Source organism: Paenibacillus sp. UNC496MF (assembly GCF_900113915.1).
In the GTDB taxonomy this organism is placed as follows: domain Bacteria; phylum Bacillota; class Bacilli; order Paenibacillales; family Paenibacillaceae; genus Paenibacillus_Z; species Paenibacillus_Z artemisiicola.
In genome coordinates this window covers 1-55,514 of sequence record NZ_FORE01000016.1, presented here as the reverse complement: position 1 = coordinate 55,514, position 55,514 = coordinate 1, and the positions used below count along the sequence as shown (strand labels likewise).

68 protein-coding genes, 4 tRNA genes and 1 pseudogene (1 of these 73 running past the window's edge) are annotated in these 55,514 nt (G+C 51.5%); 43 read left to right on the top strand and 30 right to left on the bottom strand.

The window, feature by feature from the left end:
• The 11 genes from BMZ79_RS26420 to BMZ79_RS26370 all read right to left on the bottom strand — a co-directional run.
• A protein-coding gene (locus BMZ79_RS26420) for a ThiF family adenylyltransferase (RefSeq protein ID WP_090646176.1) crosses the window boundary here: on the bottom strand, positions 1 to 595 show its 5' portion. It extends 194 nt beyond the left edge of the window; only the first 595 of its 789 coding nucleotides appear in the window; it begins with the start codon at positions 593 to 595; the stop codon falls past the left edge of the window.
• A gap of 4 nt (positions 596 to 599) precedes the next feature.
• Entirely contained in the window at positions 600 to 1,082 is a 483-nt protein-coding gene (locus tag BMZ79_RS26415) for a hypothetical protein (RefSeq protein ID WP_090646174.1), read from the bottom strand.
• Positions 1,083 to 1,094: 12 nt separating this feature from the next.
• Positions 1,095 to 1,439, bottom strand: a complete 345-nt coding sequence (locus BMZ79_RS26410) for a hypothetical protein (protein ID WP_218154803.1) — start codon at positions 1,437 to 1,439, stop codon at positions 1,095 to 1,097.
• Between the two features lie 136 nt (positions 1,440 to 1,575).
• Positions 1,576 to 2,274, bottom strand: coding sequence for a hypothetical protein (locus BMZ79_RS26405; protein ID WP_090646169.1), 699 nt, complete (start codon positions 2,272 to 2,274; stop codon positions 1,576 to 1,578).
• Positions 2,275 to 2,289: 15 nt separating this feature from the next.
• Positions 2,290 to 2,652: a hypothetical protein gene (locus BMZ79_RS26400; protein ID WP_143089113.1), complete on the bottom strand. Its 363-nt coding sequence runs from the start codon at positions 2,650 to 2,652 to the stop codon at positions 2,290 to 2,292.
• A gap of 46 nt (positions 2,653 to 2,698) precedes the next feature.
• Positions 2,699 to 4,594, bottom strand: coding sequence for a DEAD/DEAH box helicase (locus BMZ79_RS26395; RefSeq protein WP_090646163.1), 1,896 nt, complete (start codon positions 4,592 to 4,594; stop codon positions 2,699 to 2,701).
• Between the two features lie 193 nt (positions 4,595 to 4,787).
• Complete coding sequence (locus BMZ79_RS26390; protein WP_090646161.1) at positions 4,788 to 5,864, bottom strand: single stranded DNA-binding domain-containing protein; 1,077 nt, start codon at positions 5,862 to 5,864, stop codon at positions 4,788 to 4,790.
• A 169-nt stretch (positions 5,865 to 6,033) separates the two neighbouring features.
• Positions 6,034 to 6,369, bottom strand: a complete 336-nt coding sequence (locus tag BMZ79_RS26385; RefSeq protein ID WP_256253153.1) for a hypothetical protein — start codon at positions 6,367 to 6,369, stop codon at positions 6,034 to 6,036.
• Entirely contained in the window at positions 6,359 to 6,580 is a 222-nt protein-coding gene (locus BMZ79_RS33875; protein WP_143089112.1) for a hypothetical protein, read from the bottom strand. The genes BMZ79_RS26385 and BMZ79_RS33875 overlap by 11 nt, the downstream gene beginning before the upstream one ends.
• 192 nt (positions 6,581 to 6,772) lie before the next feature.
• The gene (locus BMZ79_RS26375; RefSeq protein WP_090646153.1) at positions 6,773 to 7,276 is read right to left on the bottom strand and encodes an RNase H family protein; all 504 of its coding nucleotides are present in this window, start codon (positions 7,274 to 7,276) and stop codon (positions 6,773 to 6,775) included.
• Between the two features lie 84 nt (positions 7,277 to 7,360).
• Positions 7,361 to 7,969, bottom strand: a complete 609-nt coding sequence (locus BMZ79_RS26370; RefSeq protein WP_090646150.1) for a GGDEF domain-containing protein — start codon at positions 7,967 to 7,969, stop codon at positions 7,361 to 7,363.
• A gap of 275 nt (positions 7,970 to 8,244) precedes the next feature.
• On the opposite strand from BMZ79_RS26370, the gene BMZ79_RS26365 reads away from it, so the two are divergent.
• The 3 genes from BMZ79_RS26365 (at position 8,245) to BMZ79_RS26355 (ending at position 10,620) form a co-directional block, all read left to right on the top strand.
• On the top strand, positions 8,245 to 9,099 hold the full coding sequence (locus BMZ79_RS26365) for a coiled-coil domain-containing protein (RefSeq protein ID WP_090646148.1): 855 nt from the start codon (positions 8,245 to 8,247) through the stop codon (positions 9,097 to 9,099).
• 532 nt (positions 9,100 to 9,631) lie between these two features.
• Positions 9,632 to 9,787 carry a carbon storage regulator gene (locus BMZ79_RS26360; protein ID WP_090646145.1) on the top strand — a complete coding sequence of 52 codons (156 nt, stop codon included), beginning with the start codon at positions 9,632 to 9,634 and terminating at the stop codon, positions 9,785 to 9,787.
• Positions 9,788 to 9,846: 59 nt separating this feature from the next.
• Positions 9,847 to 10,620, top strand: coding sequence for a flagellin N-terminal helical domain-containing protein (locus BMZ79_RS26355; RefSeq protein ID WP_090646142.1), 774 nt, complete (start codon positions 9,847 to 9,849; stop codon positions 10,618 to 10,620).
• A gap of 94 nt (positions 10,621 to 10,714) precedes the next feature.
• Here BMZ79_RS26355 and rnhA read toward each other — a convergent pair whose 3' ends face one another.
• Both rnhA and BMZ79_RS26345 read right to left on the bottom strand, forming a co-directional pair.
• Complete coding sequence (gene rnhA / locus BMZ79_RS26350; protein WP_090646139.1) at positions 10,715 to 11,164, bottom strand: ribonuclease HI; 450 nt, start codon at positions 11,162 to 11,164, stop codon at positions 10,715 to 10,717.
• The gene (locus BMZ79_RS26345; RefSeq protein WP_256253152.1) at positions 11,161 to 11,751 is read right to left on the bottom strand and encodes a DUF2493 domain-containing protein; all 591 of its coding nucleotides are present in this window, start codon (positions 11,749 to 11,751) and stop codon (positions 11,161 to 11,163) included. Before BMZ79_RS26345 ends, rnhA begins: the two co-directional genes overlap by 4 nt.
• 340 nt (positions 11,752 to 12,091) lie before the next feature.
• Between BMZ79_RS26345 and BMZ79_RS34845 the strand changes: the two genes are divergently transcribed.
• Positions 12,092 to 12,256, top strand: coding sequence for a hypothetical protein (locus BMZ79_RS34845; RefSeq protein ID WP_218154802.1), 165 nt, complete (start codon positions 12,092 to 12,094; stop codon positions 12,254 to 12,256).
• Between the two features lie 29 nt (positions 12,257 to 12,285).
• Here BMZ79_RS34845 and BMZ79_RS34455 read toward each other — a convergent pair whose 3' ends face one another.
• The 17 genes from BMZ79_RS34455 to BMZ79_RS26275 all read right to left on the bottom strand — a co-directional run bounded on the left by BMZ79_RS34455 (position 12,286) and on the right by BMZ79_RS26275 (position 23,897).
• Positions 12,286 to 12,462, bottom strand: coding sequence for a hypothetical protein (locus BMZ79_RS34455; RefSeq protein ID WP_177222354.1), 177 nt, complete (start codon positions 12,460 to 12,462; stop codon positions 12,286 to 12,288).
• A gap of 531 nt (positions 12,463 to 12,993) precedes the next feature.
• Positions 12,994 to 13,431, bottom strand: a complete 438-nt coding sequence (locus tag BMZ79_RS26340; RefSeq protein WP_090646134.1) for a hypothetical protein — start codon at positions 13,429 to 13,431, stop codon at positions 12,994 to 12,996.
• Positions 13,432 to 13,478: 47 nt separating this feature from the next.
• Positions 13,479 to 13,748: a LysM peptidoglycan-binding domain-containing protein gene (locus tag BMZ79_RS26335; RefSeq protein WP_177222353.1), complete on the bottom strand. Its 270-nt coding sequence runs from the start codon at positions 13,746 to 13,748 to the stop codon at positions 13,479 to 13,481.
• Positions 13,749 to 13,850: 102 nt separating this feature from the next.
• The gene (locus BMZ79_RS33865; protein WP_143089108.1) at positions 13,851 to 14,096 is read right to left on the bottom strand and encodes a hypothetical protein; all 246 of its coding nucleotides are present in this window, start codon (positions 14,094 to 14,096) and stop codon (positions 13,851 to 13,853) included.
• 14 nt (positions 14,097 to 14,110) lie between these two features.
• Positions 14,111 to 14,587: a hypothetical protein gene (locus tag BMZ79_RS26325; protein WP_090646126.1), complete on the bottom strand. Its 477-nt coding sequence runs from the start codon at positions 14,585 to 14,587 to the stop codon at positions 14,111 to 14,113.
• A gap of 294 nt (positions 14,588 to 14,881) precedes the next feature.
• Complete coding sequence (locus BMZ79_RS26320; RefSeq protein ID WP_218154801.1) at positions 14,882 to 15,139, bottom strand: hypothetical protein; 258 nt, start codon at positions 15,137 to 15,139, stop codon at positions 14,882 to 14,884.
• Between the two features lie 11 nt (positions 15,140 to 15,150).
• Positions 15,151 to 15,618, bottom strand: coding sequence for a hypothetical protein (locus BMZ79_RS26315; protein WP_090646122.1), 468 nt, complete (start codon positions 15,616 to 15,618; stop codon positions 15,151 to 15,153).
• A gap of 294 nt (positions 15,619 to 15,912) precedes the next feature.
• Positions 15,913 to 16,188, bottom strand: a complete 276-nt coding sequence (locus BMZ79_RS33860) for a hypothetical protein (RefSeq protein WP_143089107.1) — start codon at positions 16,186 to 16,188, stop codon at positions 15,913 to 15,915.
• 16 nt (positions 16,189 to 16,204) lie between these two features.
• Positions 16,205 to 16,558 carry a hypothetical protein gene (locus BMZ79_RS26305; RefSeq protein WP_143089106.1) on the bottom strand — a complete coding sequence of 118 codons (354 nt, stop codon included), beginning with the start codon at positions 16,556 to 16,558 and terminating at the stop codon, positions 16,205 to 16,207.
• A 77-nt stretch (positions 16,559 to 16,635) separates the two neighbouring features.
• Positions 16,636 to 16,845 carry a hypothetical protein gene (locus tag BMZ79_RS33855; RefSeq protein ID WP_143089105.1) on the bottom strand — a complete coding sequence of 70 codons (210 nt, stop codon included), beginning with the start codon at positions 16,843 to 16,845 and terminating at the stop codon, positions 16,636 to 16,638.
• Between the two features lie 85 nt (positions 16,846 to 16,930).
• The gene (locus tag BMZ79_RS26295) at positions 16,931 to 17,224 is read right to left on the bottom strand and encodes a hypothetical protein (protein ID WP_143089104.1); all 294 of its coding nucleotides are present in this window, start codon (positions 17,222 to 17,224) and stop codon (positions 16,931 to 16,933) included.
• Complete coding sequence (locus BMZ79_RS34840) at positions 17,225 to 17,431, bottom strand: hypothetical protein (RefSeq protein ID WP_218154800.1); 207 nt, start codon at positions 17,429 to 17,431, stop codon at positions 17,225 to 17,227. It abuts the gene before it with no gap.
• A gap of 44 nt (positions 17,432 to 17,475) precedes the next feature.
• Positions 17,476 to 17,661, bottom strand: coding sequence for a hypothetical protein (locus BMZ79_RS26290; RefSeq protein WP_090646108.1), 186 nt, complete (start codon positions 17,659 to 17,661; stop codon positions 17,476 to 17,478).
• Positions 17,662 to 18,056: 395 nt separating this feature from the next.
• A complete protein-coding gene (locus BMZ79_RS33850) occupies positions 18,057 to 18,353 on the bottom strand; it encodes a hypothetical protein (RefSeq protein WP_143089103.1) in 297 nt (98 codons plus the stop codon).
• A 176-nt stretch (positions 18,354 to 18,529) separates the two neighbouring features.
• Positions 18,530 to 19,009 (bottom strand): hypothetical protein, encoded by a 480-nt coding sequence (locus tag BMZ79_RS26285; RefSeq protein WP_218154799.1) that lies wholly within the window; start codon positions 19,007 to 19,009, stop codon positions 18,530 to 18,532.
• Between the two features lie 461 nt (positions 19,010 to 19,470).
• Complete coding sequence (locus tag BMZ79_RS26280) at positions 19,471 to 22,896, bottom strand: RNA dependent RNA polymerase (RefSeq protein ID WP_090646103.1); 3,426 nt, start codon at positions 22,894 to 22,896, stop codon at positions 19,471 to 19,473.
• Between the two features lie 437 nt (positions 22,897 to 23,333).
• Positions 23,334 to 23,897, bottom strand: coding sequence for a hypothetical protein (locus tag BMZ79_RS26275; protein ID WP_090646100.1), 564 nt, complete (start codon positions 23,895 to 23,897; stop codon positions 23,334 to 23,336).
• 303 nt (positions 23,898 to 24,200) lie between these two features.
• On the opposite strand from BMZ79_RS26275, the gene BMZ79_RS26270 reads away from it, so the two are divergent.
• The 39 genes and pseudogenes from BMZ79_RS26270 to BMZ79_RS26080 form a co-directional block, all read left to right on the top strand.
• Positions 24,201 to 24,542 carry a hypothetical protein gene (locus BMZ79_RS26270; RefSeq protein ID WP_090646097.1) on the top strand — a complete coding sequence of 114 codons (342 nt, stop codon included), beginning with the start codon at positions 24,201 to 24,203 and terminating at the stop codon, positions 24,540 to 24,542.
• A 20-nt stretch (positions 24,543 to 24,562) separates the two neighbouring features.
• On the top strand, positions 24,563 to 24,808 hold the full coding sequence (locus BMZ79_RS26265) for a hypothetical protein (RefSeq protein ID WP_090646095.1): 246 nt from the start codon (positions 24,563 to 24,565) through the stop codon (positions 24,806 to 24,808).
• A gap of 19 nt (positions 24,809 to 24,827) precedes the next feature.
• Entirely contained in the window at positions 24,828 to 25,427 is a 600-nt protein-coding gene (locus BMZ79_RS26260) for a metallophosphoesterase family protein (protein WP_090646093.1), read from the top strand.
• Positions 25,427 to 25,909, top strand: a complete 483-nt coding sequence (locus BMZ79_RS26255) for a hypothetical protein (RefSeq protein WP_090646090.1) — start codon at positions 25,427 to 25,429, stop codon at positions 25,907 to 25,909. The genes BMZ79_RS26260 and BMZ79_RS26255 overlap by 1 nt, the downstream gene beginning before the upstream one ends.
• A 15-nt stretch (positions 25,910 to 25,924) precedes the next feature.
• The gene (locus BMZ79_RS26250; protein WP_090646088.1) at positions 25,925 to 26,200 is read left to right on the top strand and encodes a hypothetical protein; all 276 of its coding nucleotides are present in this window, start codon (positions 25,925 to 25,927) and stop codon (positions 26,198 to 26,200) included.
• 189 nt (positions 26,201 to 26,389) lie between these two features.
• Positions 26,390 to 28,117, top strand: coding sequence for a glycosyl hydrolase family 28-related protein (locus BMZ79_RS26245; RefSeq protein WP_090646086.1), 1,728 nt, complete (start codon positions 26,390 to 26,392; stop codon positions 28,115 to 28,117).
• 69 nt (positions 28,118 to 28,186) lie between these two features.
• The gene (locus tag BMZ79_RS26240) at positions 28,187 to 28,501 is read left to right on the top strand and encodes a DUF1653 domain-containing protein (RefSeq protein WP_090646084.1); all 315 of its coding nucleotides are present in this window, start codon (positions 28,187 to 28,189) and stop codon (positions 28,499 to 28,501) included.
• Entirely contained in the window at positions 28,428 to 29,129 is a 702-nt protein-coding gene (locus BMZ79_RS26235) for a hypothetical protein (RefSeq protein WP_177222352.1), read from the top strand. Before BMZ79_RS26240 ends, BMZ79_RS26235 begins: the two co-directional genes overlap by 74 nt.
• 324 nt (positions 29,130 to 29,453) lie before the next feature.
• A tRNA-Asn gene (locus BMZ79_RS26230) sits at positions 29,454 to 29,529 on the top strand.
• Between the two features lie 4 nt (positions 29,530 to 29,533).
• A tRNA-OTHER gene (locus BMZ79_RS26225) sits at positions 29,534 to 29,620 on the top strand.
• A gap of 83 nt (positions 29,621 to 29,703) precedes the next feature.
• Positions 29,704 to 29,781: transfer RNA gene (locus tag BMZ79_RS26220), tRNA-Ala, on the top strand.
• 3 nt (positions 29,782 to 29,784) lie between these two features.
• Positions 29,785 to 29,859 (top strand) — tRNA-Cys (locus BMZ79_RS26215).
• Positions 29,860 to 29,883: 24 nt separating this feature from the next.
• Entirely contained in the window at positions 29,884 to 30,141 is a 258-nt protein-coding gene (locus BMZ79_RS26210; protein WP_090646080.1) for a hypothetical protein, read from the top strand.
• A 10-nt stretch (positions 30,142 to 30,151) separates the two neighbouring features.
• Positions 30,152 to 30,331, top strand: a complete 180-nt coding sequence (locus tag BMZ79_RS26205) for a hypothetical protein (RefSeq protein WP_143089100.1) — start codon at positions 30,152 to 30,154, stop codon at positions 30,329 to 30,331.
• Between the two features lie 253 nt (positions 30,332 to 30,584).
• Positions 30,585 to 31,790, top strand: coding sequence for a ParM/StbA family protein (locus BMZ79_RS26200; RefSeq protein WP_090646074.1), 1,206 nt, complete (start codon positions 30,585 to 30,587; stop codon positions 31,788 to 31,790).
• Positions 31,787 to 31,969, top strand: a complete 183-nt coding sequence (locus tag BMZ79_RS26195; protein ID WP_090646072.1) for a hypothetical protein — start codon at positions 31,787 to 31,789, stop codon at positions 31,967 to 31,969. The genes BMZ79_RS26200 and BMZ79_RS26195 overlap by 4 nt, the downstream gene beginning before the upstream one ends.
• Before the next feature lie 185 nt (positions 31,970 to 32,154).
• The gene (locus BMZ79_RS26190; protein WP_090646070.1) at positions 32,155 to 32,898 is read left to right on the top strand and encodes a hypothetical protein; all 744 of its coding nucleotides are present in this window, start codon (positions 32,155 to 32,157) and stop codon (positions 32,896 to 32,898) included.
• Positions 32,899 to 32,928: 30 nt separating this feature from the next.
• On the top strand, positions 32,929 to 33,276 hold the full coding sequence (locus BMZ79_RS26185) for a hypothetical protein (protein ID WP_218154798.1): 348 nt from the start codon (positions 32,929 to 32,931) through the stop codon (positions 33,274 to 33,276).
• Between the two features lie 173 nt (positions 33,277 to 33,449).
• Positions 33,450 to 33,659, top strand: a complete 210-nt coding sequence (locus BMZ79_RS33845) for a hypothetical protein (protein WP_143089099.1) — start codon at positions 33,450 to 33,452, stop codon at positions 33,657 to 33,659.
• A 6-nt stretch (positions 33,660 to 33,665) separates the two neighbouring features.
• Positions 33,666 to 34,112, top strand: a complete 447-nt coding sequence (locus BMZ79_RS26175; protein WP_090646062.1) for a hypothetical protein — start codon at positions 33,666 to 33,668, stop codon at positions 34,110 to 34,112.
• Positions 34,113 to 34,129: 17 nt separating this feature from the next.
• The gene (locus tag BMZ79_RS26170; RefSeq protein WP_143089098.1) at positions 34,130 to 34,939 is read left to right on the top strand and encodes a hypothetical protein; all 810 of its coding nucleotides are present in this window, start codon (positions 34,130 to 34,132) and stop codon (positions 34,937 to 34,939) included.
• A gap of 14 nt (positions 34,940 to 34,953) precedes the next feature.
• A complete protein-coding gene (locus BMZ79_RS26165; RefSeq protein ID WP_090646057.1) occupies positions 34,954 to 35,376 on the top strand; it encodes a hypothetical protein in 423 nt (140 codons plus the stop codon).
• Positions 35,377 to 35,389: 13 nt separating this feature from the next.
• The gene (locus tag BMZ79_RS26160) at positions 35,390 to 37,147 is read left to right on the top strand and encodes a terminase large subunit domain-containing protein (protein ID WP_090646054.1); all 1,758 of its coding nucleotides are present in this window, start codon (positions 35,390 to 35,392) and stop codon (positions 37,145 to 37,147) included.
• A gap of 209 nt (positions 37,148 to 37,356) precedes the next feature.
• A complete protein-coding gene (locus BMZ79_RS26155; RefSeq protein WP_143089097.1) occupies positions 37,357 to 38,604 on the top strand; it encodes a hypothetical protein in 1,248 nt (415 codons plus the stop codon).
• Positions 38,605 to 38,682: 78 nt separating this feature from the next.
• A complete protein-coding gene (locus BMZ79_RS26150) occupies positions 38,683 to 40,905 on the top strand; it encodes a hypothetical protein (RefSeq protein ID WP_090646049.1) in 2,223 nt (740 codons plus the stop codon).
• Between the two features lie 15 nt (positions 40,906 to 40,920).
• Positions 40,921 to 42,423: a hypothetical protein gene (locus BMZ79_RS26145; protein WP_090646046.1), complete on the top strand. Its 1,503-nt coding sequence runs from the start codon at positions 40,921 to 40,923 to the stop codon at positions 42,421 to 42,423.
• A gap of 29 nt (positions 42,424 to 42,452) precedes the next feature.
• A complete protein-coding gene (locus BMZ79_RS26140) occupies positions 42,453 to 43,685 on the top strand; it encodes a hypothetical protein (RefSeq protein WP_090646044.1) in 1,233 nt (410 codons plus the stop codon).
• A 23-nt stretch (positions 43,686 to 43,708) separates the two neighbouring features.
• On the top strand, positions 43,709 to 44,794 hold the full coding sequence (locus BMZ79_RS26135) for a phage major capsid protein (RefSeq protein WP_090646041.1): 1,086 nt from the start codon (positions 43,709 to 43,711) through the stop codon (positions 44,792 to 44,794).
• Between the two features lie 85 nt (positions 44,795 to 44,879).
• The gene (locus BMZ79_RS26130; protein ID WP_090646039.1) at positions 44,880 to 45,356 is read left to right on the top strand and encodes a hypothetical protein; all 477 of its coding nucleotides are present in this window, start codon (positions 44,880 to 44,882) and stop codon (positions 45,354 to 45,356) included.
• Positions 45,357 to 45,379: 23 nt separating this feature from the next.
• Positions 45,380 to 47,470 (top strand): hypothetical protein, encoded by a 2,091-nt coding sequence (locus tag BMZ79_RS26125; RefSeq protein ID WP_090646036.1) that lies wholly within the window; start codon positions 45,380 to 45,382, stop codon positions 47,468 to 47,470.
• Complete coding sequence (locus tag BMZ79_RS26120) at positions 47,470 to 49,563, top strand: hypothetical protein (RefSeq protein WP_090646034.1); 2,094 nt, start codon at positions 47,470 to 47,472, stop codon at positions 49,561 to 49,563. The genes BMZ79_RS26125 and BMZ79_RS26120 overlap by 1 nt, the downstream gene beginning before the upstream one ends.
• Positions 49,564 to 49,583: 20 nt before the next feature.
• Positions 49,584 to 51,356: a hypothetical protein gene (locus tag BMZ79_RS26115; protein ID WP_090646032.1), complete on the top strand. Its 1,773-nt coding sequence runs from the start codon at positions 49,584 to 49,586 to the stop codon at positions 51,354 to 51,356.
• A 17-nt stretch (positions 51,357 to 51,373) separates the two neighbouring features.
• Entirely contained in the window at positions 51,374 to 51,886 is a 513-nt protein-coding gene (locus BMZ79_RS26110) for a hypothetical protein (RefSeq protein WP_090646030.1), read from the top strand.
• Between the two features lie 13 nt (positions 51,887 to 51,899).
• A complete protein-coding gene (locus BMZ79_RS26105) occupies positions 51,900 to 52,208 on the top strand; it encodes a hypothetical protein (protein ID WP_090646028.1) in 309 nt (102 codons plus the stop codon).
• Positions 52,205 to 53,098 carry an Ig-like domain-containing domain gene (locus BMZ79_RS26100; RefSeq protein WP_090646026.1) on the top strand — a complete coding sequence of 298 codons (894 nt, stop codon included), beginning with the start codon at positions 52,205 to 52,207 and terminating at the stop codon, positions 53,096 to 53,098. The genes BMZ79_RS26105 and BMZ79_RS26100 overlap by 4 nt, the downstream gene beginning before the upstream one ends.
• A gap of 60 nt (positions 53,099 to 53,158) precedes the next feature.
• Positions 53,159 to 53,734, top strand: coding sequence for a hypothetical protein (locus tag BMZ79_RS26095; protein ID WP_090646024.1), 576 nt, complete (start codon positions 53,159 to 53,161; stop codon positions 53,732 to 53,734).
• The gene (locus tag BMZ79_RS26090; RefSeq protein WP_090646021.1) at positions 53,734 to 54,528 is read left to right on the top strand and encodes an Ig-like domain-containing domain; all 795 of its coding nucleotides are present in this window, start codon (positions 53,734 to 53,736) and stop codon (positions 54,526 to 54,528) included. The genes BMZ79_RS26095 and BMZ79_RS26090 overlap by 1 nt, the downstream gene beginning before the upstream one ends.
• Positions 54,528 to 55,010, top strand: a complete 483-nt coding sequence (locus tag BMZ79_RS26085; protein ID WP_090646019.1) for a hypothetical protein — start codon at positions 54,528 to 54,530, stop codon at positions 55,008 to 55,010. The genes BMZ79_RS26090 and BMZ79_RS26085 overlap by 1 nt, the downstream gene beginning before the upstream one ends.
• Positions 54,988 to 55,514 (top strand): annotated as a pseudogene (locus BMZ79_RS26080) (hypothetical protein); the annotation flags it as partial. The gene BMZ79_RS26085 and the pseudogene BMZ79_RS26080, both read left to right, overlap by 23 nt.

Genomic DNA, 55,514 nt, shown 5'->3' with positions numbered 1-55,514 from the left:
CCGTAGGCAGCTTGGATTCATCATCCTCTAGGATATCCGGGTAAAGATCGCCGACAGGCTCCAGCAGGACCTTCCCCTGCAGCTTTACGCCGCAGACGACGTGGCCAGCATAGCCGCTGTTTGGCTCGTCGGGCAGCACAGCTTCGATCCCGCTATCGAGATAGATGATGTCGTGCTTTGTTTCATGGAAAAACCGATGCATGAGTTTGCGCGTTGCATGGTTATCTACGCAGCCAAGCAGGATTACGGTCCCCCGGGCTTCGACGCCGATCATGAGGTCATGCAGATCCTGTACGGATTCCACATAACGGTCCCGATAGCTGATCTTCAGGTCATAGACGGTGCCATATCGCTCGGCGAGCACCTTGGATTTGAGTTCCAAGAGATCCTCGGCGATACATGGCTGCCGCAGCAGATTCTTGGCTTCGAAGCGGTCGCCATCTACTAAGCAGTAGCTGAATGCTTGCTCGGTCGTCCGGCCGAAGGCATACATCATTTTGGTTAGCCGCTGTGTCAAATAGCCGCCGTTGCCGCCGACGCCGATCTGCACGATCGTAAAGAAGTTGGAGGGCAGGTTGAGCGTTGGTACGTTCATGAGATCATCCTTTCTTCGGCGACTTGAGGATCGGCACGATGAACTTTTGATCCTCATCCACGAGCATCTCTGTTCGTTCCTTGCCGAACTCGGGGAAATCCGTCTCCAACCATTGCCGAACTTGCTCGAGCGTTAGATCTTCGCCGGCCGGCATCTCGATGCGCTCACGGGCATAGCAGATCACGAAATCCGATCCGTATTTCTTCTCCGGATCTTTTGGCTTGACCGCCTTACTCGTGTTTGCCTTTACTGCTGGCTTTGTTTTGTTCTTCGGTGCCCGGGAAGTGCCGCCGCTGAAATCGAAGAAGTTCTCGGCCGTGAGATCCTCCTCTTCAGTGGCAGACTCCTGCGCTTCAGCCTGCCATACCTCCCTTTCGAGATCGGCGTCTTCCTTATTGTCATCGGCCGGAGCGGGAATAACGATTTTATGTACGACCTGCCCCTGCTCTTGCATCAGATCTTGTTCACTTTCAAATTGCATGGACATCAAGCAGCCCTCCTATGGCCTGGTGATTGTTTGGCCCCACTCGCCGAACGTCGTGTTCATCGGTGCCAAAATGTCGTAATTGAAATCCGCGTCTTGGTGCATTTCGAACAACTCGCGCAGCGACGCATCGAGCTCCGTCCGCTGGCCCGTTAGGTGATCGTTGTTCGGCACCTGGCGCCAACGATAAGCAAACGTCTGCAACTGCACGAGGTCTTTGATGACCTCCGTGGAGAAATAACAAAGCGCGCCGTTCGCATGCACGTTGGAGTACGGGAACTTGAATAATGGCGTCGTGTCCCGCAAATATTTGTCCTTGTAACAGGCCACGTAGGCTTTGGCCAACGATGTGCCTTTCACGATATAACCGAATACCATCTTTGGGAAGGCCACATTTTGAAACGTGGACGTGTAATAGGAAATGTCCGAATACGCCTCATCTTCCAGCACAAACAGCACATGTGTGCCATCTGAATGCTGGGCGTATTTAACCGTATTACTCGGCAGCGCCGGCGAGCTGAGCACCGTCTCTTTCTGTTCCACTACAAGCTGCTCGTTCTGCGCAGACATGATCAAGCTGATCACTTGATCGTGGTAGCAATGGCCCCCGGTCTTCGCCCCACCCTTTTGCTCGAATGCCACATGCGGCATCTTGTTCCTCTCCAGCGTGATTACTACTTTGTCCGACATCGATCAGAACCTCCTTCATTATCAAGAATGGTTTCATGTTATCCATGGCCCGCATGACGTGATGCAAAATAAATCCAAAACCGGTCCAGAGCTGCACCTCGATCGTTAGCTCGTCTTCATCTTTATCCAGGTCCCACTTTGTATTGACGCCTTCGACATCGACATGATCAAAGGCGACATGCAGGTGCTTTTTCAGCGCCCCCTTTCGCTCCAGTTCCTCTGGCGTCAGGTCTGGCCGGAAGTGAAACTTAATCCGATAGCCGATGCCTATCTTCTGATCCTCCTCCGTGATTTCAGGATAATCGATCAGCAAATCGCTGGTCAGCAGCTTAAACGTCTGCATGAAAAACTCGGGAGCATTGTAGGCAAACGCTTCATGCCCCTTGAAGAACTCCAGATCCTCCGGCTCGTGGCCGCGGTCCACCATGATCTTAAATGTAACCAAGCGGTCCAGCTGCGCCAGCCAGTATTCCTTCTCGTAATAGCCGTACAACGGCTCAACCATGAATGATTCACCTCGCTAAATGAATGTAACCTTACGGGGAAATGTCTGCAGCGCAGATGCATCTCGAATCCAATCGCGCACGGCGCAGTATTGGAACAGCGCATTTCGCATCTCTTGTGCGAACTGCAGCTCGTGTTCTTCCAATCCATCCTCATAGGTAATGGCATTATTTATGTAATCGAACGTGATTTCAAACTGCTCAATTGTAGTGCCTTTCAAAAACTCAACATCAGTTTCAGTTTCATTCAAGAGGACATTGAAGACCGGCATTGCCTTATGCATATGCTCATACTCCGAATCAGGGATAACGCTCATGTTTCGGATGCCGGCAGCGATTAGATCAAAGTTAAGCTCCTTAATAACCGTTTCTTCGCTCATTTCTCCCGCCCTTTCCCATAAAGTAAAAAGAGGCAGGCCGTCAGGCCTACCCCACATTCTCATTATTCGTTTGCTTGTTTCGTTTCCGAAGGAGGCGATCCATCGCCAGCTTGTTGACATCCCTCTCACGGCTGCGGTTGTCAGCACCACCGGTGAGAACCTGGTTCGCGAGATCGGACTTGCGGTCCAGAATCTCCAGCAGATGCTCGTCGAAGCTGTTCTCCATGGCGTAATAGTAGATGGTCACATTGGCGAAGGCGTTACCTGTCCGGTCAATGCGGCCATTGCGCTGTTCCAACAGTGTCGGATCCCAAGGCAGATCGATGTGGACCATGTAGTTCGCCACCTGAAGGTTTAGTCCCGTTGATCCTGCATCGGTACAGATAATGGCCTTAATATTTGGATTGTGAAGGAATTGTTCCTTAGCGTATTCCTTGGCGCCTTCGGTCAATTGTCCATGATAAGCGACTGCGATCGGATTATCGAGTGGTCGGCCGCGGGAATCCTTGTTGAGCTCACGGTACAACAGCTCCACCATCCGTTCGAAGCGGGAAAAGATAACGACCTTGGAGTTTGGCTCATCATATAGCATGCTGCTGAAGAACTCCTTGAACTGATCGATCTTCGGTGATTTCAGATCCTTCTCGCTGAGCTGGACTTCTTTCAGTATCTTCTCGGCCATCGGGGTCTTGGACATCAGCAGCAGCTCCGGACTGTCGCAGGTGCTGAGTAGAAAGCTCTGATAGCCTTGCGCCAAGGCATCGTAGTATTCCTTTGCCTCTTGAGGGGACATGGATTGCCCATTGATGAACTTGTAATCCGTGATACTCCTGGCCTGCTCTTTAATGTCCGTAAGCTTTTCGATCAGATAATCATGCAGCTTTTCTTGTGCATCCGTCATTTCAAGGAAGACATGGGAATGCTGGACTTGCGGAAGCTGCTGTTGAATCTCTGGCATATCCTTTGTCCGCCTGATGAAGAATGGTGCGATTCGGTAATACAGCTCGCCCAAATTAATGTACCCCGTGATGCCATATCGCGTGCTGTATTTACAGTAGCGCTCACGGAAATAATTCCATGGCCCAAGAATTTCTTCATTCAGAAAGTAAAAGATGCTAAAGATCTCTTCAGCCTTGCCTTGAAGCGGGGTCGCCGTCGCGACAAAACGATATTTGATGTGTTTAAGCTCATAGGCCGCCGCAGCAATCTGGCTCGGCTCCATATTCAAAGAGGTGTCGCGCACGCCATTCTTTATCTTCTGTGCTTCATCGAGCGCTACCACATCGAACGGTATATTCTTAATCAATTCTCGGAGGGTATCATTCCGAAGGATCTCATAATTGATCACCATGTATTGAATGTCCTTGCGCTGAGCGAATCCTTTGATAAGAGATGCGCGCTTAGCCGGCGTACCTGAAACGGCGATCGCCGTCTTCCCGGAGAATTTCTCGATTTCCTTTGCCCACTGTCGTTTGAGGGAACTGAGTGTGACAATAAGCATCTTTTGGGCCCTTCCCTGCTCATGAAGCTTTTCACATGCTCCAATCAGCTGAGGAGTTTTGCCCAACCCGCAGCCATCGAACACAGCTGCACATCCACGGTCAATGAGGAAATTGGCCCCGACTTTTTGATACGCATACAGCGGCAACAAGAAGTTCTTGAACTCGCCTTCGGATTCCCATTGAATGTGTTGGTTGACGATCTCATGATTCAAATTGACGCCTGCGACAATTTCATGAAGCGGTGTCATCCAGGTAATTTGATTATCGAATAAAGCAAGTAAATCCCCGATATATTCACGATCAAACATCCATTCACCTGTTTCCATGTTAAACCCACGGTTCCGGATGTAACGCACTTTTTCAAGCGTATGGTCAAATGTCTCCGGTCCATCAAGTATCTTCAAGTAAACATTGTTGTACTGCATACGTACCTGTATCATCCGATTCCCTCCTTTCCACTTCATAATAGTATACCATTTTCGCTTCGTTAATAAAACCAGCTCATAAAAGCTTATCGCAGGTAATCGCCGCATTTGAGGGGACTCCCTGGCCCCGGGGGAACCGGATTTTTTAAAGATCCAAGGGAGCCTGTAAAAGCACTCCCTCTTCTCTTATAGGAGGATCAACCAAGCATTAGAATGCCCGGTCGTTTTCGCTCCAATTCGGTTTCTGCATAAATGCATTGCCGAGTCCAGCACCTGCAGGTTGCCCCTGGCTGAATGGTGCTTGATCGGCTGGCTGCGAGCCGAAGCTCTGTTGTGACGCTGCTCCAAATCCTTGTTGCGCAGGCGCGCTTCCGAATAGAGTTTGCTGCTGTGCCGGCACGTTGAATGGTGCTTGTTGTTGAGCTGGCGCACCGAAGCCTTGCTGCGGCTGTCCGAATCCGCTGTAATCGCTGAAGCTGCCCGGGGCACTCGCGCCGAATGCATTTTGCGTAGGCTGCTGCTTCGCTTGAACCAGCGGCAGGGCTGCGGTCATCGCATGCTCGAGAATCGCACGCTCATAGATGAATGCCAGTGCACGAAACTCGTTATCGATGTCCATGATGTACAGGAACTCGCTGTTATTCGGATCCACTTGCGTGGTGTTATTCATGCCTGGACGGCTCGGCGCCTTTACATACGGAATCGTGTTCTGATCTTCCTGGAACACCTGCAGGTATTTCTTCTTCTTCGGCGACATGACGGCGTTGTTCTCCGTGAACGTGTCCGTATTCAGATCCCATTGGGATTCGGAGCCGATCAGGTGGCGCTTGCCCTGCTCTTTCTTGCTATTGACCACGCGGAAATTGATCGCCAGCAGATAGAACGGCGATGCCGGATCCGTAATCGACAGGCTGATCGTGATGCTGTCATTGAATTGACGCACATGGAAGCGAGCCTTCTCGCTCATTTCGTAGACCGCGGTACGAGCATTGTTGTTGCCGACCGTCACACCGTCGCCGGCTGCAAAGCGAGCATCCACCGACATGAGCCGATCATAGAGACGTTGAAAGTTCGTGATCGTTAACGTGGTGAATGCTTCTTTGCCGTCGTACATGCGCTCATTGCCCTTGGTCATGTGACGCGCATAGTACGTCAGCGCCCATCCGAACGTGATCGAATCTTGCGCCATGTCCGTCACGATAACCGGATACTGGTTGTACTGATTGCGGTCACGGATCTCAACCTTGACATTGCCTGCTACGAGCGATTTGACTTGATTTAACATGGTTAGTTTCCTCCTCGGGAAATTGGATATTAGCTAAGATGAATCGCGCCGTCAGGCGCCTAATTGATCTTCTTGTTAGCCATTACAATAAAAAAGAAAATGAACAATAGGGGCAGGCACCACACCTGCCCTGATAGAACGATGATCATGAATGCACCAAGCCAAAGCATTAGAGGCGTGCTCCTGTGAGCGATAATACGTGATTCATGCGACGCTCCGCCTTCAGCAGTTCGTCTTCCACGATCGCCAGCTTCGAGAGCTCCCAGATTGCGACTTGATGATTCTTTTGTGCGATATTCGATTCAACGGCCAGCAGAATATGATCCGCAGCCATTTTCAATGCATCGTGCTGCTCGGTATGCGAACGGCAAGATTGAAGTGTGCTTTGAATCTCGGCTTTAGAGCCGGCATTGATGAGGTGGTTTGCAACGACAGAAGCTATATGCATGATGGAGATCTCCTCTCTAATATGTAGATCAGCATGAAACGAGCCGTCAGGCTCCATTGGTGTAATGATCCGGATAGGCTGCGCGAAGCGCCTCATCCAACTTCCAGCGCTTGTACCAGCCGCCCATCTCGACATGCATGCCTGGGCATTCCATCGCCTTTTTATCGAGCTTGCGAAGTCTTTCGACGGCCTCGTCATGCGACAGGTTTTCAAAATCAAGCGTGACGTCGGTGCGACAAAGGCTGCATGTTGTTGTGACCATCGTCATGTTGGTGATCCTCCTCAACTGGTTCGGTTTGTACAGACCATCGCACATAGCATGCAAAAAGCACGATCAGCGCGATGAACAGAATGAGTGCGTATATGCTGAGTGCGAAAGAAGCTACGGTCAAGATAACAAGGCTAAGGACCAGCAGCAGCGTGCTATCGATAATCCGATCCATGATCGGGCCTATGCGATTCATCCGATCGACACCTCCATGAAGTTTTTGCGTGCCTTCTGTGCATACTGGCTGGCCGTATGGATCACCATAATATTGTTGTCCGGCTTCGGGCTGTCACCTAGATAATGCACCTTGTAGGACATCACCCTTTCCTCCAAGAGGAAATGGATCTGGCGCCAGAGATCTTCGTGCTGGAGATCCTGGCCGCTGGCTCCTTTGAAATCTTTTTTCGCCCAGCGATGAATGTGCTTGTTCATGCCGGCGCTCACCTGCGGGATACCTGTATAGATGTGAATGAAGCACTTGTTCTTAATTTGCTTGAGTCCTTCCAGTACGGCTTTCAATGTCATACGGGTCGGCGTCACGCCGTTCCCAAAGCCTGCGATAGTCTTGGTGTACTTCTGCCCATCAAGCACGCTGTGCAAATGAGCACAGTATCCACCTGCACCATCCTCCCCTGCTGTTCCAGACACCCACATTTCTACCCGGAGCTTATCGAACCCTAATTTGCCTTCAGGCATGGCCACGCGGCTTCCTCCCTTCAATGGAATAAAAAAAGACCGCACGATGGCGGTCAGATTCTAATATGAAACGAGCCGTCAGGCTCAACATGCACAAGCAGTTGTGGCATTCCTCCCTCGTTGCTTGGATTCGTACAGGCATTCATCCGCCTGCTTCATCGCCAGCTTGATATCTGAGCAGCTGGCTACGCCGATTGAAATCGTCACGGGCCTTCCATAAACGTGAACGTGTTGCTCTACGGCTTTCCGAAGGCGCTCTGCGATCGCATAGCTCTCTCGTATCTGCAATCCAGGCAAGATGATCGTGAACTCCTCTCCCCCATAGCGGTAGATGTCAGCACCTCGAATTTGGCTCATCATCGTATTGGCCACATCATAAAGGACCCCATCCCCTATCGCGTGTCCGAAGGAATCGTTGATGGACTTGAAATTATCGATGTCGATCATGAGCACCGACACCTGGCGCTTCCGATATACCTTCAGCTGTTGATCGAGTGCTGCCCTGTTACGCAGACCCGTCAATTTATCGGTCATGGCATGCTTTTGCCACGTCATGTTCCCTAAAATGTAGGCGTTAAGCGCGATGGCCGCGGCGAAGATGCCGGCCGCCGCTAGTTTTGGTACGAAATTCATGGTGATACCAGGCGCCATCATGGCCGCCGCCCAAAAAACACCGAAAATCTGCTTCCGCATGGAAACCGCCCTCCCCTTTCACCTCAGATTACATCAGAAAATTAGCTGATAGAATCTGATCTAATGTGTTCGGATGTATACCGTTTTAAATTGATTCAGATTTAATCAGAAATAAACAGAATAGAATAAGAAAGCTTAATCTGATAGAATCTGATGAAATATAATCAATACTAATAGAGTTTGATGGAGCCTGATCGATAATAATGGAGGCTGATCCAGCTTAAATCGTGACAGATCAGACCAGATTAGGTTAAAATATAACCTGAGGTGATCTGATGAGCGAGCAGGGGACCGGCGGCGTAATGAGTGCCCGCCTGAGCCAGGAATTTAGGCAGGACCCGCTATTTAAGCTGATATTGAAGACAGATTTGACCGACGAGCTCTTTGATGACTACATAGAGGCCATGAAAGAGGCCGTTGACTACACCACATCCGAGTTTGAGGAGTGGTACTGCACGCAGGAGCAGGCTCCGAACTTCTTGTGCAAGCCTTCGACCATGCGGAGCTGGCAGAAGCAGCTCAACCACTACATCGAGGCACGTATGAGTGGCCGGACCGTCCTCATGGACTACCAGGCCGTCTTCCGCCTCAAAATGGCGCTGCTACTTCGTAAGTCGCAGAACATTAAGCTCTCACGATGTGCCGAGCTGGTAGGCATCGTGTCGTCGGATCAAATTCGCGTATTCGAGCGAGATGAAATTGATGATGACCGACGCCCCAGCAGGGAGGGAGGGCTGGTCGATCCGTTTTCCAATGCATCGGAAGATCAGATGCGCATGCTCTCCGAGTTCATTGCGCAAGTTGTAGATAAGCGAATGGATGAAAAGATGCAGCTGCTTCTGCCTGGTGAGGATCGGATCGAGGAGATTAACGAGAAGATCGAGAGTATCGCCGGTGCGCTTACTGCCCTTCAAGAAAACGTGACAGATGATAAGCAACGAGAGCTCATCGAGCAGGCCGTCTCAACAATGCGTCAGGATGTCGATACGCGGGATAAAGTAATCCTAGAGCAATTGAAGGAATTGAAGGATGATAAACAGGCCAAGCTGGAGATGCAGCAGGAGATGAAGCAGGAGATCGTCAAATCTCTCCCGTGGTTTGTGAGGATGTTTGTGAAGAAAGACAAATGAGGAGGCCTTGATGAGGCCTCCTTTTTCATGAGGTATTTTGAAAATAGAATCATGTAACCATGGAAAATATAGAAATATAATCATATAACTATTAGGATATACGAAAATATTTAACATTTTCCTATGGAAAATATGAACGGTTAATTAACTTTGACGCTACCTGAAGCGTGACGGGTTCATCGCTTGTTCATTTCCTTGTAGATCTTAATGGTTTTTCGGTTTAGGGTGTATGTAACGAATAAGATCACGATGGTGATGACCTGCAAAATAATGACGGCGTATATCATTGGCTGATTCCCTCCTTTCCTTGTCTGGATGTACTGCCTTAGGCGTTCATCGGCATTTTCCTCCTAAAAAAGAATCTAATGAAATCTGATCTGATCTAATATGCTGCATTCTGCAGCGATTTGCATCGTCAAAACGAATAATTCAGTAGACCCATGGATTTTTTTAATTTTCATGTCATTTAGGTATAAACAATGCCATCTGTACGGTCGATATAGCTATTAGAACATCAAGGAGGATGTGTACTATGGCACTAGTGCTTGGTAGAAAACCCAATGAAAGCATCATTATCAATGGCAACATCGTTGTGACAGTTATTAAAACCGAAGACGATATGCTTCGGTTAAAGATCGAGGCACCAAAAGAGATTTCCATTGTAAGGGCGGAAATCGCTGATAAGTAAATCAATCCAAGTAGATGAAAGGAATCATCTACTACCTAACACACACGGAGGTAATACAAATGATTATCAACCACAATATTAGCGCGCTCAACACGCACCGCAACATGGCCCTGAATAACACGGCTGCTGGCAAGAATATGGAGAAGCTTTCTTCGGGTCTCCGCATTAACCGCGCTGCCGACGACGCTGCAGGTCTTTCGATCTCCGAAAACATGCGCGGACAAATCCGTGGACTTCAGCAAGCTCAACGCAATACGCAAGACGGCATCTCCTATGTTCAAACGGCTGAGGGTGCGCTGAACGAAGTATCCGCAATGCTGAGCCGAATGAAAGAACTGAAAGTTCAAGATGCTAACGGCACGTATTCGACTGAAGACAAAGCCAACATCGGCGAAGAGATGAAAGCGCTGGGTGGTCAAATCGACAACATCATGTCTAACACCACGTTCAACGGAATCAACATCAACAACACAACCGGTGTCGCTATCGCTACTGACGATAAAGGAACTCTCATCAATATTGGTCAAATTGTCACGGCTAGTTTTATTGGCCTTGATGACACGACTACGCTGGCTGAAGTAAATGATGGGATCAAAGCCGTTGCTACGGAGCGTGGCAAGCTGGGTGCGGTTCAAAACCGTCTCGAGTACACGTCCAACAACTTGGGCACGACGACCGAGAACCTGACGGCTTCCGAGTCCCGCATCCGCGATACGGACATGGCGAGCGAGATGGTCAACCTGACGAAGAACAACATTCTTCTTCAAGCTTCCCAATCGATGCTGGCTCAAGCAAACTCTGCACCACAAGGCGTTCTGTCCCTGCTTCGTTAATAAGCTCGGATATACAAACAACCGTTGGCATACGCCAGCGGTTTTCTTTTGCATTAATTAGTTACAATATGTATACATTCGGATACAAAATGGATTAAGCAATTGTCTTGCGATACATAATGATGGCTTCTCGTGCAAGCTGATCAGCGGTTACATTATGCTGCACGCCGGCATCCCGGTCGACTTTATGATAGGTGACTTGATGCAGCTTGTTCAGGTTGAGCAACTGCTCCCATAGCTCGCGGTGCTCAACCTTGCGCTTTTGCGTGTTCCGCCAGTTGTGGGCCACCCAATGCTCGTGCCATTTGTGCTTGAAACAATTTACGATGAAGGCAGAGTCGCTGTAAATCCGGACGCGGCAGGGCTCATTCAGTAACCGAAGGGCTTGGATCACGGCGATCAGCTCCATGCGATTATTCGTGGAATATGCCTCGCAGCCGTTAAATTTACCGATAATATCGCCATAAATTAAAACGGCACCCCAGCCACCAGGACCGGGATTGCCGCTGCACGCACCATCAGTATAGATCGCTACCTCTTTCAAACAAGCTCCTCCTCATATTTGACCACGCGGGTCTGCAGTTTGTATTTGTTGGCGAGATTAATCATATGCTCGGTGCCGCGTGAAGTTCCGTCCCAGAAGCAAACGCACCCTTGTGAAACTTTCGCCATCTGTTCGTTCCGACGATACCCTGCACTGCGATCCAACTTGCCTTTTAAGTGGAGGGGATTCCAGTCAGCAGGGAACTGGTCGATCGGCAAGCCGCGTTCTTTAGCATAATCTTCACCGAGCGAATCAGCACCGCGGGCCGCGCCGGACACAATGATCGTATACGGCTGATGCTGGAGAAAGAAGTCCAGCTTGGAGCGGAGTAGGGGATAGTCGTTGAAGTCACGGCTGCCTGCAACAATCAGGCGAAATAACTGCGCATCATCTGGAATCTCCCAGACATGCTGAATTGAGATTACCGATGCGTCATGGTGCCAAAAGCTGTTCAAATCTGATTCAGTCTGCGCCAGATCCACACGGAGTTCATCGAAGGACGTATGATCGCGATATTGTACGACGAACATGGGATAACCACCTCCAAAATGAACCTTGGCGTCAGCCAGAACAAATACGAACAACATGTGACAATTATGTGAAATCATCAATTGGAAGAAAACTGGGGTTCAAATACCCCAAGTTTGCCACTATGTAATATATATAGTGGCACTTTTAATCAAGCATCATGTCAGACCACCAAGAATCAAGGAATCATGCAACAAGATTCCAGAATTGGAAAAAGGGCAGGAGCCCAAAGAAACATGATCCATGACAAGATGCATGTTCCACTATGGAATAAAGCCGCATGACAGTCAATCAAGTAACACTGATTGGTCGATCATTTCCATGATACATACTTACATAGGTTGCACGGAGTCTGTCCATTTAGCGGACGGCATTGCCCCCTTCGGGGGGACTCATAGTATGGTCATTGGAGGGGGCAAGGGAGAAGCGTCATCGCTTGCGCCTGATAAAACCGAGCAGTTCGTGGGCATCGCCAAGAACTTTGATGACAATGCAGCCGATCATGAAGATCAGGCCCAGCAAGAGTATCCAATGCAACCAGAAGCGCATCGTGAACAGGAGTAGAAGCCCGATCCCAATGCGCCATTTCCACTTCATGATGCAACAGCCCCCACTTTCTCAATAAGGGCATTCCGATCCTTCACATAGTGGAGGAACTTGCCTCTGATCAGAGGTTTGCCGCCGCGCTCGACTTCCTGCTCCGCGCCGTCCACGACCACAATGATCGCGAAGTCGGCGCCGGCCGGACGAATAAAGAATCGTTGTATCATGAGAATCATCCTTTCAGATCGATTAGTTGGCCAATATGAGAGTTGTCGCTTGGTTGGTACGCAAACAGTTTAGACTGCGGATTGCGGGGAAGAAGCTTCAACGGTTGAATAGGAGGGAGAGCAGGCAAAGCTAAACGCGGACGAGGTTTACCCTCATTAACTACACGAACCAAAATAATTTCACGCATATGTATTAGTCTCCAAGTGGAAAGAATGGGGGGCGATGCAAAGTGATGCCCTTCTCACGACAGGATTCCTCGATCTCTGCTATGAGAGCGGCAGCACGTTCGTCCTGATTTTGAAAATACAAGGTATCAGCCTGGTGTAGCTTGATTCGTAACTCAGGCGGGAGGAGATTCGTCTGAAGAATGTACAGGCGATCGTCCAGGGACAGCTTTGTCTTTTTGATCTTTTTATCTATATTGACCAGCCCCTTGCATTACTGTTTCGGCTTAGAGAAGCCATCATCAGGCATGGCACTACCATGCTACAGTGCGGGAAGGGGCCCGCATGTTAAAATGAAATAGGCCGTCAGGCCAGCGCCTCAAGAAGTGAGGCAAAGACCTGCGGCACGAAGACAGCATTATCTGTGAGGATCTTCTCGAACCCATGGCTGATCTTGCCTTGAGCCCAGAGATTCGTCGTGCGATAGGTCTGTCCGGCGTGCGGACCGCTCGTAAACCGAAGGACGAAAGTGTTACCGCCGTGACCGCGGAAATAGCCTTTTTCATCTTCGAATCCGATCACGTAATGCTCACCATTGATGCGAGCAACAATACGACCGTCATCAACTAAACGATCTCCATTATTCATGGCATCAACATATTCGCTCCAGAAGTCGCGATAGAACGCCCGATTTTTCTCGCGGCAGCCGGCACACCGAATCCAATTGATCTCGTTATTAGTAAGATGGGGCGGGATCAGCCTGGTCGGGCCGCATTCGAAACAACATGTCAATTTAATATGCATGAATATCAACCTCCGAAATTAATATCGTAAATAATCGAGCCGTCAGGTTATTTGGACATCGGGACCAAGATTACATCACCGGGATGAAGATTAACGTTATGCATCTCGTTATAGTCCTGCATGACCGCAACAATGTCGCGCGTATTTGTATCCACCGTTGACGTTTGCGCAATGCTCCACATGGTGTCGCCGGATCCGACTATGTATTGCTTCCAGGTGACATTGTTGAAATCAGACTGCACGTTGCGCCAGATGACCGCGGAGAATAGGATAAGCAGGCCAATAACGGCGATGGGCATTTTATGTTTCGTAATCATCATCAATACCTCCAGTGGTATTAAGTCTCAGCTGCCTGCCCGATGGAGGCATTTTGGACAACAAAAAAAGCACCCACATAATGTGAGTGCTTCAAGGAAATACTATAGTTCGATTGGTTTCATTTCAATTTCGCCGGATTTACATTTACGGATGAACTCGGTCATAGCTGCCCGAGATTCAGGCGTATGGCCATCGCGACCACTTGGATCCGTATGGATACCACGAGGGTCAATCATCTCAAGCCTTTCAAGATCAACGATTGTCTCTTTTACACGAGCAGTTCCAACCGTTACTCGAATAGGTTGTCCTTTCGCATTTTGGACACCGTGCAATATTTTACGCGCCATAAGATCACGCCCTTCTACGTATAGTATACCCTGTACCAGTGATTTGAGACAACACCATGTATGCCCATCTTACGATCGGGAAGCGGGAAAGCCTTGAACAGGCGGGCATAATAATCCTCCAACGACGACTTTGGTGTCAAAGCCAAGAAGCCCTCGTATCCGAAGGAGTTACTGATTGCTCCGGCAAAACCAATAAGGATCCGTGATACATTCACAAATTGCCTTGGATTTGCAACAGAGCGATTATGTGGCGCATTCTCAAGCAAATGTATGTAGACGTGATCCCCAGCATCGGACAGGGAAATGGCACCTTGAGCGGTGCCAGTAGCATCGTCAATAAGGACGAATGTTTCTCGGTCCGTTGCCTTGAGCTCCCTGTGCCAGCTGAGGCCCTTCGTCCATCTTGCTTTAGCGGCTTGATTAGGCTGCATAGCTGCGATGACTGCTTTATGTCGTACTCCATGAATATCTTCCAAATACCAATCTGCCATCTCTCAACCCCCATAGCATCATGATACACGATCTATTACTAGAAGGGGAGACAGAAGCAGTCCTGGTGCTGAATGCCGAGTCCGCATGTGCAGAACGAAGGATCTTCAGCCGGCTGCTCCAACAATGAGGCGGCGTGGAAGATGGCAGGCGTTACATCATCTTCGGAGAAGTGATCCGTAGGCTCAGGAGCATGCCAATCAAAATCTGCGCGTGCATCCAGATGAGCAGGGATATACCCATAGTCCGGACGGCAATCGCAATCAACAGGAAACGGAGTTCCACATGCGCACATATTAACGACTTCCTCTCGATGAAGATTTGATGAAATAGATCAAGCCCCAGATGCCTCCGCCGATGATCATTATGATCCACCAGCCATTAACCACGAGCAGAAACGGGCCGCAGAAGAAATACGTCGCGCTGCCGATCATCAGAATCCATGGCTTCATAACTTCGAAGTTACGACCCTGGCGGGCCGAAGCGACAATACAAATAAAGGCGATCCATGCTACGATCGCTAGGAAGAGACCAATGCCTTCCATATCATTCAAACCTTTCGTATTCAGATATATGGCTTCGGACGGGCCGCCCCAAGATGCGTAAGACTTAATAGCTCATGAGGGAAGAAGGTACACGTCTGCATGCTGGATGTCCGCTCATCCTTATCCGTGCAGAGCAGCTTCCGAAACTCGTACATAACCATGCCATTGCGATTCTGCTCGCGCGTATACACGCCTTCGTAGATGTAGCCGGCATGCACAAAACGATAGAAATCTCCGCGGATCAGGCCGTAATCGATAGGAAGATCGCCGATCATCTCCAGCTCCGTAATCGTATCAAGATGGAAGCAATCCGAAGGGATCAGCTCATATTCCTCAGCCTCATGATGCATGGAGACATTGCTGAAATATAAGCATGGACCATCGACACGTTCCAGCCGGCCCGCAGTAGGGGCGCCGTAAAAGAGGAAATGATAATTCGCACCAATGACATAGCTGCTGATGCTTATATAGACAGACGCAAGTTCCAAGCAGATTCCTCCTAGCCATACCTTCCGTATAGTCGCTTGATATAGGGCTCCCATTCATTTGGCCGCGAAACCATGTAGCATTGCTGCAGCTGAAACGTGAGAAAGAACATGACCGACTGCTTGCCGATCATATAGTCCTGGCCCACGTCGAACTGGAGGCACGGGGAGAAGCGATGATGCAATCCGCAAGGCACACCATCATTCTCATCAAACGAGTTCACGTATACAGCACGATAGGCAATATTGTCACAAACGAAGTAGTATAGCTCGCCGGGGATAAAGGCCAAGTATGACTCAATGAGCTCCAGAATCGATCTCCTCCATACGCTGAATGGCTGTAGTAGCAGGACGATACAAGCCTTTGCCTGCATGGTATTCCACATAGCCATGTGTAACGAGGGAATAAACAATCTTACCGAAGTCATCATGGCTAATGCTTACTGTACCATCAAGCAGATGCTGCTGTCGCCATGCATACCGGTTCACACCATCGTAAAGGGGATATAGCGAACGGCAAAGAAAAGCCAGGGCGCGGAAAACATCGAGGGAAATGCGTTGCTGTTCCGTCATGATTATACACCCAGCCTTAACGGTTACTTGCAGTGCTGTTTCCGGACTCGTAAGCTTCTTCGAGCTGGACACAGTTACATCCACCAAAGGCCCAGCGGGGATCGTCGGTGGTTTTATTGTACTGGGCGATCGCAAATGCATTATGTATCGTCTTACCCTTATAGACGACGGTGCCATAGAATCGATAGCGTGTCATCAGGTAATCATCCCGATCGATACCGGAGCTTTCTACGGTGAAGGATTCCACGTCGCCGTGATTGAAGTCAATAAGGCCATCAATAGCGAACTGCTCCGCTTTATCCTCTCTGGACGTACAACCCGCAAGCAATACAGCCGCCAATGCAGCAGCCGCGATCATCTTGAATTTCAAACTAAACATCTCCCAATTAAAGTATAGGCAAAAAGACATAGGGACATTTTACCACTCTATCAATGCAACGTATAGTCCTAACCGGCCGTAAGAACCTCTTCGGTAAATAACGTATGAAGCTGATCCTTGCGGATATGATTGATCTTGCCATTATGCAGCCCATAGAAGCTGAAACGTTTCTCTCTTGTAACAGGGTCGAATTGGCCATTGGGGATACCATAGACGAAACCATGCTCCCGGTAGAAGCCGATATAGACGCCATGATCCTTCAGGTGTTTCATGTTCATGTGGTCACAACCTTTCACGATTAATGGGGGAGGGCGCGGGAATAAAAAAAGTCACACTGCCCTAGATAAGAGCAGTGTGACTCAGCTACAAAAACAAGGAATCCATATCCGTAATCACCATATACGCAATCGCAAGTCCAACCGCGCATAAAACCAATAACGTATAGAAGAGAGCTTGAGGGGGATCCTTGCGAAACGCACGTTTATACAGCTTCTCTAGTAGCGTGCAAATCAATATGCTTCCGAATAAGCTGATAAAAACGAGGCGCGTTGCATGAAACGATAAAGCGATGCATGCAAAAACCAGCAGGCCGATCCATGAGAAAATGGATAACTCTCCGCCATGACGGAGTTTCTTACGCATTTGATGCCTACCCAACTATTCGTCCTCCTCTGGAAAGTAAAGATCCTTCACCTGGTCCAAGGAATACCCATACACAGCATGCTTCCCAGAGATGATCACAAACATCAGGCCGGCGGAAAGATCAAAGCCATGAACATAGCCTAATATCCGAGTAGAGGAAGTAGGAGAAGTATAGGTAAAACCTACATAGTCACCAACACGCACCTCGATATCATGCAGCATAAACGATTGACGCACATGACAGTATTCAGAAACGAGCTCCACAATTAAACCTCACTTGGTCCAAGCATGATCTTCTTGTCGCCTTCATGCCGATACATAATAACGTTGAACACTTCCGGATCAGCCTTCCAGCGATCGTACATAAACTTCGCTTGACCATACGGCATTGCAGCGGTATGCAAATCAGATGCATCCATATCGGCGGAAACAGAATACATATTAATCTCCATGCCAATCACCTCACATTATGTACTGGATGATAATCAGGCAATAAGCAATACGGATGAAACTTAATAATCAGATATGCCCATGTGCACATTGTAGCACATTACATCACAATGAATCATGCCGTCAGGCACTTATAGAAGAACCCAATCTGATTCATGATATGACCGACGGAGATCGAGGCGAACATGAGAAGGAGCACGCTGCACCTGCTTCTCAAAAGCGATGTCTTGCGTAAGATAGATGTATTCAGCACACGTATCACATGCACCGCAATAGTCGCATGTGCTTGCAATCGTATTATTAAGGGCATCCGCATGGGACTGCATATTTTCAAGTTTCATCAAGCATACCTCCACGTAGGGATTATTCATCGGAATGCATCATGCCGTCAGGCATATCAAGACCGAAGGGGCGGCGGGGAAGCGGGAGAGGAATACAAAGCTAATCGCTCATGTCCATAAGAAGTAGGAGACAACATCTTGACTCCCCATTGCCCAACACGCACAGATAGATAGTTACGAGCAACAAGCATATCCATAAGAGCAACTGCTTCGTCATAGCACATACGGTCATTCGTAAACTCCAAATGCATAGCATGGCATGTAGCGATAGGCACCTCATTCGTTTCGCTCATCTGCATTAAACGCACGATGCTGCTGAACAAAGCCAGCGCATCAGGTTGATTCGGTTTCATAACAAGCCTCCATTCAGAGGAAATAGGAAGGGGGAAGGATGGACGATTTTGATCGATCATGATGAAGAGCGGCGTCAGACGCCCATCACAGCAGGGGCAAGCGGGGGAGCGGGAAAGGAAAGAAGCTCCCTATACGCATGAAGCATATAGAGAGCATAGATACTAGAGCATAGATACTAGATAGCACCAATGTAACGATAGTAATCATCCCAGTCAGCAAAGGCACCACCGAAGGGACCTTCCTCACGAGCATCGTAATCGTCCATGTCGCCTTCCTCGCACGTAGCACTTTCATTGATGCTATCGTCCTCGATACCACCTTCTGCATAGAGCACTGCCCATGCAAGTGCCTCATTCATCGCCTGATCATCAGGGAAGGAATCATGGTCATCAACAGAATGCAGGACACGTTCAGATTCCAAGGAATCAAGGATATAGTAGTTGAACCATGGATCCACAGCATCACGGATTGCACGCACATAAACCGTATGCACGCCTTCAACCTTCCAGGTGAGCTTATTGATCTCGGTAATAGTCGCATTAACAGTCGCTTGCATGATAAACATCTCTCCTTGCACGTAGTTTAGCCTCAAGATGAAATGCGGCGTCAGCCGCTCTCCTGTGCCACGTATAGCGTCAATAGCTTCTTGATGCACGAATGATACATCGAGATGAACAGCGCCGTCAGGCGCCCCTCTAGCGTGTCTCATCGCACCTATCCGAAGGCATGATCATATCAGCATCATGGCCATAAAGAAGCACGATCATCCGGATGCAGAAGCGGGATGCGAATTTCCAATTTTCAACCCCAGGATGCTCGGTGAGCTGGACACATGAAGCGGGAACGAACCTGCTGTGGCCCCCTCTGGGCATGGTGTCATGTCGCTGGGCAAAGATTGCTGAGTTACCCCAAGTTGACAGGGTGGAGGTGGCCGCATCGTGTTCGCATGGGTATGGTCATGGGACAGGCATGGGCATGTGGGATGCCGATGGGGCAGAGGTGAGGTTGTATGCTCTTGGCGAGGCTCATGCGTGACGCAGGTGCAGCGATGACTTATCAGCTGTATGCATACCCGAAGGGTGGGGGAGAGACAGTGCCCTCCCCATGCATCAATGATTAAGCAAGTTGAATGTGAGTTGCTGCAATGGCTACCGATTTATCGGACAGGTTGCGGCCAGTGGTGAAGTGTACGCGTCCCAGGTTCATGCCGTTGAACCAGATAGCCGAATTGTGGTACACATAGCCGAGCAGCACATTCTCTACGCCTACAGCGTATTGCATCATGCCTGTCAGCTGATCTTCAACCAGTTTCACGTCCATGTAGCCGTTACGGACCGCTTTCGCAATCAGATCAGCCGAACGTGGGTTAACCAGCTGCATCTTAATTTCTACATCCGCTTTGCGTGTAGCAATCTGTGGCAAGCGAGTAGGAATCGTGCCTGCAGCTACTTGGCATGCCGCCAGCAGCTGACGCTTCGCTGCAGTCCATGGGAAAGTCGTGGACTCGGACTTGTTATCGATATACGCCACCTTGTAAGCAACGAAGCCGATCTCTTCAGGCAGGAATACATCTTCCAGGCGCTCAAGTTGACCAGCGCAGGATTCGATCAGCATCTCGCGTTCTTCTTTGGACTGCTGCTTCACCAATTCCAGATAGTATTCGAGCTTTTGCTTGTTACCGTCCGCCGCGGCAATCGCCCGCTCCTTGGCAGCTGCTTCTTTCTCCATCAGCTGCTTGATGCCCAGACGATATTCACGGTCGATCTCGACGATCGATGGCTTCAAAGCATCCATGCGCTCTGGCGTCATGGCAATCGCTGCGTTCAACTCGTAGAAAATGTTGGTCCCTTCATTCCGCTTGTCCAGTTCAGAAACCGATGCCTGGATGCCAGCACGCTCTTTCACCATATCCGTGAACACGCGGGACAATACGGAGCCGGTTGCCACTGCATGCTCTTTCTCGTTGCGTGCACCCATCCAGTCAGGCGTGTACCATACGGCAACACCCTTCTTGTTCACGTAGCCGACTTCCTTCGGAGGATCTTGGATGAAGGACAGTTCGTTGGCCAATTCATCCCAGAATGCGCCGCCGTGTTTAGCGGCATCGATCTCCCAGCCTTGGCACAGGCGGAGCAGGTCGATCCATTGCTCGAATTGCTTGACCTTGCCGAGCAGCTCTTTCTTGTCCTCTGCCGTCAGGGCGTTGCCTTCTGCATTCACGCCGAGTGCATACTGATAGCCCATGGCGCGGACAGCATCAGCAAGCTTGGTTGCATAGTTCGTCAGCATGCCGATTTGGTTTGGCTTCAGCGTGCGAGTGATGTAGTTCTTGGTCAGTTTGTGAAGCTCATTGATGAGCGCATCATTGTACTGATCCTTGTTGAAGGTTACCTTGAAGCCCGATTGTTTCACGATCATGGAAGCGGGAATCTCGTAGACGTTCTCCGGTGCCTTGCTCCATGTTTTCGGGCAGCCGCTGTCGAACACAGGCTCGCCGTCGTTGTATTCCACGACATGCACATCGAGCAGGGCAGGGAGGTGAGCATTGCGCTTGATTGCCTTGATGATCGTTTGATCATAAACCACCAGCGTCTTGTCACCATCATTATCGGCGCCACCTTGCTTGGCCGTATTAAAGTCATGCACGCTCATGATGCACAGGTTACGGTAGTGGCCGGCACGCGCATATTTAACGTCTTTCACGGCCATAGCGAATGCGGATTCACTCTTAGCGATGAGTGGATTCCGCTGCATGCCGACTTCACCTTCTATATAAGCGTCCTTCAGGTCACGGACGACCACAGTGCCGGCGGACAGACCCAGGTTAGAAGGAATCGAAATATTGCCGTCTTCATCACGCAGCTTGCCTGGGAGCTTGCGGTCCAAGGCAATCGCATCGACGATTGCGATAGGATCATGCACCATGAACTTGTAGTTGCCGCGGATCGGGATGGAGCCGACCACCCAATTCTTGATCATGTCCATGACATGCTGCACGGCGAACTTCTTCATTTGCACGTCCTTATACGTGAATGGTGCCTCATGCAGGAATGTCATTAGTGTCGTCACGAGAGCCTTGTCCAGCTGCTCATCAGATGCGCCATCAAGGTGATCCATGCCGAGGTATTCTTTCAGCTTATCTGCATCCTGCAGCATCTCAACGACTTTATCGACATGCGGGCGAACCAGCTCCATCATGTCCTCTGCCGTCAGGGACGTGCCATGCACGAATTGGTAAGGATACTCCGTAAACTTCTTCACTTTCTTCGCCGGCTTGTTGAACAACGCGATACGGAATTGGATCTTGTGTGCGCCTACAACATCACGGAAGTCGCCTTTGATCGCGGAATTGAATGCGACGATATCCTCTGCGAATGTTTTCTCAAGCCCAGGGACATAGACAGCCAGTCCCTTACCAAACGGCGTGATACGAACTTGCCATGCGTCAACGTCTACGCCATGCTCCGCTACGAGTGCCTTATAGACGCGCTCGTTTACGAAGATCAGGCCGTCGCCGGCAACCATATCAACCGGATGGTTCGCTGCATCGAATACCTCAAACTCGTGTGTCTGCGCATTCATGACTTTGTATTGGCCCGTGCGGATCTTCACATGGACGTCGGGTTGAATACGCATCGTGAAGTTGCCGCCCACCACGCTGTAGAGCTCGTCATTCTCTTGGATATCGCTGCCGATCGAGATGGAGCGGGTATTCACGGAGCTGGTGCCGGACAGACCAATACGGCTCATGTACTTGGTGCAATCGATCGTCATGGTGCCATCAGCGTTCTTCTTGGCATAGGCAATCAGGTTGTGGCCGAGCTTCATGAAGAAGTCAGGAACCGCATCGAACTCGTTATCGCACACCAGGAAGTTCTCCATCACTTGGCGTGCTTGGCTGTTCGTTTGCTGAATCATCTTCGCGTATTTCTCTTGGCCGTTGATGATCAGTTTGAAGCCTTTCTCATTCAGCTCCTTGTGAACCGACAGCTGCTCTGCCGTGAACTCGGATTGGCCTTCTTCCAGGATCCAGTTCATCTTCACCGTTACGATGTCATGCATGAGGCGGGCCCGCTTCTCAACAACCATTTCACCCTTGCTCAGCTTCTTGCGGATCTGCAGCACGACCGGCTCGGAGGCGAAGGTATCTGCCATTTGATTCTCGGATTTGAAATCAAAGCCATTGTCGCGAGTTGGATCATTGTACTTAAGCGTCGATACCAGCCATCCATCGGCATCCCGCGTCATGAAGTTGATATCCGCGATCAGGGTCTGAATGGCATCACGCTTCTTCGGCTTTAGGTGATCTGGCAGCTCATGTGCTGCAACGAAGCGGGCAAAGTGGTGAGCTTGCTGTGGCGCGATCCCTGCAATGCCGGTTGGATCATGAAGCACGTTCAGCAGGCTGTTGCCCTCTACCATTGCGTTGATCACTGCATCGAAGTTCTTGCCGCCTTCACGGATGCCCGGGAATGTAGCCAGTGCGCCGAGTACGTCAGCTGCGGAAGTGAATGTGTTGTTGGTTGCGGATTGAGTTGTCATGTGGATAGTCTCCTTTAAGATCGGTTATTTGTGGCCTATACGTCGGCCCGGTTAATTTGGGAATCAATAGGAAAATAGGAAAATAGGATTTTGCTTATATAGCACGAATCGTCTTGCATGAGCCCCGCCAAGAGGATAAAACCTCAGTAAATCCAGAGCCGGCGGGTGATTCCCGCTATACGGCAAAGGGTGTTATATGCGCACCACAACAAGCCCCTATACATGGGGGCTATCACGTACACCAGTGCGGCTGGCATATACCCGGGTATCTATGCGCTAGTTACCAGTGCGGATACCACTACGTAGGTATCATCACGACCGCTCATGTACTTGTATGGCGCGCATGCCAGTAGCCGCGCCTGGTATCCCCTACACATCCCGTCATCCGTCGTCATCACGTCAGGGAGATGCATGAATACCCGCATCCTGTGCGCCTCTTAGAGGACCAGGAATGCTGCACCCATGTTGGATGCAGTCATGCCGTATACGCCGGCATAGGCTAGCGCCTTAGCCACGTAGTATGCGCCGTAGACAACAGCAAATGGAACAAGGGTTGCTGCGTTCATGGCACCGAAGATGCCCTTGAGCCATCCCTTATCCTTGCGGTAGGACTTGTTGAGTACGAGGTACAGGGCCATCATCGGGATGGCAATCAAGGATGCATAACCGGCTACCGCTGCCGTTGCGCCGAGAAGTGTAGCTGCGCCTGTATAGCCTACGACTGCGCCTGCTACTGCCGCTGCTGCTGCACCGATCGTTGCCGTGTGCGCATCAATACCAAGGAAGGTCACGGCCTTCTTGGTGTATGCCCATGCCTTGGAGAAGAAGGACTCGATGCCCTTGCATGCTCTGCCCGCATAGGCTGCCGTTGCCACTGCACCTGCTGTTGCATAACCGTGTGCCGTTACCTTTGCGCTGCCAAGGACGCGTGTTGCGCCTTGGTATGCTGCGTTAAACCGGTCCGTAATGCTCGTCTTTGCTGCTGTCGTTGCTGTAGTCATGGTATGACTCCTTTCGATGGTCAGTTTTATGGGATCACTGCCAACCCAGATGTGTGCGTTGATGCCCTCATATGAGAAGGGGTGGGGCACCGAACGATCAGTGCGCTGCAACGCATAGATACCTACTACCGCCCGCAATTTTTTTGCAAAAATTGCTCCTTTATAGGGTCATGTGGCAAGTGTCAACTGGGCATGCTGATGGCCAAATTTTTTTATCCAAGTTTCAAGCTTCTATAGGGTCTCTTGAGCTTGTCAACAACAATGTAATGCATTACAATATGATAATGAAAGGAAGGGAAGTAAATGAGCTGCAGCATTGAGGGATGTACTAAAAAAGTAGTGGCCAGGGGCAAGTGCTGGACGCACTATCGGCGTGAGCTTCGTCATGGGGATGCGAATGCGATCATGCGCAAGGAAGCGGGAACGTGCAGCGAGGAAGGCTGTGGCAACAAGCTCTACGGATTGGGATTGTGCCAGAAGCATTTCCAGAGGAAGAAATATGCCGAGCGATTGGATCAGGGACTCTGCGTCATGTGTGGCAAAGAGAATGACCGTGAGACGGTATACTGCGCAGCCTGCGGCACAAGGCGCAGCATCTACAAGAAGAATGCGCGCATGAAGCGAAAGGCAGGCACCCGCGACTAATCCGAAAGGAGGTGATCGCGGTGTTACTCAGCAACCGTGCAGTTACAGCAAACCCAATCTTTAAGCATGCATTCAGTGGCTTTTCGAAAGTGAAGCAGGCGGGGCAGAAGGCTCGTCAGATGATGTCATTTCACGAGCCAGGAGGCCCGATGGCGCACGATGAGTGGGAGATGGATCCAAAGGCGCTGGTCAAGTTCCAAGCCCGAGAGGAGAAGCGTGCAGCTCGTGGAATGACGACGACAGAGGAGTGGCTGATGAACGACTAGAATCGGGGGAGAGGGCATCATGAAGCGTCTACTTGCATGTAGCGATATACACGGCCAGCATAAGCAGCTGGTGGAACTACTCGAGAAATGCAGCTACGATCCTGCCAATGATCAACTGATTCTGTGTGGGGATTACACGGATCGGGGACCAAGCAGCAGGCAGGTCATCGAGCTGGTCAAGGAATTAGTCGAAAAGGGAGCGATCGCGCTCCGCGGCAATCACGATGACATGATGATTCATCATGAGGAATACGGTGAGGTCTGGACGTTCAATGGCGGCGATAAGACCATTCAGTCGTATGGCGGGAAAAACGAATCATTCTATTCAGATATCAATTGGATGCAGGAGAATCTGAAATGGTATCACGAGACGGACAAGTTCATCTTCGTTCATGCAGGTGTAATACCTTGCATCCCGCTTCATAAACAGCGGCAGCAGGACCTGATCTGGACCAGATTCATGGGCAAGTGCGATGTCGGCAAGATCGTCGTGCATGGGCATACGCCGGTGGATAACGTCGTGCTGCATCACGATCAGCTGTTTATCGATACAGGAAGTGTCTTCGGAGGCAAGCTGTCGATGGTGAATCCAGAGAGCGGAGAGGTGTGGGCCGCATAATGGAGATGCTGGAGCATTACATTAAGCAAGCGCAGTACGTGCAGGGCGTCTATGCACTCAAAGCAGGCGACATGACGTATGAATGCGCGGCGTCTCTGGCACAAGCATGGCACGAGCAGTTCGGCGACAGCAAGGTGCTGATCATCGTGCCGAGCGACGAGGATCTGCATTACGCATCAACCTTCGATTTCTGTGTGGCATTACGATTAGTGAAGTCCGGATGGAAGGTCACCCGCGCCGGAAGCAGAGACTTCTATCTGCAGCAGGACGAGCAGACCGGCGTGATTATGGAGCAGATCCTGCGTGAAGGTCATGATCCGACCGAGTATCTTGCGGACAGCGAAGATCTGACGGCCGAGGATTGGGTCGTGTATCATGACGTGGAAAGCAGCCTTCGCGATTACCAGAGAAATGACTTCAGGCCGCAAATTCAGTTGGTTGATGTTGATGAATATGATAATGATGAGGACGACGACGAGTAATGGAGGCATGCACCCATGACCAAAAGAAAACATTTGCCGAAGGCGCTACGCGAGTCTCAGAAGGCAGCAGATGCCACCATCTATTCAGAAGGATTCAATCATGGGTATAGCATGGGCATCCAGGACATGGAGAACCAGAAGCAGCGCCATCAGGCACTAATCGATCGAATTAAGGAAGAAAAGAGGAAGGCAGAGCTGGCAGATCGGGACGGTGATTATGACTTCGGCCGGTTCTCGCTTGCCCGCGAGCTCCTTGGAATGGCGGGTGAACTGTATGAACCAGGGAAGTGAACGGACATGCATTTCATGCGTACAGCTCTACCGTGACCGGTATGCGCCGGAAGCGCTCGGCTTTTGCTGCAAGCACAAGGAAGTCGTTCTTCGGGACAAGACCTGCGACGACTATTTTTTTAAAGCCTGGGCTCGGACGACACCAAGAAAAAACAAACTACGTGAAGAAGATTAGGAGATGCAAGGAAAATGAATGGCAATTATTTTGATATAACCACTTTCGGAGCCACACCAGTTTCGCAGAATAGTACGTTTGATAATACCGCAGCAATTCAAAAGGCCATTGATATGGCGCAAGATAGTCTTTTCTGTAAAACCATCTACATTCCAGCGAGTGAATGGCTCGTTCTTGGCAGATTGGAGCGTTACGACAATTTGACCTTTGTGGGAGAGTCTACGGTAAAGGATTATTGGTCTGGATCAAACTACGGGGATGTATTTAAAAATGGGGGTTCTGTTTTAAAAGGGGATTATACAAAAGAACTTTTCGATGCGGCAGATCAAGGGTGGCACTTTACGCTAAGAAACCTTTCTTTTACTGGATTCACTAGATTATTCGTGCCTTGTAGTCCTCGTACAGCGAACATAACGGAATGCTCATTTAAAAACATGAGAGTATTGGATGCTCCGTCAAATACTACGGATCAATACCATAACTTCCACTTTTGGCGTTGTGCTTTCACGCTATATAATCAATCTCCCAATGCGGTTAACATTGTAGCCTTCTCTGGACGCATGATCGACTGTGAGTTCTCATTTAACATCTTTGTTGCAAGCAAAGGCTTTGATTTGGTGCAAGCCAGAGCAAGCCGGATATTCAATAATCGTTTCGAGTGGATTGATCGTGAAGCGGCGATTAGTTTATATGGCTGTGACAACAACATGATCCAAAGCAATTGGTTTGATCGGGTTTCTGGCGTTGGCATTCAGCTAAAGCAATTGAATAAAGATATTTCGGTCGTTGACAACACGTTCAGTCGTTGTGGCAGCTTGTTAACATCTGGCGGAAGTAAAATGAACTTGTCTGAATCGTATGAAGGGTACATTCAAATATACGGAGATCAGCAAGGCAACATGCAAATAGATAACAATCATTTCATCAAGGGCACGGTAAGCGATATGGCTGGTTCGCCTATATCTCCGAAGCATGTCATTTGCCTAGAGGGAATTGGCTCTACCCGTAGATTCAGTTTCAGGGGGAATCGCTATGCGGATGGCAATGCTTGTGTCGGAAGTATCATCTATTCTGCCTCTCCTTGGATTTCATCTGTAACATCCATCGACACGGATGCTTTCTACGACAACTTGGACGATACCGTGGTTGATCTCGCTAAGTATAGTGGCAATAGAATTGTTGCGAATAACAACAAGGATGTAACAGTGGACGAGATACCTGAAAATCTGACTGTAAACAATACGTTTGATGCCACCATTACATTAACCGATGGCCCGCAAGCAGGAGTGGTATTTGGTGGAAAGGTAAATGGAATCAGACGTTTCGGGAAGTTGGAGCAGCTGGCTGAAAACCTGCTACCTAGTGAGTCTGCAAATGGAACGATGACTGGCAATAAGATCACTTACACCGTACCTGTAAGCGTGGCATTAAGAGGGGCACCCATTTATCTCGCTGCAAACTACAGGACATACAATTCGCCTGACGGCACAGTCGAAGTTACAGACTCCATGGGAACAGTTCTAGGCACCCTAAAAGCTCTTACGTTATCTGGTGCGCAACAAATGATGTACGTAGATAGATTCATCATTCCTGAGACTTTTACGGGAACAAGCATCAAGATCAATTTTTATGCCGCAAAGTCTACCGTTTTATCGCCGAATGATATTGTTATCGTGGATGCGTTTTGTGCAACCTACGGTGACTATATTACGCGAGGGACGATAGACGTAAACAATGTATAAGAACTCGGCGCTAAATTAAAAAAAATTTTGACGGCCTTCGGCCTATATGAGGGGATAGGGGATCTCAACATGAAAACACCAAGAATCAACGGCCTATACCGCCATTTCCGAAATCGCAAAATCTACCGGGTGGCCGGCATCGGCAAGGACGAAGCAACGCAAGAGACGAAGGTGGCCTACGTCGATAATGAGGGCGAGCTCTGGTTCCGCAAGATCGAACTCTGGTTCGAGGAAGTAAATGAGATGATCGAGGTGGATGGCCACAAGGTGAATTACGTCGGGCCGCGCTTCATAGAGGCAGGTGAATCTAATGGAATTATTGGCCCCTTATTTGGAAGCCCATCCAGAACCGCTGCCGTCGGTCGTTCTCGCAGAGGGCTATGATTCCTGGGAAAGATTCATCCACTCCGACGCACGGCTTATCAGTATCATCGCCGCACGGGGAACCGGGAAGACAACCGCGCTCTTGAAACGAGCCATATTAAAGCGTGATAAAGATGCGATCATCATGGCACCTCACAGGTCAATGAAGCGCAGGTATTTCGAGCAGCTATGTAATCTTGCAATAGAGTTGTTCGGATTTGACGCGCAAATTACGCGCGACAGCAACGACAGGATGGAGCTGTATGTCAACAGTCATACGATCAGCGTCGAACACTCGCTCCTGGGATACGTCATGGATTATACAAGCAACAAGCAGCTGCTCTATGATGAGCCGGAGTCCCGGATCGACATTGGTAACATCGACACGATCGCAAGGTACTACAATCGTATGAACAGCGATGTCGTCTTTGTAGGATCCATTTGTACACCGGAAGACACGACCTTTAAGCAGTTCCATGCCTATGCGGCAGCACAGAGTGGATATACGGCCACAATCACGGCAGAGTCATTCCCAGAGCGTCTGGCAAGCGTTCAAGAGATGCGCAGATATATGACCGATCGTGTGTATCGCATGGAATACATGTGCGATTGGAGCGCAGGAGAAGACGAAGGGACATGGTATACATGAAGATAATAGAGGAAAGTGAAGATAATCGAAAATATATATTGTAATGCATTACAATATGTGTATAATAAGAGACAGGCAGCGATGCCTGGGCTGTTCATGATAGCCTCTCCTCTCTCGGTTTTGGAGCAATCTTTGGCACCGTCGTTCTCGTCTGGTTGCTGATACGCGCAGCAGTCGGGCGAGGGCGACATCTTTCTTGAAACTTGTGCGTGTTCTCTTAAAGCCGCGGTGGCTCGAAGGCGTACTTGTATCACCGCAAAAAAGAGGAACTGGCGTTCACCGGTGCCAATTCAATTTGAGACTGGTGAACAGGTTTCTCATTATTGATCGATAGCTCAGTCGGTAGAGCAACGGACTGTTAATCCGTGGGTCCCAGGTTCGAGCCCTGGTCGGTCAGCCATATCTCTCCAGTAGCTCAGAAGATAGAGCACGTAGAAGCCGGCGATAACATGCCTACGATGTCATGGGTTCGAGTCCCATCTGGAGAGCCATACCTATGGATCAGCGCGGCTCGGGTGGGAATGCCCTACCGAGAAATGCTTGGGGAGAGTAACCCAGCTCGTTCCACCATCATGCGCAGATGGCGAAGCGGCTTAACGCAGCTGGCTCGCAAGCCGGCCATTCGGAGGTTCGAATCCTTCTCTGCGCTCCATCTGCGGGATTAGCCAAGTGGTTAAGGCACTCGGTTGCAAACTGAGAGACGGTGGTTCGAATCCATCATCCCGCTCCAAATTTAAGCATAGGCGGTGAACCGATGATCGAGGAAATCGTTAGTGACGTAACCACCAGGGTCGTCTTTCATTTCAACAAGAAAAGCATCGGCAATCCTGGCATTGCACCTTGGGTCGTCAAGTGCAAAGGGCAGACGCACTACGTGATGAACGTCACCTCATCGGTCCCGTTTTCGACGAAAAATACACCTGACAGTCCCCATACCCAAGGATCGCTGCAGTTCCGCGGTTGTCTTAAACTGGTTACGACCAGCGAGGGGATTGAGGCCATCATCTATTGAGGTGATTGTAATGCCCATCGAAGTGTGGCCGTGGCGCCGGATCGTGAAGTGCCCGGATTGCCAAGTCCAGATGCGGATCATTAACGACGTCTGCCAAGGCTCACCCAAAACGACGGAGGAGCTGAACCACGAGCTCTGTCAAGACTGCCGCGTCGGCGTCTATCAAGAACGACCGGCTGATAGCGAATAAATTTTAGGCCGGAAGGCTTAAAATACTGTCACGCACGAGGATCTCCGCCCTTTTGTGACGCCATATCAAATCAAAGAACAGCCCGCAGGAAGGCACACCTGCAGGCTGTTCTTTTTTGTAGAAAAACGGAGATATTAAGAGAAAATTAAAGGAAAGTTTTGCTTGTGTTCATAGATTAATAGTGGTAGAATTTACTCATTGATAGTAGAAATGAGTAAATGTGAGTATAATCAAGTAATCAGGAGGAAATTAAATGCCAGTAGGAAAAGCCAAGGCTACAGAGGCCGCAGCAGTTGCTCCAGCTCAGCAAACGAAGAAGACGTACCTCGTCGGTATCGATATCGGATTTGGCATTACGAAACTCTTGTCCAATTTCTTGAATGCAGGAGACAGCTTTCCAAGCACAGCTATGTCCGGCAGGGCAGAAGGCGCCGTTGGTTTCGGCGGTGAGATCAACAAGGACGAGCTCCTGGTTACGATCGAAGGCGAGACGCATTACGTCGGCATGCAGGCCCTCCAGGTGGACATGGGCGCGTCGAACCGGACCCGCGACCGTAACCGTGCAAAGGATGCCGTGAGCCGCGTACTGTTTAAGACAGCAACAGCAATGTCGGTGCCGCATGAAGAAGGCGAGTATGACGTGTTCATCGTAACCGGTGTTCCGAACGCAGACTACGACCTGAATATCCGGACGGACCTCGAAGAATTTCTGACCGGCAGCTACGAGATTGATTTCCACGTCGGCTACGATCGTCATGGCAAGAAGCCCATCACAGTGAAGAAGAAGATCAACATCGTCGGCTGCCTGGTGCTTCGCCAGCCGGAAGGATCGGTTACATATGACAGTTTCCTCTTTGACCGCGTGAGGTTCCTGATTAACAACGTGAAATACAAAAACCTTGGCGTAATCGATATTGGTCACGGTACGACTGACGCAGCCCTGTTCGTGAATGGGACGCTAGATGATCGCCGCAAGGACCATATTATCTCGACAGTGGCCACCACGGCCGTCTACGACGCGCTGCGCAAGCTGATCGTCGCGAAGTTCGATGCGATGGGCAAGCGGATCAAGGTAACCGATGAGGACTTAGATCAAGCGATCCGAACGAAAGAGATCCTGCACCTGAACAGGCCGATCGATGTTTCGGCCGAGATCCAGGAGGCCGTGGACGAAGTGGCGCCGATTATCTCGAAGGCCGTTCTCGATGCATGGGGCGACGAAGTGTACCGTCTCAATGCGATCTATCTGACCGGCGGCGGCGCGTATATCTTCACCGAAGCGCTTCAGAAGCTGTTCGCCGAGAAGGGCATCGACATCATGGTTGCACTTGATAATCCGCAATTCGCAAACGTCATCGGTTTCTATATGGTCGGCGCGCTGCTGCTTTCCAATCAAATTGGCCAAACCTCTGCTTACGAGGAGTATGTGCTGCCAGTATTCGAGGGTGATGCGGCATGAGGCTGCAAGTCACGCTTCGAGAGGCGGACACCAAGCTGCGTGAACATTTCGAGCCGATAAACAAGGGTGATCAGGCGTATGAGGCGCGGCGCCTGCTCTTGCTAGGCTTGGAAATTGACAAGGCGCAGAGATTGCAAGGAAATAACAGGGATATTGAGAAAAACAACGGAACTGAATAGGATTCGATCAGAAGGAGCTCCCAGGCGGGGGCTCTTTTTTGTTGGCCGGATCTGGCTGCGTTTCAGGGCGCAGACGCCTTGCATGTACAATAATCATAAGGGGTAGACCGCCCATAAAGCACCGATTCGGACAATGAAGGGGCATTGGTGCTACCTCTTTTTGGTCTTTAGAGAGGAGAATGTGCATGAGTGATACAGGTCCGAAAACAGAAGCCGGCAAGATGGTCGTTTCGCAGAATTTGAACCCAACAGCGTGGACGCAGAATCCAAACGCAGTCCAGGCGATCGAAGTGGCCAAACGGCTGCGTAATACCAAGCATGGTCTTTATGCCAGCGTTCCGATTATCTGCAAATCGAACGGCTGCCCTTATAAAGATTCTTGTCAGCTGCACCAAATGGAGCTGGCGCCTCATGGAGAAAAATGTCCAATAGAAATCGCGGCGATTGAAGACTTGTTCGACCGTTATATCACGGCGCTCAAGATTGATCGCGACGATCCGGGCAATACGGTCGATCTCATCATGGTCAAGGAAGTCGTAGATCTGGATATCCAGATGCTGCGATGCGACAACAAGATGGCGATCGATGCGGATTTCATTATCGAGAATACCATCAGCGTCAACGAAGACGGGGATGCCATGACCCGCTCCGAGCTACATCCGGCTGTCGAATACAAGCAGAAGCTTCTCGCATCCAAGCACAAGACGCTCCAGCTGCTCAACAGCACGCGCAAAGACAAGGAAGGTAATAAGACCACCTTTGTTCTTGACGCCTCGCAGCGGGCTGCAGAGCTGATTAAAACGCAGCAGGATATGAAGAAGCTTGAGGACGACGAGGATGAAGCAGAACAGGCGTATTATCGCCGAATGGCCGGCAACAACACGCCAACCATTATCGATGTTGAGCCGATCGGGTTCGATGAGAAGTAACCATTTCTCATAAATAAATCAAAGAAAGGAATGATCGACATGCCAAAGGCAAATCTTGCCCTCAACGCATGGAGCGCGCTTAAAGCAGAATCCAAATCGTTGTATGCAGATGCGAAATCGACGTGGAGAACAGAAGCGCCACTGACAACGATGTTGCGGAAAGCGCCTGACCGGGCATTAGCCGAAGACTGGTACCGCAAGAATGGCACCATGAGTGGCTTCAAGTGGAAACCGGGCAGCATCAGCATGGGGCGGTCGGCAGCGCTTGGTCTTGGCGGCTATGCCGTTGCAGACACCGTTAGCCGCATAGGCGGCGGCGGCGGTATCAGCCGAAACGCGCAAGGCCAGCGGGATCTGGTCGGCGTGCCATTGATCTAAGGTAGGTGATAACGATGCCACGATTTTCAGGCAAATTCGCAAAAAGCTTATTCGAGACAGGAAAGCCTCGCAGCGTCAATAACCTGTTTACGGGCGCCGGCTTGTCCCGAAAAGGCAAGGGCGTCGCAATAGGCGGGATCGCGGCTTATGCCGGCTACGAGAGCTTTCACCAAATGAATCGATACAACCGGGAGACGGCGCTGATGTACAACCTCGATCCGAATATCTACTCGCTGCCGCAGACCGAAGGGGACGGCATGACGTACGATGCAAGCTACAAGACGCATCCGCAGGATCAAGGCCAAAAGGTGACCACCTTCGACCCGGTTGGGACAAGCGGAGATCTTGTGTTTGCACTGCATAATCTCCGGCATGGAGGTTGATGAGCGATGGCTGCAAACTCAAATGCCAATACGCAAAATCCCGTTCCAAAGACAGCTAAAGGCGGCATAGCCAAGGCAAGAGGCGTTCTGGGCGGGGTGGCCGGCTACGGCTTCATCGGCCTGGACGCCTATACTCGCATGAAGGACGGGGAATCCATGCCTGTTGCTATCGGCAAGGCGGCAGTTAGCAATGCCTTGTGGATGGCGGTGCCAGGCGGAGCAGCCACGATGCTCGGTGTGATGGCGCTGCAGATGGCGCCGGAGATCGCGCGCGGGCTTGATCAGGTCAAAGCCGGCATTGGCGCCAAGAGCCGTTCATTCGGCGGCGGGTTCCAGCAAAGCGACGGGCAGCAGTACATGAAGCAGATGGGACTAAACAATGCCATGTCAGCTCGTCAGAATGCATCTTCGATCATGGCGAACCACGCCCGCGGCGCAGCAAAAAGCTATTAAGCGGGGAGTGAATGATGATGGCAGACAATCAAGGACATAGCTTGCTTGGCGATATGGGCATCGGCATGGGGATCGAGACGGCCTCCACACTCGTCGAGCAGGCCGGCGTCTTCCTGGGTGGTGGCGCAATCGCTGCCGGTGTGGCTGGTGCCGCGAAGGCAATCGGCGCGCCTATAGCCCAAACCAAGGCGGGCGTTGTCTCGCGCGGCCTGCTTCACGGCTTTAAGGCCGGGCACGGCTCGGTGAAAAGCGTCATGTTTAATTATGGCGTCCAGGTCGGCGGTGCGGCAGTCGGCGGGATCGGCATCCACATGCTCCGAAGCAATGAGCCGCACAACAAAATTAACAGCAATGAAGCGACGGATCCGAGCGCCAAGTATGTTCGGGGCGCGATCGGCGGCGCGGTCGCAGCAGGCGCCTTTGCGGGACTACCAGCCGCAGCAATCATGAGCCACGGTCCCGAGGTCTTTAAAAGCTTTGCGCAAGACGGTGGCGCGCTCGATAACTATCTGCAGAAGCAAAGAAGCGAGATTCAAGCCAGTCCGAAGCTCTCGGCAGAAAAGCAGGCGGCCGCGCTTACGAAGCTGGATCAATACGAGAATCTTCGCTCCGGCGCCGCCAAAGGCACGAATGAAGCACTCGCCGTTGCAGCGCATGCCCGAAATGAGCTGCTTGGGAACACCAAGGTCGGTAACAAGATCTTCGAGGCCACGGATAAGATGGCCAGCAAGCTGTATCGCATGAAAGGAAGAACGGCCGCAATTGTCGGCGGCAGCGTCCTGGCGGGCGCGCTCGCGGGGGTCGCCTATAAGGCCGCAAATGAGTAAAGGAGGCGTTTGTCATGATGGCAAGCAATCAACCGTATCACAAAGTAGATGATGGCATTGGCGGCGGCTTTGTCGGCGGAGCCATGCTCGGCTCTGCTGTTGTCGCCGGTGCGCAATATGGTGGAGCAGCAATGGTTGGAAGCTTACAGGGCAAGGCAATTGGGGCAGCGCGTCAATTAAGAAATGCCCAGGCCGATGTTCGATACCAGACCGCAGCTCATGGTCCTAATGCCGTATCTGACAAGATGGAAACAAGACGTAATCTGTATTCGGACAGATTTAATCGTTATGCCGGCGACGCCAAGAAGTGGGGCGGACGCTACAATAAAGCATTCGGTGCATTCGGTGGAGGCTGGAAGGGCAAGGCGGTAGCTTATGGCGCTGGCGCTCTGGGAATGGGTATCTTGGGTGCTGCGGCAGATGCCATGAGCGATTAAGAAGGTGTAGCTTATGACAGCAGCAGCGATGAACGATCAGCAAATGGACCAGATGGAGTTGGATATTCGCTCCGATCCGGTCAAATGGGCGTACTGGAAGCTGAAAGATCCCAAAGGCAATCCATGGAAGGCCAGATGGTATCAGAAGAAACTGATCCGTGACATTATGAAGGGCAATCGGCGCCTAGCTGTTCGCATGGGGCGACGGGTTGGAAAAACCGAAACGATGGTTGTCTTCTGTTTGTGGTATGCTTTTCATCACGAAAATGCAAGGCTCATCATTGCGGCTCCATATGAAAATCAGATTCGTTTGATCTTCATGCGGCTGGCTGAAATGATTGACGGCTCCGAGGAACTGCTGAGCTCCCAGGCTTCCCGGACAAAGAACCCGTTCATTATCCAATTCAACAACGGCTCCACGATCATGGGCTTTACGGTCGGTGCCACAAGCGGCAATGCCGGCGCATCGATCCGGGGTCAGCGGGCGGACTGGATCTTCATGGATGAGATCGATTATATGGACCGCGGCGGTATCGATGCAACGACGGCGATTGCCAACGAAGATCCGAAGCGAATCGGCATCTGGTGCTCCTCGACGCCGACAGGTAAGCGGGACTTCTTCTACGAGGTTTGCACGAACCCGAAGACTGGCTACAATTCTTACTATTTCCCTTCGATGGTCAACCCGGATTGGGACGACAAGTTCGAGGGCGAGATGCGGGCGACGATGACCGAACAGGCCTATATCCACGAGGTAATGGCAGAGTTTGGAGAAGAAACGGTCGGTGTCTTCAGCAAAGCTGCGGTAGAACGAGCAAAATCGCAATATCTGTATTCTTATCGTGAACTGAATGCGTGGGAGAAGGAACAGTACAAGACACAGGGCGTGAACCTGGATGACATTGTATACTTCGGGCCTTATACTAGAAGAAAGCCTGCCCCTCCAGCACACCGAATCATCGGCGTTGACTGGGATAAGTACGGTGCAGCCACGCAGATTATCGTCACGGAATTTGATGAGCTCCACAAAAAGTTCAGGGTGTGCATGCGCGCGGAGATTACCCGCGGTGAGTTCACGCTGGATAATGCCGTGAAGAAGATCATCGAACTGAACGAGATCTACGATCCGAAGTTCATCTATATCGACCGCGGCTTCGGCGAGTATCAGATCGAAATGCTGCGTCTGCATGGCCGGGAGTATCCGTTGACGGGGCTCGACCGTAAGGTCAAGGGCATCCACTTCGGCTCCAAGATCGAAGTGCGGGATCCGGGCACACGTGAAGTCGATATGAAGGACGTCAAGCCATTCATGGTCAACCAGGCCTCCATCTTGCTGGACCGGGATCAGATCCTGCTCTCGCCGTTTGATGATATGGTTTGGAAGCAGATGATGGATTACCAGGTCGTCAAAATCACGCAGAATGGCCGTCCCGTCTACACCTCCGAGAATGAGCACGCGCTTGATGCGTTTATGCTTACGATTCTTGGATTCACGTTGGAGTTTCCGGACATCACGAAGATTTTGGAAGAAATCAAAGTGGCCCGGAAGACGATTCCAATCAAAAATAAGACCGAGGAAAAGATTGCTGAAAAAGTATTCGGCGGGAACCGAGACGTGTTCAAGCCGCAGCAACAGCAGCGAGAGCGGGAAGCAAGAGATAATCCGAATTGGCATTTAAACAAAGTGCCGCTTGGTTACTCGCAGTCGCGTGCAGAATCCCCGTGGGGGCGGGGCAATACGCGGCAGCGCCCGATGCGAGCAAAGTTTTAGTTTGGTTAAGATCATTTAACCTAACTGAACAAAGAAGGTTTGGAACGCCTGAGATAATGCGTTGTCCCGGATATGCCGTCTTACGGCGTAGAAGGTGGAAGGCAAAAATCCCCTGTATCCTTCTTATGGCTAGGCTCATCTTCATCTCTCTTTCCCTGGGGGGCGCGGAGCAATCCGCGCCTTACATATTTTATGCGGGAGCTGATTTTGTGGAGGAACTCTACGGAAACAAGGGCATAGACACACCTTACGAGCGCGAGCAAGTGGACTATCATCCGCAGCTGAAGCGCACCGCCAATAACCAAAATTACACGATCGACCCTGCGATCATTCTAAAGATCGAACGGGCGAAGGATTTTACGATAACCAGCACGCTGACCGACTATGACCAGCTCATCGCAGACCTGGATGCGACCATGCAGCTAATTGCGCAGCGTAATCAGACTGATGCTTTCAAGGTCTATTTGCAGCATCTGACCACCGGGAGCCTAAAGGACGTCATGGCCGACGAGGATGCGGCAAGTGGGATTACCGGCTCCGGAGATACCGAGATCTACACGATCCTCTACCGGATGAAGGCATCCTGCCAGCTGCGCCGGGATTTCGTGGACGGCCATTACCGAACGCAGATTACGGACCGAACCGACACGAATGAGATCGCTGCGGCAGAGAAGCAGAGCATTGACACCTGGCTCAGCTTGGAGAAGGACTTTAATTCACTTTCGACGCAGCTCATCGAATCATATTCAGATGATGAGGAGGAAGAGTCGGACGGCGGTTCCACGGCGGCAGCATTAGAGCAGGAGCTGCTGAGCACGGAAGTCAGCAAGAAGACGCTGGATACCTTCCACACGACGCTGGCTGACACGTCTTATGTCCATCGCAACCGGACGCTGATGTTTGCCGGACTCCTGAATACGATACGCATGATCGTCCAGGCGCCGGCCGTCGTCATGCAATCGGGCATGAAGGAGTTCATCCTGCGTGCGGCAACGATCAGTGACCCGACCGCTGCCAAGGCGCATCTCATGCTGACATTTGCCGATCTGAAGCAGGAGCATACGGCTTCCAAGGGACAGATGGTCATGATCGACGATCAGAAGGAACAGTTCGTCAGCCGGGCGCAGTGGATGCGCCAGCAGATCAAGACCAGCAGTACGCACCAGATGACCACCTGGCTCTACAACCAGAGCCCCGGCAGCGCGGCCTTTGATGCCTTCGCCGGCATGATGGTGGATTCAATCCAAAGCAATCAGACGAAATACGAATCCAGCACGACGGACATGCTCAAATTCTATCAGCAAGAATCCATCTTTTATGAAAAGCAGCTCATGATGATTCAGAAGAAGGAGCAAATTCGACAATTCTTCAGCATATTAGAGGATTTGGGAGAGGCCAGCACGATCACTGCCGATTGGGTAGACGAGTATGTTTCAGCCCACGGATATGATGTCTGACTGAAAGTGTAATGCGTTACATTTTCGGTTTATAATTGGTTAAGATATACAAGCGCGTTTGGGGAAGGGGGAGAGCATTTGGCTAAATTATTCGACCGCTTCATCCAGAGATTTGGCTTCAAAAATGCACCCACGACCCCGAAGAAAAGCGGTGGCGGAGGCAGCGGTGGAGCAATCAATCGTGACCCGAAAGCCATTGGCTTCAAGCGTATTGGCTATCAGCTGTCCAATGCCCAAGGCGGAGGCGGCGGCCGGGAAAACTTTGAAGGATCGAAGGTTGATTTAACGGTGATCTCCACGGCAATCGAGCGTGATTCCTATATCATGCAGGCCGTGATGAAATACGAAGAATTGATCTTTAAGTCCGGCTACAACTGGCAGACGAAGAATGATCAGGCACTACAATATCTCAAGCTCCGCTTGGATATGATGTCGATCGCAACGCAGATGCCAACTGAAGATCTATGGCATGCCATTACCCGGGATGTCGTCCGTTTCTCCAATGCCTTCATTGTGAAGGCGCGAGCGAAAGGCGGCAAAGGGATGGTGCCGGGGATAACGGCTACGGCTGTTCCTCCAGCGAAAGATCCCGTGGCCGGCTACTTCTTACTTCCGGCAAGCACGATTCAAGTCTCGCGAGATGCGAACGGTAACATTACCGGCTATCAACAGCAGGTGCCTGGTCAGAACAACAAGCTGACCTTCAAACCTGAAGACATGGTTCACATTAAAGTGAACGTGCCGTCAGGGGAAGCCTTCGGGTTACCATGGCTTGCGCCGGTACTTGATGATGTTCGGCTCCTGCGCAAGGTTGAAGAAAATGCGGCGCTTCTGCTTTATCGGCATATCTTCCCGCTCCTATCCTACACGGTCGGACTGGACAAGCCTGGCTACGAAGCCACCGACACCGAGCTGCAAAGCCTGCAGCAGGTCGTAGAGAGCATGCCGACTGACGGAGCCATCGTTCTTCCAGAACGACACAAGATCGAAGCTGTGAAGCTGACAGCCATTGACGGAAAGCCGTACCTCGATTATTTCGAGCAGCGCGTCTTCTCCGGCATGGGCATGTCTACGGTCGATATGGGCCGCGGTGACACGGCCAACCGCAATACGGCGGACGCCATGGGCGGCATCAAAGCAGACCGCGTAAAAGGCTGGCAGCAGCAGATCCAATACCAGATCAACAAGTACATCATCGAAGAACTGCTGGTGGAGGGTGGATTCGATCCGGTGGCCAATCCGGATTATGCCGTCAATTTCGTCTTCAACGAAATTGAAGCGGAGATGCGGATCAAGCTCGACACGCACGAGATTTACAAGTTCGAGCACAACCTGCAGACCTGGGAAGAAACCCGCAAGAACATGTCGCTTGAGCCGACTGCCGATGAAGCTCGCTTGTACCTGAACATGATCGACATTCCGAAGATCGAGGCAGCTGCCGAGGCGAAAGCAGCAAGCGCGCCGGCGGGTACAGCAGAGACGAATAACAAGCAGAAGCCGGCCAACCAGCATGGTACGCGGAGCGGACCTAAGCGAAGCACGCAATCTCTTGACATCGAACTGATGAAAGAGGCGGCTTTAGATAAATTCTCCAAGCAAGCTGTTTCCGACCTCACAACCAATCTGGAATCGATCTATGCGCAGATGGAGTCCGACGTGATCAACGAGCTCAAGCGCTACGAAGATCGCAAGGCATTCCCGCTCCACAGCGTGAAGAACCTGGTATCCTCGATCTACTTTGGCAAAGAGAAGATGAAGCAGTACATTTCGAAGGACACCTACACGGTCCTGATGGATGGCGCGCGAAAGGCGATGGAAGACGCCGGCCGTCAAAAGATGGCCGCGATCGACAGCTCCATGGCGCTGCGCTTGGTGAACGAATCAGCAAACCATTCTTTCGACCTCATGGAAAAAACGCTGCATGAACTGCTCATCAAACGCCTTGAGGGAACGGACAACCTCCTGGATGCTGTCCTTGCTGTGAAGGGGTCGTTCCAGTCGCTGAAACACCGGCTCACGGCAATTTCAAAATCACTTCTGATGAAGACCTATCATTACGGATACGCGCTGGCGATGGTCCGGTACGGCGAATCCTCGCTGCATCCGATCGCCTCGGAATCCGAATGTGCCGTCTGCCATGAGAAAGCGCAAGCAGCGATCGATATTTCCAATCCCGGCAAAGTCGATGAAGCAACCTTGTTTCATCAGATTCCGCCGTTTCATACCAATTGCGAGTGCGATCTGACGATCCACTCCAATGAAACTCCAACAGGGGGAGAGGAGATTGGGGGTCATGACTAAAGGAGGTGATACATCTTGAAGAATCTGTATTCACTCGCGGAACACCAATCGAAAAAGCTGGTTGCTGGCAGCATGTCCGAGTATGTATGCTCGGTGCCAAAGCTGACGCAGGAATCGGTGAACAAACTGAGTGAGTCTGCCAAGGGCAAGAATCGCAAATTGATTGTCCAAATGGAAGCCATCCATGTCGGACGGACGGCCAACTACACGTACTACACTAAAGAGGGGCTTAGTGAAGGACTTGCAAGTTGGACGACGCCGTACAACAAACCGGTTTTAACGCATCACGATGATTACCATGGTGAACCGATCGGTCGTATCCTGAAAGCTGAATTTCACGATATGACCAAATCCGGTCGTGCCGGACTCGTATTCACGGTCGAGATCACCGATCCGACTGCAATCGAGAAGGTACTGGATGGCCGTTACCAAACTGTCTCAATTGGGGCGACGACGGATAAAGTAACGTGCAACATTTGCGGTACAGACAGAACGCAAGAGTGGTGTGATCACTATCCAGGTGAAGAACATGATGGCCAAACCGCGCACTTCATCATTGGAACCACTTTTGGACGCGAAGTCTCCTACGTAAACGTGCCTGCCGACCAAAATGCCGGCAACACGAGCGTAACGGTTGTCGAAGGCGATGAAACTCAGACACCATCCAGCTCGCAGGAATCAGCGTCTATGGAAATCTTCCAGATCGCTGAAGGGCTGTTCCAAAATATACGTCAGCCTGATGTGAACCTGTATCATCAACTGAACGAAAATGTAAGGCAACTCATTACAGGTCTTGTGACCGCAGAAGGGAGCGTTAGAAGCATGGACCCTGAGCCTGAAACGAATCCGAATCCTCAAGTTCCGACGCAAGAGGGGCAGCAGCCTCCAGCAGCGCCGGCGCCTGAGAATCAGCCGGCAACTCCCGTTCAAGAAGGGCAAGAATCGCCGGCAGCGCCGCCTGCACCAGCAGCCGAGCCGCCTGCAGCGCCAGTGCAAGAGGGCGATAATACGCCAACTGCGCCGACACCTGAGCCGCCAGCATCACAGACAACGCCAGTTCAAGAAGGCGAAGTCGTAACACTGCGAGGCCAGGTCACTGAAATGCAGCGCACTATCACCAACCTGGTGATCGAAAATCAGAAGTTGGTAGGCCGCGCTACAACTGCGGAACAGGAATCTCAGCGCGTACTCGCCGAGAATGCTGACCTGCAAGCTCAACTTCATCGTCATTTGGCCGAGAAGGTCGTGGACATGAAGCGCACGCTGAACAAGCCGGATGTGGTCGGCGTCGATCGTGCGGAAGCGGTGACTGCACATGCTGCCCGCACGAAAGAGTCGCTTGAAAATACGCTCTCCGATCTTGTCGCTGAGATGAAGAATCAGCGTCCAGCTCCAGGCAGCGTAACGAATCCAGGCTACTCCGGCGAAGAAGGCGAGGACGGCAACAAGTCGTACACCGTCGAGGAAGCCGAAGGCATCATCGCTGGCATGTTCAGCAGCAAGAAAAAAAAGCGTTAATACATCAAACGAATTGGAGTTGAGTTCAAATGGCTATGTTCCGTGGTATTGCGGGTCCAATCAAATCGACCCAAGACCAATACATGCGCACAAATACCAAGCTGCAAGCTGGTACACACGACTCTCCGGGCGAGAAGTTTCTGGTCGATAACCGTCTGAAACGCTTGTTCCGGTATCACTTCGGCGGCGACGGCTGGGTCGTTATCCCGAAAGGCCGTATCGTTGCACCTGCAACGGACAACTTCGGCGAATCCCAGGACGGCGTAATCAACGATTTCGACGGCAACGTGAAGCGCCCGGTTCTGACGCTGGCCAACGGCGGCAAGGACGTAACGGAAGTCGGCAAAGATGGCACGAACCACGTTCGAAAAGCGAACCGGGCCATCGGCGTTGCTTACGGCAACCTCTATGAGGAGTTCGTTGACGGTTTCAACGGCATGCAGCCGACGATCGAAAACGAAATCTACATTGAATTGCCTTACATTCCGAAAAAGTCGGACGCTGAAGAAATCGAGTGGGGCTCTTTCTACGACGCCGACCTCGCTGACTTCGTTAAAAACGGCGACTTCGTAATCTCCGACGAGAACGGTCGTTTCATCAAAGCGCCTTTCGAGAAGGTATACGCAGCGCTCGACGCGGCAGCAACTGCCGGCGACCTCGCGGAATACAACGTACAGGTCAAAGAGCTTGGCCGCCTACAAGAACAGGTGGTCGGTCAAGTATGGTCCGTTGAAACGAACCTGCCGCCACAAGGCTGGCTGAAATGGGTGACGTGGAGCACGGAAGACATGCGCCAAGACGACAAGTGGATCAACAACAGCGGCTTCCGTCCGGAAGACATGGGCGCAACTGACGGCTTCCCGGGATACCCTTACGACAAAACGTACCGCAACATGGAAGGTCAAAAATACTTCCCTCGCGCGATCCCTGGTCTGACGAATGGCGCAAACATCGAAGTACCATTCACCGACCTGGTAATCGGTACGGTTCAGCCGGGACAATCCGGCCGCCACGATCTCCGCATCTGGCAGGTGCCGATCGTTGAAGGATCGCTCGTCGTGACTGCAAATGGCACGCCAATCCAGCCGACTTATGTGGACTACGAGCTGGGTCTTGTAACGGTCAACTTCGACAACGCAGCTGGCAGCGCTCCGGTAGACATCAAGGCGACGTTCAAAGCGACGGGTCAAATCCCTGGCGTACCAACCAACTGGGATTGGAAGGGCTCCGTAGGCGCCGTTCGCATCCTGCTTCAAAAATAAGGATAAGGGAGGTCTGAGGGACCATGTTTAACGTAAACGACCTGAAATTGAACGAGCAATCGATGAGCGTGCTGAAGCGCATGCAGCGCCAGCTGAACGTCTCTGAAGACTGGACACAGATTCCGAAAAACGAACTCGTGTCCGTCAAAGAAGCACTGACCACCCAGGATGCTTCCATTCTGATCCCTCGCGTCATCACGGGCATGATGCGCGAAGCGGCTGAGCCGATGTATATCGGTTCCCAACTGCTCCAAACGGTGCGCCTCACGGAAGGCCGCTCGATCGAGTTCCCATCGATCGGTGCGATGCGTGCGCATGACATCGGCGAGAGCCAATCGTACCTCGAAGAAACTGTGGACTTCCAACTCCACCGTACGCAAGAGGTGAAGGTTGGTAAGTCCGGTATGGTCGTTCGTGTAACCGACGAAATGATCAACGACTCCCAGTGGGACGTCATCGGCATCCTGGTTCGCAAGGCCGGCGAAGCAATGGCACGTCTGAAAGAAGAAAAAATCTTCATTCAGTTCTCCAAACACGGTCACATCGTTTACGACAACGATATCCGTCAGAAATATCCGGAAGCGGGTACGACGGGCCGCGACATCGACGGCAACATGAACAACACGATGAGCACGGAAGACATGATCGACCTGTTCATCGCGGTCATGATGAACGGCTTCAATCCGACCGACATCATCATGCACCCGCTCACTTGGAGCGTATTCTTCAAGAACGATCTGATCCACTCCCTTTCCCATGCAGCACTCGGCGGCAGCCAGGTGACGAACCTGTCGATCTCGCCAGAGACGGTTCAAGGCCGGATCCCGTTCGCGATCAACATCAACTTCACGCCGTTCGCGCCGTTCAACTTCGACACGAAGAAATTCGACATGTACGTAGTGGACCGCAACAACATCGGCATTCTGCTCGTGAAAGATCCGCTCTCCACGGAGCAGTTCGACGATCCGATGCGCGATATCCAAACGATCAAGGTCAAAGAGCGTTATGGTATCGGCGTCCTGAACGAAGGTAAAGCCGTAGCAACTGCCCGCAACCTGGCATTCGCACGTAGCTACCCAACTCCGGACCGCATCAAAATCGTGTCCTAATACTGTATCTGATCCCAAAGCGGGCGAATAGATGTCTGTTCGCCCGCTTTTCTTACTTTCAAAATGAACCAAGGAGGGTATTCCCATGCCTGAGATTAAAGTTGGCCTGACCAATCAAATGGGCAGCTTCTACGATCCAAAGACCAACATGTATATCACGCCGAGTAATCCGGTGCAGGTGCTCAATTTCGACGCCAATACCGATCTCTCCGGCATCGTACATGCAATCCTCGGCTCCGCGCCGGCACTCAACCTGTATGAAGGCGACCTGCCGCAGGCAGCTGTTGATGCATGGAAAGCAAAGTACGATCTTGCCGGTAAGATGGCGAAGACGCGCGCAGACCAAATCGCTGGTGCAACCCGCGGTCCGGTAATGGAAGTGGATACGAGCGGCCACGGCCAAGTCAAAGCGAATCCGGCTGATGCCATTACGGCACAATCCGAAGGCGAAGCGGAGCTGGTCCTCGATCTGAGCGCTGGAAATGAGCCTGCAGCAGACGCAATGGATCCATCCGCGACTCAAGAGCCGGCAGCAGCTAAGCGCGGCAGCCGCAACAAATAATCCGGTGAAAGGCAGGGATCGCTATGCTTGAATCAAGACTCTCCATAGCGGTGAGCGCGACACCTCAAGCCGTGCCTTTCCCTGTTGACTTCAAGGATGTTTCCGAAGATCGCCTCTTTAGACAGGTGACATTCCCAGGCACAACCGGCACCTACCGATTGCGCGCAGAAGGCCAGGGCCTTAGAATCGCAAGCTCCGTGATTCAGCGATCGGTAGACACCGGCATCGCCATGGTTGACGTTGACGGGAAACTGTTCCGGATTAAGGCGGTACTGACCGAGCCCGTACAAGGGATAACCGAATCGTACTGGCTGACCCTGCATCATGATGATTATGCCGACGTCGTTCAGGACCATAACCAGTATCGAGTGCGCGGCGTATCCGAAAACGGGTGGAAGACGGACTGGGTTTATTCAGAGCTCAAGGACCGCGACAACCGCCTCGAAGTGTTCCAGCTGCTGCATGATGTCCTTGATCTGGTCGCGATGGTTCATGATGATGAGCTGGAGGCATTCCTGACGACGCTTGTGGAGGACACCTTCCATGCCATCTTGTTCCAGGAGGGGACACCGCTGTACTCCATTGGCTTCGACTCGCTCGAGAGTCTGACGGCTTATCTGCAGGAAAACCTGGACATGAATAGCAGCGCGCTGCCGGGCATCGACGAGAACTTTGTCTCCCGCGTCGAGAGCGCGATACGCTATGTCAGCACGATGCTGGGGCAATCCCTCAAGGAAAGCTTCTCGGCGGGACTGAATGAGGACTCGCAGCTGATCAAAATGTACCGAGAAATGGACACCTTCACACAGAATCCTGCGGATTTCGTGGGCCTCCTGATGGAGCATTATCTAGCGGACGCCATCGAGAAAGTGGTTACAGCGGCGAATATCGAAGTCTTTTTAGATAATGGTGAAAATAAGCAGCTTTATTTAGAAGGACGTTACAATTTCGATATAAAAGGTGAGCTATTGCGGGTTTCTTATGACCTAATGCCCGAGGATCGCTTTTTCCTAAACGCAAGCAGTACGGTAAAATTGTTAACAGAGCCTGCCTTCCAAGAGGATCTGGGCGTGAAAATGCTCGATTCGACGCGGGAAACACTGACAATGTTCAGGGAATTGGTCCAAGAAGTCGTGGATCTGAGCCCGGGCGAGGAGATTATGAAGTATCTCCGGCTGCTGATGAAGGATCTATATCTCCCACATGCCATTGTCGATCGGCGTTTTGCCGAAGTCAGCGTGGATCTGGAAGATGCCAAAGGTCCAATCAGCCAGGATGACGCCGTGGTTCAATTTGATCTGGAGACAAATGGCGCAACCATCAAGTCTATGTTCCTCAAAGATATGGCGAGGGCTATGATCATCGGGGAGCTGAAGCTCGAGACGGACTTTGAAGCGGCGCTCCTTGACGAGTTGATGCGAATCATGACCGATAGCGTCGATTTCCGCACCTTTCATGATGTGTTTGAGTATTTCGATGGCCTTGCGCTTATTGGTGAACAGTTTGCGACGCATTACAAAATGATGTCTGCAGAACGTCAAGAAGCGCTCGATGTCACGGCGCTCGATCTCTCATGGTTGTCGCTTGGCCTGTTAAAAGGCGCAGCGGACAGCCTATCGATTCAAAGCTGCGACGTAACCAGGCTGCAGCCGGATTTGGCCAATGCGTTGTTCAATCATCTCGATGTTCAGCTTGGCGATACATTCGCCGTCGCTCCTTCGCTGCGCTCGCTTGCGCGTGATGAGCAGAGCATGGACATGACAGATGAAGCAGCGGCAAGGTCTGACCTGAGTCAGCAGTTGCACGAATATTTTGGCCTTGCGGCCGGCGAGCTGGCGGATCGCAGATTCGACCTTGCGCCTGGTCTGCAGGACAGCTTGCAAGTGGCGTTCTCACGCCTCGTAAATCCAACGTATTTGCCGCATCCGAAAGATGATTACGGTCGAGATAAAGGGGAATCCAAGGACGTGCTCATCGAGCCGAACCTGAACGATTCTTTCGAGTTAAACGGTAAGGAGCGGGTGCTATATGCGCTTGGCGATGTATCGGAGACTGGCTCGCCAATCGGCAAATTCAAAATTGGCACCAATACATTAAAGGGAGTGAACCCGTGATGAACCTCAATGTCATCAAAAAATTGATCGGCATGCTTCCTGAAGGCGAGAAGAAACAGGAGCTCATTGCCAAGTTCAATCAAAAAGTCGGCGGCAAAGAAAAAAGCGGCCTGCACGACACATTCGAGTTCGCGCCAAAAGGTCATATCCGGATCGAGTCCATCGACAATGACGGCCATGTTCTCGGCATTCTGGCCGATCAGGCGAACCTGGTTGTCAAAGGCGCTGAAGAAATCCTGCTTCGCGCATTCAGTGGCGACCCGGATCAAATCTTGTACAAGGTTCGCATGCCGAAGGGTGATGTCTCGCCGAAGTATCATGTCGGCCTATCCGACAATATCTCGGCAGCCGTTGGCGGCGTCGACCAGTTGAACTTCGCACCAAACGTGTTCTGGCGTGCAGTTGACGACAAAGACTTCGACGTGTTCTACAGTTACCGTCCGCACACAGTCTTTATTAAAGAAGAAGCTGCAGATGCTTCCCAGGTCGGGAAGAAGGCTTTCACGGTCCACACGAAGAACGACGCCCCTGGCTGCATCCCGCTCGGCGCTGAAATCTACAGCACGCACACAAACATGTTCATTGGCCTCGGCGATGGCAAAAACTATCCGGTCAACCTGTCGGACGCACGCCTGACTTACACGTCCAAGTGGACCGACGAAGACGGAAAGAAAGTGGCTGTCGACGCCGATGAGACGATCGTGTTCCACGAGAAGATCAGCAACTTCGTCCTGGAGTATGAGAAATCCAACGAAGGCGGTCAAATCGGCGTGTACATTAACGGCGTTCTGAAAGACACGATCGAAACGTTGGACTCGTCCTTGGTGGCGCCTGAGATCGCCAGCAAAGCGTTCACAGCGCTGAACAACGAGGTCGAGACGGAAATTACGATCGAGTTTAGCGGGGCAGACGCTTCGGTCGCTACTCCAAAGGTTGTTGTAGCGGGTATTCGCTTCGACGCGCTGAGTAAGGACATGAATGCACTCATCCATGAGTTCGAGTCCTTCACGAAGACGTTCGACACGCAAAGCTTCTACAGCACGACGACATCCGCGCCGTTCATGATTCAGCTGGAGCATTTCCCGATTGATCCGGCGAGCCTCGTCATCGAATACAACACGAGCACGCTGCAGGCGGTTGAAACGCTGGGCGAAGTGGCAGAGGGCAAGTATTTCGTTGATCCGAAATACGGCAAGGTCTACTTTAACCGAGCGCTGTCCAATCTGCTCGTGACGTTCAATGTGACCGGCGAAATCTATCTGGCTCGCCAAGCTTCCGGCCTGACGAGCGTGACGGTGACCCGCGCGGTTGCAAACGAAGTGCCGACCGGTGTCATCGATGGCAACAACAAGGTATTCCAGCTTTCGAAACCCAATGTGGTTGCATCGAGCGTCGTGGTTCACAAAACGCCATCCGGCGGCGCACAAGTCATTGTACCGACGATCGACTACACGGTGGACTCGGTAACGGGCAAAATCACGTTCACAAACGGCAAGCAACCGGTAACGGGGGATGCAATCCTCGTGGACTACAACAACACAACGGCTGCAAAAGAGATCACGCTTCCGAATGCACCGAAGACGGTTCAAGTGCTGGAGTACGGCACGGGTGTCCAACTGACGGTTGTGACGGACGACAATCTGTTCGGCAAAGGCACGTACAAGCTGGATGCCGTAAACAACAAGATCATCGTCAGCGACCGCAACAACGCCGGCAATGCCATCATGAGCTACGAAGTGTTCTACGAATCTGATGAAGTACCAGGCGTACCAACCGGCTATACGCGCGCTGTCATCGAGAAGCCGAAGGCTGGCACGGCGTATCCATGGTATCAGCTCGATAAGGGCTCGGTCACCTTCATCGCGGAGTTCCCAGAGAATACGCCGAACAGCCAAGTGACGATCCGCGAAATGGGCCTCTTTGACGGACCACGCGCTGACGACAAGATCGAAGGTTTCAGCAATTATCCTGTTGATGCATTCTCCTTGGTTCGCGTCGGTGAGACTCGCAAAGAAGTTACCACGGGCATTCGTGTAACGTGGACGATCACGCTGCTCAACAAAGATGGCCAACCGTTTACCGGTGGATTTTAATAGAGGAGGGGACGAAAACCATGTCTATGCTAAGAGATGATGCTTACATCAACGCTAAGGGTCATGTGAAGCTGGAGCTCTACAACGAGCAAGGTGAAGTGACCTTCACGAAAGAAAAGAAGAACCTGGTCGTTCTCTCGGCCAATGAAATCGTCGGCACTGCTTTTTCGGATCCGAAGAAGAAAGTGCGCGCTAATCAGACGGATGCTGGTGCATCCGATCTGGTGGCCGGGGCCGATGGCTCCTATGCCTTCAACTTATCGCTGCAGCCGCAAATCGACGGCAGCTACTCCGTTGACGTAGGATCGACGAATGCCAATCAGGAACTGGTCATGACGAATGTAGCGAACATCATTACGCTGAAGAAAGTAACGGTAGATGGTGTCGATCTTGTCATCGACAAAGACGTGTTCCTGAAGGACGCGGATCAAGGCCTGCTGCACTTTGCGGTGGCGCCAAAGAACCGGGTGTCTATCGAGTTCCGCCGCGTGAACAACGCTTATGTGGAGCTCGTCGCCGGCACGGAGACGGTCACGGTAGGCGGCGTAGCCTTCACCCGCGGTACAGCTCCTTCGGACGCAGACAAAACGTACACGATCGACTACGGCACGGGCAAGGTGTTCTTTGAAACAGCGAAGGCCGCTGTATCGGTTGCCTACGTTTTCAAGGTTCGTTTCAGCCTCGGCTTCATGGGCCTTGGGGGTAAGCCGGCAGGTCACCCAGACTACAAGCCGGTCGAGTTCTCGAGCCTTGATAAAATGAAGATTCTCATGGACGCCGAGTTTGAAGGATGCCGCCAGCTGATCCGCTACCCGGCTCCGATCGGTACGGGTGAGCCTGAACTTGAAGTCTTCCCAACGCAGCCTATGGCCAAAGCTTCGCTCACGAATACAATCGTCGGTGCAGCAACGGACACTTATGCACTTCCAGGAGCAGCGGGCAAGCCGCTTACGGATCTGGTCAGCGCAAGAGACATCACGGATCCAGCGAATCCGGTTGACGTGACGCTGAACGTGACGATCAAGGACGCCAATACGGCGACCATCCAATTCAATCCGGCGCCTGCAGTAGGCAACAACTATGAGATCGCCTACAAGGTACGTGACAACGTGGATTACACGCACTACACCTTGTCGCAAGGTCCGGTGCTCGAGCTGGTCAGCGTTACGCACGAAGATTTGAACAACAAAGTTACCGAGTACCTGATCACGAACAGCGGCCTCGTCAACGGCGATGGTGACGTATGGCTCATTAACCCCAGCCAAGGAATCGTCGGCTTCTCGACTTCGCCGAAGGGCAAGGACGCGCAGAATCCGGCTCCGGGCGTAGAGACGCCAGGTCAGTTGACGTTCCAATACCGGATCAACTCCGGAACGACGGTTCAGTTCGTCGCCGACTTCCCGAAAGGTATCCCGGGCCCGCTGCTCACACAGAACGACGAAGTGCTGCCGATGAACACCGGCCAAACGACGTATTCGCTGCAGCATCCGGTCGCCAAAGACGGTGCTGGCGCACTCCAAGTCCTTTCGATTAAGAAAGGCGCAACGGATCTCGTTGCCGGCACGGACTACGACCTGTCCGCAGACGGCACGCAGCTGATCCTGAAGGTGGCCGTCGCGACGGGCGACACGGTGTCGATCTCGTACAAATGGTACAAAGACACGCACGACATCTATCAAGTCGCGATGTTCACGGAGCAGACGCTCGGCAAGATGTTCAACATCTCCGGCATCGGCCCGGTCACCAAAGACAAGAACACGGGCATGCGAATCACCTGGTCGGTAACCTTCTAAGATTGGCGGTGAAGTAAATGGCAACAGGCAACTACATGAAGCGGATTAGCTTCCTCGATGGACAAGTCCTGCATGACTTTCACTTGAACACCATGCAGGCCAACATCGCGCAGGCGATCAAGCTCAAGACCATGTATGAGCGCTACGACATGTTGCTGCTGGTTTCGCCATATCAAACGTACTTTGCCGAACCTTTCGTAGACACCAGTAATCGGGATGCTGCGAGTACGGCGGTGCTAAACACACTGTCGTACTCCATGAATGCCGACTCTTGGATCACATCCCTCTTGCAGCTTCCCGCGGTGACCAGTGAGATTTACTTGCTGGCCAACTACGAGGAGTATCCAGCTAGTGGAGCCACCGTCAAGTTCAGCTATCGGACCGGCTCCTCAGGCTCTTGGGTTTCGTGTAAGATCGACGAGCCTATCTACCTGCCTGTGGCATCAAAGTTCATACAGATTAAGGTAGATTGCTTGTATACGGGAACGGTCCGTCCTGTCGTCTACGATTTCTGCGTGCAGTGGAAATAGGGGAGGGAAGGATATGGCACGAGTCAAAGCGCATGATACGTTTCCACAATATCGGGTCAAGGTCGGCGTGATGCCTGAGTTCTCGGGCGCGCGGACGATCAGCCAGGAGGAACCTCTGGGCGCAAAAGATACCGTCAATAAGCAATTCGTTTTGTCGTGGACACCAATCCCGCAAAGCGAGCAAGTTTTCAAAGATGGCATGTTCATGATGCGCGGCGCAGCCAAGGATTATGTCATCAATGGAAAGACCATCGTGTTCGCGGAGGCACCTTCTGATAAGGCCGTCATAGCGATTACGTACCGGACGATGGATCAACCATGAACATTGTCCTAAGAACGAATCCGGTTCACCGCGCTGAAAAAGTGCCGGTGGATATCATCCTTGAGGTCTACTTCAAAATCGACATCAACGTCGATACCCTATCGCCGCAAACGATTGTTCTTCTGAATGTGGACGCCCAAAAAGGGGAGCCCTTCAGTTATGAATACCGCAACAAGGTTCTGCTGATCCAGCCAGCCGCCAAGCTCAGCCCATTGGCTCACTACCAGGTGGAGCTGGTCGGTGGCGAAGAAGGACTCAAAGACATCATGGGCAGGTTGCTCGACCAATCGTTCATGATGGAGTTCTACACAGCAGATATAAAGGATATCAAGCCTCCGGTCGTAACCGCGCCATCGCATTTGTCATCCGTTGCCAATCCTGTGACCTTCAAATGGAACGCAGCCGAACGTGCGTACTTCTATGAGCTTGAAATCTCGAGGAGCAACACGTTCGATGTGCTCGTCTGGCCAAGAGGCGACAGCCGGGTATATGGAACTGAAGTGACGCCGGAAACGGCGCTAGAGGAGGGCAGCTATTATGCCCGAATCCGAAGCGTCAACGACGCGGGCACGCGCAGTGCATACTCCAGCATTATTCAAATCCATGTCAGGCCGCCGGTCACGGCGCAGTCTACGGACACCGCAGGCACGGGAGCAAATGCGCAGGATGAATTGGATCACCTGAAGGACCAGCTGGGCGGCACTCCGGAACAGGGGCTAGACACGCTGGGCATTGCTTCAATGACGCCTGCCGATCAGGAAGTGAATGTGCCGCTATCATTTGGCATCACCAGTTCACCGCTTAGTGAGATCGTGCTGGAGTTCGATGAAGACCTGGATCTTTCTACGGTTGACAGCAAGAGCTTCTACGTTATTGCGCAGAAGAATTAGCGGTCCGCCCTCCAAGTTATTGGGGGGCATTACATATAATTAAGAAAGAGGGTGGATGCGATGGATTTTATTGGCGTATACACGAAGAACTCAACGATTCTTTTAGAATTATTGAATATAGATGAGGATAATGCCCCGATCCCAGCTGATTTTCCTCCCACCGCATCGCTTGAATATTATGACGGAGATCGTCTTACTATCGTACAGCATGTTACACTGGAATCAATAGGCCCAGGCCGTTATCTAAAGGCAATTTTTGTGTCTGATGACTGGGGTTATGGTGATTATCTCGTCACTTACGAAGCCACTTTGAATGGTGTTACAAGCACCACCAAAGAGCGTTTTCAGGTTCGATCGGGTTACGCAAGCGGCGCTGCTCCCAGCGCGCCTGTACTTGTATCCGATATCACGGTGCTCACGTCCAACGGCGGCTATACCACGGTCATGATGAACGGGTTGCCGATGCCAAACGCGAAGGTCAATATCTATGCAGTCAGCTCGGGCGAGTTGGTGGCAAAGGCCTCGACCGACAGCGGTGGACATTGGAGCACGCAGGCCTATCCGGGCACGTACAAATTCGAGTTTGTGCATCCGAATGGGACGATCCTGAGAACGTTAGAGAAGGCGGTGAAGTAATGGTCAACATTCCTATTGAGAACTACCTGCCCCCGTCTGTCTATGGTATGACGGGCACCATTTCGGTTGAAACCGCAGATGGCACTCGCATGACATTAGATCAAGCAAAGGCAGCTGGAGTCAAAGCGAGGAAACTCGTATTCAAGCCGCGGGATGGATTCTTGTACAATACGACCTATACGGTGGTGGCGCAGAAATCGATCAAGTCGGAATCAGGCCTCAGCCTGGGCGATACCGCGAGGCAGACGTTCACCAGTCAGTATGGGCCGCTGTTCGGCGACCAAGCCATCGAGGTCCATGGCATCATGAAAAGCCTCTACGAATACTTCACCATCCATGAAGTGTACGCGGCGCTTCGCGATGCCGGCCAGAAAGCGTATATCCTGCTGAATATGTTCCCTGACGTCAACAATGCACGTTTCCGGGAACTCCTTGACTCGCGTATCGAATACTTCGGCGTCACACGGTATGTGCCGTATGAGGCGGCCAAGATGCTGCTTGGAACGCTTTACATTCGTCTTTCTGAAAAGATGAATCTGGGCGATCCAACTGTCGCAATTGCCAACGAATCCACGGCAACGCTCGGCGATCTGACCATTCAAGAAAAGACTGATCCTCAAGTTATTGGCTCCGGTGTTCTGAAAGTTATTCAGAACATGATGTCTGAGGTCGAGAGGGAATGCAAGTATTGGATGGATCATCTGATGAACCGGGACCGCCGCGGTTATACGACACCGCTCTCCGCAAGCTTCCGGAAGAATACCGCGACTCCTGATGATAGGGGCGGATTCTAATGCGAGACTTGCGGGCTGATCTCTCCAAGCTTCTGGATCAAGTGGGCTACCCCGTGGTCTATGTTCGGCGGGATCCGCGATTTCGGTGCGAGTGTTACAGTGAGCGAAGCGGGGAATCGACGGCAGGATGCGCGAAGTGCTATGGAACCGGCTATGTCGTAACGATCGAAAAAATCCGATCCTACCGAAAGCCAAACGCGGTACCGTTGTCTCTGTCCGGCGTTAACCAACAGTCGCCGGCGGGCCGGACCACTCCGGGCGCCTTCATTTATTACCTGGAGCATGACATAAATCCATCCGAAAACGATCTGATCTTAGAGATCGAATGGCAAGGGGATGTCCCGCTCCGCATTAAAGACAAGCAGGAAATTAGCTTCAACGAGCCCAAGCGCGGCACCGGCGGGCGCGTCGAGTTCCACATGACGTACACCCGGATGGTTTACAAGGGAGGTGAGGACGATGCAGCCCTCAGCCAACATTGAGTATACCACGCTGCCGAACAGCTACTTCTCTACGTACCTTCCGACTGGAAAGCGGATCGTCTTCATCGGAGAATCAACCCAAGGCGAGTTTTACAATCCCGTAGCCATTTCGTCTGCAGCCGCAGCGAAAGCGATCTTTGGTTCAGGCCCGCTGATTGACCGGCTTGAAGACGCCATCGCAGGAAACTGCGCGGGTGTGTATCTCATGAGGATCGAACCTAATGCCTTTCAAAAGGCGTGGGATTATCTTATAAAGTTTCCATTCGATTTGATCTACTCGGATGCCTTAACCTTCTCGGATGCCGGCGACCTCATTGACGCGTTCATTGCGTTCGCCAAGGAAAAAGAGGAGATGGGGCAGCTGATTCACGGGTTCTTCGATGCCGGATCGCACGATATGGCAGAGCTCCGAAAGCTGTATATCCCTATCATGAACCTATCGGCACCGGTGGAAAACGGTATCGAAGAGCAGGGGAAATACTTCTCGGTGATTGCCGACCAGTT

Bases quoted from the DNA above. Each gene is read 5' to 3' on its own strand.
- BMZ79_RS26255 (WP_090646090.1), top strand. From the start codon at position 25,427: ATGGAGATGCTGGAGCATTACATTAAGCAAGCGCAGTACGTGCAGGGC.
- BMZ79_RS26160 (WP_090646054.1), top strand. From the start codon at position 35,390: ATGACAGCAGCAGCGATGAACGATCAGCAAATGGACCAGATGGAGTTG.
- BMZ79_RS26250 (WP_090646088.1), top strand. From the start codon at position 25,925: ATGACCAAAAGAAAACATTTGCCGAAGGCGCTACGCGAGTCTCAGAAG.
- BMZ79_RS26130 (WP_090646039.1), top strand. From the start codon at position 44,880: ATGCCTGAGATTAAAGTTGGCCTGACCAATCAAATGGGCAGCTTCTAC.
- BMZ79_RS26360 (WP_090646145.1), top strand. From the start codon at position 9,632: ATGGCACTAGTGCTTGGTAGAAAACCCAATGAAAGCATCATTATCAAT.
- BMZ79_RS26135 (WP_090646041.1), top strand. From the start codon at position 43,709: ATGTTTAACGTAAACGACCTGAAATTGAACGAGCAATCGATGAGCGTG.
- BMZ79_RS33860 (WP_143089107.1), bottom strand. From the start codon at position 16,188: ATGACGGAACAGCAACGCATTTCCCTCGATGTTTTCCGCGCCCTGGCT.
- BMZ79_RS26260 (WP_090646093.1), top strand. From the start codon at position 24,828: ATGAAGCGTCTACTTGCATGTAGCGATATACACGGCCAGCATAAGCAG.
- BMZ79_RS26365 (WP_090646148.1), top strand. From the start codon at position 8,245: ATGAGCGAGCAGGGGACCGGCGGCGTAATGAGTGCCCGCCTGAGCCAG.
- BMZ79_RS26210 (WP_090646080.1), top strand. From the start codon at position 29,884: ATGATCGAGGAAATCGTTAGTGACGTAACCACCAGGGTCGTCTTTCAT.
- BMZ79_RS26090 (WP_090646021.1), top strand. From the start codon at position 53,734: ATGGTCAACATTCCTATTGAGAACTACCTGCCCCCGTCTGTCTATGGT.
- BMZ79_RS26290 (WP_090646108.1), bottom strand. From the start codon at position 17,661: ATGGAGATTAATATGTATTCTGTTTCCGCCGATATGGATGCATCTGAT.
- BMZ79_RS26165 (WP_090646057.1), top strand. From the start codon at position 34,954: ATGATGGCAAGCAATCAACCGTATCACAAAGTAGATGATGGCATTGGC.
- BMZ79_RS33875 (WP_143089112.1), bottom strand. From the start codon at position 6,580: ATGACGATGGTCACAACAACATGCAGCCTTTGTCGCACCGACGTCACG.
- BMZ79_RS33855 (WP_143089105.1), bottom strand. From the start codon at position 16,845: ATGAACATGAAACACCTGAAGGATCATGGCGTCTATATCGGCTTCTAC.
- BMZ79_RS26275 (WP_090646100.1), bottom strand. From the start codon at position 23,897: ATGACTACAGCAACGACAGCAGCAAAGACGAGCATTACGGACCGGTTT.
- BMZ79_RS26390 (WP_090646161.1), bottom strand. From the start codon at position 5,864: ATGTTAAATCAAGTCAAATCGCTCGTAGCAGGCAATGTCAAGGTTGAG.
- BMZ79_RS26335 (WP_177222353.1), bottom strand. From the start codon at position 13,748: ATGATTACGAAACATAAAATGCCCATCGCCGTTATTGGCCTGCTTATC.
- BMZ79_RS26205 (WP_143089100.1), top strand. From the start codon at position 30,152: ATGCCCATCGAAGTGTGGCCGTGGCGCCGGATCGTGAAGTGCCCGGAT.
- BMZ79_RS26095 (WP_090646024.1), top strand. From the start codon at position 53,159: ATGGATTTTATTGGCGTATACACGAAGAACTCAACGATTCTTTTAGAA.
- BMZ79_RS26400 (WP_143089113.1), bottom strand. From the start codon at position 2,652: ATGAGCGAAGAAACGGTTATTAAGGAGCTTAACTTTGATCTAATCGCT.
- BMZ79_RS26385 (WP_256253153.1), bottom strand. From the start codon at position 6,369: ATGGAGCCTGACGGCTCGTTTCATGCTGATCTACATATTAGAGAGGAG.
- BMZ79_RS26085 (WP_090646019.1), top strand. From the start codon at position 54,528: ATGCGAGACTTGCGGGCTGATCTCTCCAAGCTTCTGGATCAAGTGGGC.
- BMZ79_RS26100 (WP_090646026.1), top strand. From the start codon at position 52,205: ATGAACATTGTCCTAAGAACGAATCCGGTTCACCGCGCTGAAAAAGTG.
- BMZ79_RS26115 (WP_090646032.1), top strand. From the start codon at position 49,584: ATGTCTATGCTAAGAGATGATGCTTACATCAACGCTAAGGGTCATGTG.
- BMZ79_RS34455 (WP_177222354.1), bottom strand. From the start codon at position 12,462: ATGATACAACGATTCTTTATTCGTCCGGCCGGCGCCGACTTCGCGATC.
- BMZ79_RS26140 (WP_090646044.1), top strand. From the start codon at position 42,453: ATGGCTATGTTCCGTGGTATTGCGGGTCCAATCAAATCGACCCAAGAC.
- BMZ79_RS26170 (WP_143089098.1), top strand. From the start codon at position 34,130: ATGGCAGACAATCAAGGACATAGCTTGCTTGGCGATATGGGCATCGGC.
- BMZ79_RS26195 (WP_090646072.1), top strand. From the start codon at position 31,787: ATGAGGCTGCAAGTCACGCTTCGAGAGGCGGACACCAAGCTGCGTGAA.
- BMZ79_RS26280 (WP_090646103.1), bottom strand. From the start codon at position 22,896: ATGACAACTCAATCCGCAACCAACAACACATTCACTTCCGCAGCTGAC.
- BMZ79_RS26125 (WP_090646036.1), top strand. From the start codon at position 45,380: ATGCTTGAATCAAGACTCTCCATAGCGGTGAGCGCGACACCTCAAGCC.
- BMZ79_RS33845 (WP_143089099.1), top strand. From the start codon at position 33,450: ATGAATCGATACAACCGGGAGACGGCGCTGATGTACAACCTCGATCCG.
- BMZ79_RS26355 (WP_090646142.1), top strand. From the start codon at position 9,847: ATGATTATCAACCACAATATTAGCGCGCTCAACACGCACCGCAACATG.
- BMZ79_RS26235 (WP_177222352.1), top strand. From the start codon at position 28,428: ATGGAATTATTGGCCCCTTATTTGGAAGCCCATCCAGAACCGCTGCCG.
- BMZ79_RS33850 (WP_143089103.1), bottom strand. From the start codon at position 18,353: ATGAAACCGAATCAACCTGATGCGCTGGCTTTGTTCAGCAGCATCGTG.
- BMZ79_RS26110 (WP_090646030.1), top strand. From the start codon at position 51,374: ATGGCAACAGGCAACTACATGAAGCGGATTAGCTTCCTCGATGGACAA.
- BMZ79_RS26415 (WP_090646174.1), bottom strand. From the start codon at position 1,082: ATGTCCATGCAATTTGAAAGTGAACAAGATCTGATGCAAGAGCAGGGG.
- BMZ79_RS26190 (WP_090646070.1), top strand. From the start codon at position 32,155: ATGAGTGATACAGGTCCGAAAACAGAAGCCGGCAAGATGGTCGTTTCG.
- BMZ79_RS26245 (WP_090646086.1), top strand. From the start codon at position 26,390: ATGAATGGCAATTATTTTGATATAACCACTTTCGGAGCCACACCAGTT.
- BMZ79_RS26200 (WP_090646074.1), top strand. From the start codon at position 30,585: ATGCCAGTAGGAAAAGCCAAGGCTACAGAGGCCGCAGCAGTTGCTCCA.
- BMZ79_RS26120 (WP_090646034.1), top strand. From the start codon at position 47,470: ATGAACCTCAATGTCATCAAAAAATTGATCGGCATGCTTCCTGAAGGC.
- BMZ79_RS26175 (WP_090646062.1), top strand. From the start codon at position 33,666: ATGGCTGCAAACTCAAATGCCAATACGCAAAATCCCGTTCCAAAGACA.
- BMZ79_RS26345 (WP_256253152.1), bottom strand. From the start codon at position 11,751: ATGTTGTTCGTATTTGTTCTGGCTGACGCCAAGGTTCATTTTGGAGGT.
- BMZ79_RS26395 (WP_090646163.1), bottom strand. From the start codon at position 4,594: ATGATACAGGTACGTATGCAGTACAACAATGTTTACTTGAAGATACTT.
- BMZ79_RS26405 (WP_090646169.1), bottom strand. From the start codon at position 2,274: ATGGTTGAGCCGTTGTACGGCTATTACGAGAAGGAATACTGGCTGGCG.
- BMZ79_RS26375 (WP_090646153.1), bottom strand. From the start codon at position 7,276: ATGCCTGAAGGCAAATTAGGGTTCGATAAGCTCCGGGTAGAAATGTGG.
- BMZ79_RS26185 (WP_218154798.1), top strand. From the start codon at position 32,929: ATGATCGACATGCCAAAGGCAAATCTTGCCCTCAACGCATGGAGCGCG.
- BMZ79_RS33865 (WP_143089108.1), bottom strand. From the start codon at position 14,096: ATGGCGCGTAAAATATTGCACGGTGTCCAAAATGCGAAAGGACAACCT.
- BMZ79_RS34845 (WP_218154802.1), top strand. From the start codon at position 12,092: ATGGTCATTGGAGGGGGCAAGGGAGAAGCGTCATCGCTTGCGCCTGAT.
- BMZ79_RS26270 (WP_090646097.1), top strand. From the start codon at position 24,201: ATGAGCTGCAGCATTGAGGGATGTACTAAAAAAGTAGTGGCCAGGGGC.
- BMZ79_RS26370 (WP_090646150.1), bottom strand. From the start codon at position 7,969: ATGCGGAAGCAGATTTTCGGTGTTTTTTGGGCGGCGGCCATGATGGCG.
- BMZ79_RS26340 (WP_090646134.1), bottom strand. From the start codon at position 13,431: ATGCATATTAAATTGACATGTTGTTTCGAATGCGGCCCGACCAGGCTG.
- BMZ79_RS34840 (WP_218154800.1), bottom strand. From the start codon at position 17,431: ATGCTGCATGATATCGAGGTGCGTGTTGGTGACTATGTAGGTTTTACC.
- BMZ79_RS26105 (WP_090646028.1), top strand. From the start codon at position 51,900: ATGGCACGAGTCAAAGCGCATGATACGTTTCCACAATATCGGGTCAAG.
- BMZ79_RS26240 (WP_090646084.1), top strand. From the start codon at position 28,187: ATGAAAACACCAAGAATCAACGGCCTATACCGCCATTTCCGAAATCGC.
- BMZ79_RS26325 (WP_090646126.1), bottom strand. From the start codon at position 14,587: ATGGCAGATTGGTATTTGGAAGATATTCATGGAGTACGACATAAAGCA.